Source organism: Kitasatospora sp. NPDC087861 (genome assembly GCF_044742585.1).
In the GTDB taxonomy this organism is placed as follows: domain Bacteria; phylum Actinomycetota; class Actinomycetes; order Streptomycetales; family Streptomycetaceae; genus Kitasatospora.
Window position 1 is genome coordinate 172,156 of the sequence record NZ_JBIUUS010000001.1, and the last position, 54,682, is coordinate 226,837.

The 54,682-nt window shown below is 73.2% G+C and carries 57 protein-coding genes (2 of these 57 running past the window's edge); 28 read left to right on the top strand and 29 right to left on the bottom strand.

Going from position 1 to position 54,682, the window contains the following annotated elements; all coding sequences use genetic code 11:
• From ACIOJE_RS00665 to ACIOJE_RS00690, 6 genes are all read right to left on the bottom strand, one after another.
• Window positions 1-593: the 5' portion of a 3-oxoacyl-[acyl-carrier-protein] synthase III C-terminal domain-containing protein gene (locus ACIOJE_RS00665; protein ID WP_280675719.1), read on the bottom strand. It extends 340 nt beyond the left edge of the window; only the first 593 of its 933 coding nucleotides appear in the window; the start codon lies at window positions 591-593; the stop codon falls past the left edge of the window.
• A 98-nt stretch (window positions 594-691) separates the two neighbouring features.
• Window positions 692-2,269, bottom strand: coding sequence for an ABC transporter permease subunit (locus ACIOJE_RS00670; protein ID WP_400772446.1), 1,578 nt, complete (start codon window positions 2,267-2,269; stop codon window positions 692-694).
• Window positions 2,266-3,159 (bottom strand): ABC transporter ATP-binding protein, encoded by an 894-nt coding sequence (locus ACIOJE_RS00675; protein WP_400772448.1) that lies wholly within the window; start codon window positions 3,157-3,159, stop codon window positions 2,266-2,268. Before ACIOJE_RS00675 ends, ACIOJE_RS00670 begins: the two co-directional genes overlap by 4 nt.
• 138 nt (window positions 3,160-3,297) lie before the next feature.
• Window positions 3,298-3,882, bottom strand: coding sequence for a TrmH family RNA methyltransferase (locus ACIOJE_RS00680; protein WP_280675713.1), 585 nt, complete (start codon window positions 3,880-3,882; stop codon window positions 3,298-3,300).
• Entirely contained in the window at window positions 3,879-4,523 is a 645-nt protein-coding gene (locus ACIOJE_RS00685; RefSeq protein WP_280675712.1) for a class I SAM-dependent methyltransferase, read from the bottom strand. The genes ACIOJE_RS00680 and ACIOJE_RS00685 overlap by 4 nt, the downstream gene beginning before the upstream one ends.
• Window positions 4,524-4,694: 171 nt before the next feature.
• On the bottom strand, window positions 4,695-5,180 hold the full coding sequence (locus ACIOJE_RS00690; RefSeq protein ID WP_280675710.1) for a carboxymuconolactone decarboxylase family protein: 486 nt from the start codon (window positions 5,178-5,180) through the stop codon (window positions 4,695-4,697).
• Window positions 5,181-5,380: 200 nt separating this feature from the next.
• On the opposite strand from ACIOJE_RS00690, the gene ACIOJE_RS00695 reads away from it, so the two are divergent.
• Window positions 5,381-5,578 (top strand): hypothetical protein, encoded by a 198-nt coding sequence (locus ACIOJE_RS00695; protein ID WP_280675707.1) that lies wholly within the window; start codon window positions 5,381-5,383, stop codon window positions 5,576-5,578.
• 14 nt (window positions 5,579-5,592) lie between these two features.
• On the opposite strand, the gene ACIOJE_RS00700 is transcribed toward ACIOJE_RS00695, so the two are convergent.
• Window positions 5,593-8,232, bottom strand: a complete 2,640-nt coding sequence (locus ACIOJE_RS00700) for a lysylphosphatidylglycerol synthase domain-containing protein (RefSeq protein ID WP_400772450.1) — start codon at window positions 8,230-8,232, stop codon at window positions 5,593-5,595.
• 169 nt (window positions 8,233-8,401) lie between these two features.
• On the opposite strand from ACIOJE_RS00700, the gene ACIOJE_RS00705 reads away from it, so the two are divergent.
• The 4 genes from ACIOJE_RS00705 (at window position 8,402) to ACIOJE_RS00720 (ending at window position 11,563) form a co-directional block, all read left to right on the top strand.
• A complete protein-coding gene (locus ACIOJE_RS00705; RefSeq protein ID WP_280675703.1) occupies window positions 8,402-8,668 on the top strand; it encodes a UBP-type zinc finger domain-containing protein in 267 nt (88 codons plus the stop codon).
• Between the two features lie 156 nt (window positions 8,669-8,824).
• Window positions 8,825-9,097, top strand: a complete 273-nt coding sequence (locus ACIOJE_RS00710; RefSeq protein WP_280675701.1) for a hypothetical protein — start codon at window positions 8,825-8,827, stop codon at window positions 9,095-9,097.
• A gap of 188 nt (window positions 9,098-9,285) precedes the next feature.
• Entirely contained in the window at window positions 9,286-10,515 is a 1,230-nt protein-coding gene (locus ACIOJE_RS00715; RefSeq protein WP_400772452.1) for a serine hydrolase domain-containing protein, read from the top strand.
• Between the two features lie 70 nt (window positions 10,516-10,585).
• The gene (locus tag ACIOJE_RS00720) at window positions 10,586-11,563 is read left to right on the top strand and encodes a sigma-70 family RNA polymerase sigma factor (protein ID WP_280675697.1); all 978 of its coding nucleotides are present in this window, start codon (window positions 10,586-10,588) and stop codon (window positions 11,561-11,563) included.
• Here ACIOJE_RS00720 and ACIOJE_RS00725 read toward each other — a convergent pair.
• A complete protein-coding gene (locus tag ACIOJE_RS00725) occupies window positions 11,471-11,797 on the bottom strand; it encodes an STAS domain-containing protein (RefSeq protein ID WP_280675695.1) in 327 nt (108 codons plus the stop codon). The two genes, ACIOJE_RS00720 and ACIOJE_RS00725, sit on opposite strands and share 93 nt — an antisense overlap.
• Before the next feature lie 225 nt (window positions 11,798-12,022).
• On the opposite strand from ACIOJE_RS00725, the gene ACIOJE_RS00730 reads away from it, so the two are divergent.
• Both ACIOJE_RS00730 and ACIOJE_RS00735 read left to right on the top strand, forming a co-directional pair.
• A complete protein-coding gene (locus ACIOJE_RS00730) occupies window positions 12,023-12,460 on the top strand; it encodes an SRPBCC domain-containing protein (protein WP_280675693.1) in 438 nt (145 codons plus the stop codon).
• 80 nt (window positions 12,461-12,540) lie between these two features.
• Window positions 12,541-13,032 (top strand): NUDIX domain-containing protein, encoded by a 492-nt coding sequence (locus tag ACIOJE_RS00735; RefSeq protein ID WP_400772454.1) that lies wholly within the window; start codon window positions 12,541-12,543, stop codon window positions 13,030-13,032.
• 67 nt (window positions 13,033-13,099) lie between these two features.
• Here ACIOJE_RS00735 and ACIOJE_RS00740 read toward each other — a convergent pair whose 3' ends face one another.
• The 4 genes from ACIOJE_RS00740 to ACIOJE_RS00755 all read right to left on the bottom strand — a co-directional run bounded on the left by ACIOJE_RS00740 (window position 13,100) and on the right by ACIOJE_RS00755 (window position 15,834).
• On the bottom strand, window positions 13,100-13,861 hold the full coding sequence (locus tag ACIOJE_RS00740; RefSeq protein WP_400772456.1) for a Clp protease N-terminal domain-containing protein: 762 nt from the start codon (window positions 13,859-13,861) through the stop codon (window positions 13,100-13,102).
• A 115-nt stretch (window positions 13,862-13,976) separates the two neighbouring features.
• Window positions 13,977-14,717, bottom strand: a complete 741-nt coding sequence (locus tag ACIOJE_RS00745) for a tyrosine-protein phosphatase (RefSeq protein WP_400772459.1) — start codon at window positions 14,715-14,717, stop codon at window positions 13,977-13,979.
• Window positions 14,718-14,844: 127 nt separating this feature from the next.
• Window positions 14,845-15,567: a VC0807 family protein gene (locus tag ACIOJE_RS00750; protein WP_400772461.1), complete on the bottom strand. Its 723-nt coding sequence runs from the start codon at window positions 15,565-15,567 to the stop codon at window positions 14,845-14,847.
• 75 nt (window positions 15,568-15,642) lie between these two features.
• Complete coding sequence (locus ACIOJE_RS00755) at window positions 15,643-15,834, bottom strand: hypothetical protein (protein ID WP_400772462.1); 192 nt, start codon at window positions 15,832-15,834, stop codon at window positions 15,643-15,645.
• Window position 15,835: 1 nt separating this feature from the next.
• On the opposite strand from ACIOJE_RS00755, the gene ACIOJE_RS00760 reads away from it, so the two are divergent.
• The 3 genes from ACIOJE_RS00760 (at window position 15,836) to ACIOJE_RS00770 (ending at window position 19,795) form a co-directional block, all read left to right on the top strand.
• Window positions 15,836-16,723, top strand: a complete 888-nt coding sequence (locus tag ACIOJE_RS00760) for an RNA polymerase sigma factor (protein WP_400772806.1) — start codon at window positions 15,836-15,838, stop codon at window positions 16,721-16,723.
• On the top strand, window positions 16,720-17,811 hold the full coding sequence (locus tag ACIOJE_RS00765) for a hypothetical protein (RefSeq protein WP_280675681.1): 1,092 nt from the start codon (window positions 16,720-16,722) through the stop codon (window positions 17,809-17,811). Before ACIOJE_RS00760 ends, ACIOJE_RS00765 begins: the two co-directional genes overlap by 4 nt.
• A gap of 433 nt (window positions 17,812-18,244) precedes the next feature.
• Complete coding sequence (locus ACIOJE_RS00770; protein ID WP_400772464.1) at window positions 18,245-19,795, top strand: protein kinase; 1,551 nt, start codon at window positions 18,245-18,247, stop codon at window positions 19,793-19,795.
• Between the two features lie 273 nt (window positions 19,796-20,068).
• Here ACIOJE_RS00770 and ACIOJE_RS00775 read toward each other — a convergent pair whose 3' ends face one another.
• From ACIOJE_RS00775 to ACIOJE_RS00810, 8 genes are all read right to left on the bottom strand, one after another.
• Window positions 20,069-20,695 carry a glyoxalase gene (locus tag ACIOJE_RS00775; protein ID WP_400772466.1) on the bottom strand — a complete coding sequence of 209 codons (627 nt, stop codon included), beginning with the start codon at window positions 20,693-20,695 and terminating at the stop codon, window positions 20,069-20,071.
• 5 nt (window positions 20,696-20,700) lie between these two features.
• Window positions 20,701-21,129 (bottom strand): helix-turn-helix transcriptional regulator, encoded by a 429-nt coding sequence (locus ACIOJE_RS00780; protein WP_400772468.1) that lies wholly within the window; start codon window positions 21,127-21,129, stop codon window positions 20,701-20,703.
• Window positions 21,130-21,216: 87 nt separating this feature from the next.
• A complete protein-coding gene (locus ACIOJE_RS00785) occupies window positions 21,217-21,627 on the bottom strand; it encodes a VOC family protein (RefSeq protein WP_280675673.1) in 411 nt (136 codons plus the stop codon).
• 90 nt (window positions 21,628-21,717) lie between these two features.
• Window positions 21,718-22,272 (bottom strand): potassium channel family protein, encoded by a 555-nt coding sequence (locus ACIOJE_RS00790; RefSeq protein ID WP_400772470.1) that lies wholly within the window; start codon window positions 22,270-22,272, stop codon window positions 21,718-21,720.
• Window positions 22,273-22,375: 103 nt separating this feature from the next.
• On the bottom strand, window positions 22,376-23,752 hold the full coding sequence (locus tag ACIOJE_RS00795) for a hypothetical protein (protein ID WP_400772472.1): 1,377 nt from the start codon (window positions 23,750-23,752) through the stop codon (window positions 22,376-22,378).
• 158 nt (window positions 23,753-23,910) lie between these two features.
• Window positions 23,911-24,222 (bottom strand): Sec-independent protein translocase subunit TatA, encoded by a 312-nt coding sequence (gene tatA / locus ACIOJE_RS00800; protein WP_280675667.1) that lies wholly within the window; start codon window positions 24,220-24,222, stop codon window positions 23,911-23,913.
• A gap of 229 nt (window positions 24,223-24,451) precedes the next feature.
• Window positions 24,452-24,862 (bottom strand): methyltransferase family protein, encoded by a 411-nt coding sequence (locus ACIOJE_RS00805; protein ID WP_400772473.1) that lies wholly within the window; start codon window positions 24,860-24,862, stop codon window positions 24,452-24,454.
• 262 nt (window positions 24,863-25,124) lie between these two features.
• Window positions 25,125-26,675, bottom strand: a complete 1,551-nt coding sequence (locus tag ACIOJE_RS00810; RefSeq protein WP_400772474.1) for an MFS transporter — start codon at window positions 26,673-26,675, stop codon at window positions 25,125-25,127.
• A gap of 109 nt (window positions 26,676-26,784) precedes the next feature.
• Here ACIOJE_RS00810 and ACIOJE_RS00815 point away from each other — a divergent pair, with 109 nt between their 5' ends.
• Window positions 26,785-27,375 (top strand): TetR/AcrR family transcriptional regulator, encoded by a 591-nt coding sequence (locus tag ACIOJE_RS00815; protein WP_280675661.1) that lies wholly within the window; start codon window positions 26,785-26,787, stop codon window positions 27,373-27,375.
• Between the two features lie 37 nt (window positions 27,376-27,412).
• Here ACIOJE_RS00815 and ACIOJE_RS00820 read toward each other — a convergent pair whose 3' ends face one another.
• Complete coding sequence (locus ACIOJE_RS00820; RefSeq protein ID WP_280675659.1) at window positions 27,413-27,730, bottom strand: cupin; 318 nt, start codon at window positions 27,728-27,730, stop codon at window positions 27,413-27,415.
• A 192-nt stretch (window positions 27,731-27,922) separates the two neighbouring features.
• Between ACIOJE_RS00820 and ACIOJE_RS00825 the strand changes: the two genes are divergently transcribed.
• Complete coding sequence (locus tag ACIOJE_RS00825; protein WP_280675657.1) at window positions 27,923-28,189, top strand: hypothetical protein; 267 nt, start codon at window positions 27,923-27,925, stop codon at window positions 28,187-28,189.
• Window positions 28,190-28,283: 94 nt separating this feature from the next.
• Here ACIOJE_RS00825 and ACIOJE_RS00830 read toward each other — a convergent pair whose 3' ends face one another.
• A complete protein-coding gene (locus ACIOJE_RS00830) occupies window positions 28,284-29,441 on the bottom strand; it encodes an acyl-CoA dehydrogenase family protein (protein ID WP_280675655.1) in 1,158 nt (385 codons plus the stop codon).
• A gap of 241 nt (window positions 29,442-29,682) precedes the next feature.
• Between ACIOJE_RS00830 and ACIOJE_RS00835 the strand changes: the two genes are divergently transcribed.
• On the top strand, window positions 29,683-30,846 hold the full coding sequence (locus ACIOJE_RS00835; RefSeq protein ID WP_400772477.1) for a TetR/AcrR family transcriptional regulator: 1,164 nt from the start codon (window positions 29,683-29,685) through the stop codon (window positions 30,844-30,846).
• A gap of 77 nt (window positions 30,847-30,923) precedes the next feature.
• On the opposite strand, the gene ACIOJE_RS00840 is transcribed toward ACIOJE_RS00835, so the two are convergent.
• Window positions 30,924-31,238, bottom strand: coding sequence for a hypothetical protein (locus ACIOJE_RS00840; RefSeq protein WP_280675651.1), 315 nt, complete (start codon window positions 31,236-31,238; stop codon window positions 30,924-30,926).
• Window positions 31,239-31,577: 339 nt separating this feature from the next.
• Here ACIOJE_RS00840 and ACIOJE_RS00845 point away from each other — a divergent pair, with 339 nt between their 5' ends.
• The 10 genes from ACIOJE_RS00845 to ACIOJE_RS00890 all read left to right on the top strand — a co-directional run bounded on the left by ACIOJE_RS00845 (window position 31,578) and on the right by ACIOJE_RS00890 (window position 48,434).
• Window positions 31,578-33,509 (top strand): ATP-binding protein, encoded by a 1,932-nt coding sequence (locus ACIOJE_RS00845; protein ID WP_400772479.1) that lies wholly within the window; start codon window positions 31,578-31,580, stop codon window positions 33,507-33,509.
• A 148-nt stretch (window positions 33,510-33,657) separates the two neighbouring features.
• Window positions 33,658-36,015: a hypothetical protein gene (locus ACIOJE_RS00850; RefSeq protein ID WP_400772481.1), complete on the top strand. Its 2,358-nt coding sequence runs from the start codon at window positions 33,658-33,660 to the stop codon at window positions 36,013-36,015.
• A gap of 185 nt (window positions 36,016-36,200) precedes the next feature.
• On the top strand, window positions 36,201-36,854 hold the full coding sequence (locus ACIOJE_RS00855) for a DedA family protein (protein WP_280675644.1): 654 nt from the start codon (window positions 36,201-36,203) through the stop codon (window positions 36,852-36,854).
• 209 nt (window positions 36,855-37,063) lie between these two features.
• A complete protein-coding gene (locus ACIOJE_RS00860; RefSeq protein WP_400772484.1) occupies window positions 37,064-38,785 on the top strand; it encodes a threonine/serine exporter ThrE family protein in 1,722 nt (573 codons plus the stop codon).
• 78 nt (window positions 38,786-38,863) lie between these two features.
• The gene (locus ACIOJE_RS00865; protein ID WP_280675640.1) at window positions 38,864-39,928 is read left to right on the top strand and encodes a hypothetical protein; all 1,065 of its coding nucleotides are present in this window, start codon (window positions 38,864-38,866) and stop codon (window positions 39,926-39,928) included.
• Between the two features lie 239 nt (window positions 39,929-40,167).
• Window positions 40,168-41,406 (top strand): C40 family peptidase, encoded by a 1,239-nt coding sequence (locus ACIOJE_RS00870; protein ID WP_280675638.1) that lies wholly within the window; start codon window positions 40,168-40,170, stop codon window positions 41,404-41,406.
• Window positions 41,407-41,612: 206 nt separating this feature from the next.
• Window positions 41,613-42,386, top strand: a complete 774-nt coding sequence (locus tag ACIOJE_RS00875) for a TnsA-like heteromeric transposase endonuclease subunit (RefSeq protein WP_363631803.1) — start codon at window positions 41,613-41,615, stop codon at window positions 42,384-42,386.
• Window positions 42,383-44,410, top strand: coding sequence for an integrase (locus ACIOJE_RS00880; protein ID WP_363631800.1), 2,028 nt, complete (start codon window positions 42,383-42,385; stop codon window positions 44,408-44,410). The genes ACIOJE_RS00875 and ACIOJE_RS00880 overlap by 4 nt, the downstream gene beginning before the upstream one ends.
• The gene (locus tag ACIOJE_RS00885; protein ID WP_400772486.1) at window positions 44,407-45,471 is read left to right on the top strand and encodes an AAA family ATPase; all 1,065 of its coding nucleotides are present in this window, start codon (window positions 44,407-44,409) and stop codon (window positions 45,469-45,471) included. Before ACIOJE_RS00880 ends, ACIOJE_RS00885 begins: the two co-directional genes overlap by 4 nt.
• Window positions 45,468-48,434: a TniQ family protein gene (locus ACIOJE_RS00890; protein ID WP_400772488.1), complete on the top strand. Its 2,967-nt coding sequence runs from the start codon at window positions 45,468-45,470 to the stop codon at window positions 48,432-48,434. The genes ACIOJE_RS00885 and ACIOJE_RS00890 overlap by 4 nt, the downstream gene beginning before the upstream one ends.
• Before the next feature lie 58 nt (window positions 48,435-48,492).
• Here ACIOJE_RS00890 and ACIOJE_RS00895 read toward each other — a convergent pair whose 3' ends face one another.
• The 3 genes from ACIOJE_RS00895 to ACIOJE_RS00905 form a co-directional block, all read right to left on the bottom strand.
• Entirely contained in the window at window positions 48,493-48,888 is a 396-nt protein-coding gene (locus tag ACIOJE_RS00895) for a contact-dependent growth inhibition system immunity protein (RefSeq protein ID WP_363631794.1), read from the bottom strand.
• 61 nt (window positions 48,889-48,949) lie between these two features.
• Complete coding sequence (locus tag ACIOJE_RS00900; RefSeq protein ID WP_400772490.1) at window positions 48,950-49,477, bottom strand: SMI1/KNR4 family protein; 528 nt, start codon at window positions 49,475-49,477, stop codon at window positions 48,950-48,952.
• An 82-nt stretch (window positions 49,478-49,559) separates the two neighbouring features.
• Window positions 49,560-49,817, bottom strand: coding sequence for a DUF6221 family protein (locus ACIOJE_RS00905; protein ID WP_400772491.1), 258 nt, complete (start codon window positions 49,815-49,817; stop codon window positions 49,560-49,562).
• Window positions 49,818-49,941: 124 nt separating this feature from the next.
• Here ACIOJE_RS00905 and ACIOJE_RS00910 point away from each other — a divergent pair, with 124 nt between their 5' ends.
• From ACIOJE_RS00910 to ACIOJE_RS00925, 4 genes are all read left to right on the top strand, one after another.
• Window positions 49,942-50,544, top strand: coding sequence for a DUF6000 family protein (locus tag ACIOJE_RS00910; protein ID WP_400772493.1), 603 nt, complete (start codon window positions 49,942-49,944; stop codon window positions 50,542-50,544).
• A 415-nt stretch (window positions 50,545-50,959) separates the two neighbouring features.
• Entirely contained in the window at window positions 50,960-51,481 is a 522-nt protein-coding gene (locus ACIOJE_RS00915; RefSeq protein WP_280675636.1) for a GNAT family N-acetyltransferase, read from the top strand.
• A gap of 40 nt (window positions 51,482-51,521) precedes the next feature.
• Window positions 51,522-52,802: a GNAT family N-acetyltransferase gene (locus tag ACIOJE_RS00920; RefSeq protein WP_400772495.1), complete on the top strand. Its 1,281-nt coding sequence runs from the start codon at window positions 51,522-51,524 to the stop codon at window positions 52,800-52,802.
• Window positions 52,803-52,918: 116 nt separating this feature from the next.
• The gene (locus ACIOJE_RS00925; RefSeq protein WP_400772497.1) at window positions 52,919-53,179 is read left to right on the top strand and encodes an HNH endonuclease signature motif containing protein; all 261 of its coding nucleotides are present in this window, start codon (window positions 52,919-52,921) and stop codon (window positions 53,177-53,179) included.
• A 53-nt stretch (window positions 53,180-53,232) separates the two neighbouring features.
• Here ACIOJE_RS00925 and ACIOJE_RS00930 read toward each other — a convergent pair whose 3' ends face one another.
• Together ACIOJE_RS00930 and ACIOJE_RS00935 are read right to left on the bottom strand one after the other, a co-directional pair.
• Window positions 53,233-53,463, bottom strand: a complete 231-nt coding sequence (locus tag ACIOJE_RS00930) for a hypothetical protein (protein ID WP_400772499.1) — start codon at window positions 53,461-53,463, stop codon at window positions 53,233-53,235.
• Between the two features lie 5 nt (window positions 53,464-53,468).
• A complete protein-coding gene (locus ACIOJE_RS00935) occupies window positions 53,469-53,705 on the bottom strand; it encodes a hypothetical protein (RefSeq protein ID WP_400772501.1) in 237 nt (78 codons plus the stop codon).
• Window positions 53,706-53,802: 97 nt separating this feature from the next.
• Here ACIOJE_RS00935 and ACIOJE_RS00940 point away from each other — a divergent pair, with 97 nt between their 5' ends.
• Window positions 53,803-53,952, top strand: coding sequence for a hypothetical protein (locus tag ACIOJE_RS00940; RefSeq protein WP_400772503.1), 150 nt, complete (start codon window positions 53,803-53,805; stop codon window positions 53,950-53,952).
• Between the two features lie 231 nt (window positions 53,953-54,183).
• On the opposite strand, the gene ACIOJE_RS00945 is transcribed toward ACIOJE_RS00940, so the two are convergent.
• On the bottom strand, window positions 54,184-54,682 hold the 3' portion of the coding sequence (locus tag ACIOJE_RS00945) for a TetR family transcriptional regulator (RefSeq protein WP_400772504.1). The gene runs 302 nt beyond the window's last position; the window shows 499 of its 801 coding nt (coding positions 303-801); its start codon lies beyond the right edge, outside the window; it ends in the stop codon at window positions 54,184-54,186.

The window sequence follows — 54,682 nt, forward strand, 5'->3', positions numbered from 1 at the left end:
TCGCCCATGATGAACTCGTCGCCGAACTGGGTGTGGGTGCGCGTCGCGTAGCCGAGCATCCGGTCGGAGCCGGTGCGGTCCGCGCTCACCAGGAAGGCCACCGTGCCCTCGCCCATGACGGTGACGTCCGGGATGGACTGCGTCTGGGCGGTGGCCGCCTTCTCCCCGGCCAGGACCAGGGCGAGCGCGTCCGGGTCCGGGTCGGCGGCCAGCAGGGTGCCCGCCAGATCCAGCGCGAGCAGCCCGGAGGCGCAGGCGTGGTGCGAGACGACGAACCCGGCGGCGTGCTCCAGGCCGAGCTCGACCTGGAGCGGCCGCAGTGAGGTCATCGGGTACGGCAGCGGCGCCGGCATGGTGCGGGCCTGCAGGACGTACTTGACGCGCTGTTCCTGTCCGCGCAGCTCCACCAGCTTGGTGGCGGCGCGCAGCAGCAGCTCCGTCTCGGTGGCCGCGGGGTCGCGGCACACCTCGGCGAGCCCGTAGAAGCGCTGGTAGCGCCGGAGCTGCACATCCGTCAGCTGGAGTTCCTTTTGGAAGCGCGCAATCGGGATGGTGTCGGGAAGACAGCTGGAGACTGCCGTGATCGACGTCATGCCAACTACAGTCGCCTGGAGCGCTGACGCTTAGCTGACGCTGCGCTGACCACCCCTCTCCCGGCAGGTCGGCCCGGATCCCCGGGACGGTGTGGCGCTCATCGCGCGGCGTGCCGGGCCGTGTCCAGGGCGAGCGCGCCGAGTGCCAGGGCGGCGGCGACGGCGGCGACCGCCGCCGGGGCCGGGGCGCGCTCCCCGGAGACGCCGAGGAAGTCCAGTCCGCCGACGTGGTTGATCATCCCGTACCAGAGCATCGGGTAGAGCGACTGGAACAGCCGCGGGCCCCGGGTGACGGCCCCGCAGAGCAGCGCCAGGGCGGGCACCAGCAGCGCGCCCGCCAGCGCGCCCGCGGCGGCCCGGGGCTGCCCGGCGGTGAGCAGCAGGACGGCGGGCACCGCCACCACGGCCAGGGCCGGGACGACCCCGGCGAGCAGCACGGCCAGCCCCCGGCGCACCGGCGCGGGACAGGCCCCGAGCAGCTCGGCGGTGCTGCCGCCGCCGGCCCGGTGGCCCAGCCGGGACCACACCAGCACCGGCCAGAGCATCGCGAACGGCAGCACCGGGTGGCTCGGGCCGTCCGGCGCGACCCCCGCCGCCAGCACGGCGAGGGCGGCCGCCCCGGCCCACCACAGCCGCCGGCCCGGCACCAGGATCCGCAGCTCGCCCAGCAGGGCGGCCGCCACCGTGCCGCCGTGGCGGGCCGGGGCCGGTCGGCCCGGGGCCAGCCGTCCGGGGGCGAGCGCGAAGGCGGCCGGCCCGGCCTCGGGTGCCGGGCCCCCGGACCGGACGGCTTCGGACGCCCCTGCGGCCGGGCGCGGCCCGGCCCCGTCGAAGCGCCGGAACCAGAGCGCCCCGAGCAGCGCCAGCCCGACCGCGACGGAGGTCAGCAGCACCGCCCCGAGGACCTGTGCGCCGGCCTCACCGGGCCCGAGGCCGGGCCAGTCGAAGGTGCCCAGCACCCGGTTGTCCGCGGTGAGCCCGACCCCGAACTCCACGCCGTCGGCCGGCCGCCCGCCGGCCGCGATCGACTCCCGGATCGACGCGGTGATCCGGCGCATGCCCAGCAGGTCCGGCCCGCCGCCCGCCTGCGCGCCGAGTACGGCGACCAGCCAGACCGCGAACCACACCGCCGCCCCGAGCCCGCCGCGCAGCCCGGGCAGGGTGTCGAAGAGCACCGCGCACCCGGCCACCGCGGCCAGCAGCGGCAGCGTGATCAGCACGTACGGCAGCAGCAGCCGCAGCACGTCCATGTGCCCCGAGTCGCCCTTGACCAGCTGCACGGCGAGCGCCGTCCCGGCCAGGGCCAGCAGCATCGAGCCGAACAGCAGCAGGTTGCTGCCGAACTTGCCCGCCAGGTAGGCGACCCGGGTCAGCGGGGTGGCGGCGAGCAGCCGGCCGACACCGCTCTGCTCGTCCCGCCCGATCGCCCCCCGGGCGATGCCGAAGCCCGCCAGTGAGAGCCAGACCGCGCCGCCGAGCGCCGTCACCGTCCCCACGTAGCCGCTGGTGTAGCGGCCGTGCAGGTCGGTGACCTGGAACACCTCCCAGCGCGAGTCGCCGACCGGCGCGGCCAGCAGTCCGAGCGCGAGCGTGCCGAGCAGCACGACCAGGTACCCGGGCCGACGGCGGCGCTCCCGGAAGTCGGCGAGCGCGAGCGCCCAGAGGCCGGTCGTCATGCCGCCACCCGCTCGGACCCGGCCGGGGCGGCGGCGAGCAGCAGGTACGCGTCGTCCAGCCGGGGCGGGACGGGCTCGGCCCCCGGCGCCGGCGGGTGCCCGGACAGCACCCGCACCCGGACGCCCTGCGGGGTGCGGGTGGTGCCACCGAGCAGGAACCGCGAGCGCAGCGACGGGAGTTCGTCGGCGGCCACGGTCAGCTCCCAGACCGATCCCCGGGCGCCCCGCAGCAGCTCCTCCGGGGTGCCGTGGTGCAGCAGCCGGCCGTGCCCCATCACGGCGATCCGGTCGGCGGTGGCGGCCACGTCGGAGACGATGTGCGTGGACAGCACGACGATCCGGTCGGCGCCGAGCCCGGTCAGCAGGCCGCCGAAGCGCAGCCGCTCCTCCGGGTCCAGCCCGACCGTCGGCTCGTCGACGATCAGCAGCGCCGGGTCGTTCAGCAGCGCCTGCGCGATGCCGACCCGCTGGCGCATCCCGCCGGACATCGTCCCCAGCCGCTGCCCGGCCGCGCCCGACAGGTTGACCAGGTCGAGCAGTTCGTCGATCCGGGCCCTCGCGACGCGGTGCCGCAGGCCCTTGGCGGCGGCCAGGTAGGCGAGGAACTCGCGGGCGGTGAGCTGCGGGTAGACGCCGAAGTCCTGCGGCAGGTAGCCGACCGTACGGCGCAGCGGGCCGGGCCGCCGGGTGATGTCCGCCCCCTCCCAGAGCACCCGCCCCGAGGTGGGCCGGGTGACCGTGGCCAGGATGCGCATCAGGCTGGACTTCCCGGCGCCGTTGGCGCCGAGCAGGCCGAGCACGCCGGGCCGCAGCGTCAGCGAGAACGAGTCCACCGCGCGCTTGCCGCGGCGGTACTCCTTGGTCAGGTCGAGGATCTGGAGTTCCGTCACGCCCGCCATGCTTCCGGCGCGGGCGGCCACGCACATCTGCCGTTCGGCAGAGATACCGGGCGGAAACGACCGGAGGGGTGGGCCTTTCGGCACACCCCTCCGTCGGTCCGGTCAGGTCCTACTCGTCCCGGTCAGGTCCTACTCGTCGTCGGCCCCGCCGAGGTCGGCCTCACCGAGGTCGAAGCCGTCCGGGGCGCCGCTGATCGCGTAGCCCTGGCGGCGCGCCTCGTAGCAGGCCACCGTCGCGGCCGCCGACACGTTCAGCGAGCCGACCCGGCCCAGCTGCGGCACGAACACCACCTGGTCGCAGAGCGCCAGCGCCTCGGGCGTGATCCCGCGGTCCTCGTGGCCCAGCACGAAGGCCACCGCCGGGGTCAGCTCGGCGGCGAACATCGGCACCGCCTCGTCCGCCAGCTCCAGGCCGACCACCTTGAAGCCGTCCGCCTTCGCCGCCGCGACCGCCTCGGCCACCGTCGGGAAGTGCTCCACCTTCAGGTACTTGTCGGTGCCCATCGCGGCCTTCTGCGCGCCCGAGGAGCGCACCGACGGGGTGTCCCCGGTCAGGTACAGCTTCTCGGCGCCCATCGCCGCTCCGGTGCGCACCACCGAGCCGACGTTGAACGGCGACTGCAGGTTCTCCAGGATCATCGCGAGCCGGAACTCGTTGCTGCGCCGCCAGGAGCGGTGCAGTCGCTTGAGTTCGGTCCCGCGCAGCTGCTTCACGTCGACGTACCCCGTCCACTCTCCGTGCCCTCGCCCGAATCAGGGCGGGGCCGTGCTTCCAGAATCCGGAACCCGTTGACCGACGCGACCCGGCTGGTCGGGTAGCCCTGGTCGGTCAGCCACTTCTGCAGCGAGTCCGAGCCCAGGTGCTTCTGCACCACCAGGAACGCCGAGCCGTCCGGGGTGAGCCGGCCGAGCCAGTGCACGAGCAGCCGGCGCAACGCGGCCTTGCCGATCCGGATCGGCGGGTTGGAGTAGATCGTGGCGAACCGCACGTCCTGCGGGACGTCCTCGGGCAGCGCGGCCTGGACGTTGCCCAGCCGCAGTGCCTCGGCGTTCAGCCGCACCAGCTCCAGCGCGCGCTCGTTCACGTCCACCGCCCAGACCGGGAGGCGCTTGCGCCGGCTCGCCCAGGTCAGCGCGATCGGACCGTATCCGCAGCCGACGTCCAGGATCGGGCCGCGCACCCGTGGGGGCGGCGCGTGCTCCAGCAGGATCCGGGTGCCCGGGTCGAGCCGGCTGCGGGAGAACACCCCGGCGTCGGTGGTCAGTTCGAGGGTGAGGTCCGGCAGGGAGACCGTGATCGGCCGGCGCTCGCTGGCGACCTCGGGTGCACCGGTGAAGTAGTGCGAGCCGGACATGATTTCCCCGTCGTTCGTAAGGGCCTCGGGGCCACCGGGTGGGTGTGGGTAAGCCCTTGGTACGGCACCGATCGTACCCCCGGTGGCCTGCGGCGCGTTCCGTGCGGGCCGCCGGCCCCGGTGCCGCGGGGTGTCGTCGGGCGCCGCCCGGTGCCGCCGCGGCGCCGGGCGCTACCGGGTGCCCGGGGTCTTGCGGGTGGCCACGTTGATCCGGTTCCAGGCGTTGATGGTGAAGCACACCGAGATCAGCTGGGCCAGCTCCGCCTCCCCGAAGTGCGCGGCGGCCCGCGCGTACACCGCGTCCGAGACCCCGCCGCCGATCCGGGCGACCTCCTCGGCCAGCGCCAGGGCCGCCCGCTCGCGCTCCGAGTACACCCCGGCCGGGGCCTCCGGCCACACCGGCAGCAGGTAGATCCGCTCGTCGTTCTCGCCGGCCTTGCGGGCGTCCTTGACGTGCATGTCCAGGCAGTACGCACAGCCGTTCAGCTGCGAGGTGCGCATCTGCACCAGCTCCACCAGCGCCGGGTCCAGGCCGTCGCGGGCGGCGGCGTCCAGGGCGATCATCGCGCGGAAGACCTTGGGGGCGGTCCGGGCGAAGTCGATGCGGGCCGGGGAGGCGGTGGTCTCGTTCGTCTCGTTCGTCTCGTTCGTCGTCATGACGACGAGCCTAGGCACGGAATGCACCCGTGCCATGGGTCATTCGAGCACCGGTTTCACGGGTCAATCGTCCTCGTCGCGACGGGTCCGGCCACCCACCCGGGCGGCTGCGGCACATCGCGCCCGGCCGTCCGGCGGCGGATACTGCCAGTACCGCCACCCGGGCCCGTGGGAGCCTCCGAACAGCGAGGACGGACGCCATGCCGCAGAATCACGAGGACTACCTGATCGACGAGGCCGTCGAGACCGTCGAACCCGACGACGCGGCGCCCGACGGCGACGAGTACGACGAGGTGGCCGAACGCCGGGCCCTCGGCGCCGACCCGGCCACCGACGTCGCCGACGCGGCCGAGCAGAGCCGCGTCGTCGAACTCGACGAGGACGAGTACCGCGAGTAGCCGCCTGGCAGGCCCTAGAGCGCCCGGCGGCGCTGCAGCCAGGTCATCGCCGCCCAGCCCGGCAGCACCGGCAGGATCAGCGTCAGCAGGCGGTACATCGCCACCGCCGCCAGCGCGCCGCCCTTCTCCATCGACGCGGTCTGCTGGAGCAGCGTGATCAGCGCCCCGTCCACCGCGCCGGCCCCGCCCGGGGTCGGCGCCACGTTGCCCGCCGCGTTGCCGACCAGGAACACCACCGCCACCGAGGCGAAGGACGGCTCCCGGCCGATCGCCCGGGTGCAGCAGTACAGGCAGCCGATCAGGCAGATCGACACCATCAGCTGACCGGTCAGCCCCACCGCCAGCCGGGCCGGGCTGCGCAGCAGGTCCAGCAGCCGCGGCAGCACCTCGGCGGTCAGCGGCCGCAGCCGCGCCGCCAGCCAGCGCCGGGCGGGCGGCACCGCCGACACCACCGCCAGCAGCGCCGCCGCCCCCGCCAGCCCGCCCACCACGGCGGGCAGCGCGTCCAGCTCCGAGCCGCCCGGCTGCAGATCCAGCAGGTAGACGAAGGCGCCCAGCTGGAGCAGGTGCAGCACCAGGCCGATCAACTGCCCCACCCCGACGCTGGACAGCGCCTGCGCCGTCGGGATCCCGGCCTGCTGCAGCAGCCGGGTGTTCAACGCGACCCCGCCGACGCCCCCGGGCGACACCAGCTTCGCGAACGCCCCGGCCAGCTGCGCCAGCACCGCGTTGCGGAAGTCCAGCCGCTCCGGCACGAACCCGACGAACCCCATCGCCGCCGTCACGTGGCTCAGCGCCGCCGCCACCAGCGCCAGCGCCAGCCACGCCGGGTCGGCGTCGGCCACCGCCGCGATCGGGTTGTCCTCGGCGGCGAACAGCTGCGGGATCAGCAGCCACCCGGCGACCACCCCGCCCACCACGGCCAGCAGCGTCCGCGGCTTCAGCCGCTCCAACCGCACCGGCCGCACCACCGCCTGCGGCCGGGTTCGCAGCACCTCGGCCCGGATCTCCTCCAGCAGCCCGCCCGCCGCACCGTCGGCGGCGGCGGTGTCCGGGGCGGTCCGGGGGGCGGGCAGGACTTTGGCGGTGCAGCCCGCCCGTGCCGCGGTGCCGCCCGCCCGTGCCGTGGTGCCGCCCGCCCGTGCCGTGGTGCCGCCCGTCCGGGCCGCGGTCGCGGTCGCCCGGTCGGCGCGTTTGAGCGCGTGGCGGGTGCTGCGGGCGAGGGCGATGGGCTGCAGGAGGGGGAGCGCGGCGCCGACCGTGTCGGGACCGAGGACGGCGACGGCGGTGCGGACCGAGCGGGCCGCACCGGCGCGCAGGGCGAGGGTGGTGAGGAGCTGGGCGAGGTCACAGCGCAGGACGAGTTCGCTGGCCGCGATGTCGCCGTCCGCGAAGTCGACCAGGTGCACCGCGCCCGTCCCGTCCACCAGCAGGGCGGACGGGACGAGCGCCCGGTGGGCGACCTCCCGGCGTTGGAGCCGGGCGAGTTGCCGCCAGGCGTCGGCGAGCAGCTCGTCGGTGATCTCCTGGTCGGCGAGCAGGTCGAGGGTGCGTCCGGGGAGGCGTTCGTACGCGATGAGGGCGGTGTCCTGGCCGAGGCCGGCGGTGGCGGCGATGCGGCGGGTGCGGACGCCGGCGGCGAGGGCCGCGTAGGTGACCAGCGCCTCGTGTTCGAGGCCGGCGCGCGGGGAGCGCAGGGCACGTGGGTGGGGGGCGGTGCGCAGCCGGAGCCGGCGCCAGGCGCGCTGGACGGCGGCGGCGGTGACGGCCTGGCGGTCGAGGAGCTGGACGTCCAGGCCGGGCCGGTCGTCGCCCTGGTGGACCAGGTACCGGTCGGGCCCGGCCGGGTGGGCCTCGACCGGGCGCAGGCCGCTCTCGTGCAGCGCGCGCAGGATGTCGCCGGGCCTGGGCAGGGGGTCCGGGGTGCCGACGGCGTAGAGGGTGCCGTGGGCGCCGGTCCAGCCGATGAGCAGGCCGAGCAGGAGGGCGGTGGGGGTGGCGTAGCCGCCGGCGAGTCCGGCCAGGCCGGAGAGGGTGAGGACGGCCCAGGGGACGCGGCGTTCGCGGGTGCCGGAGGCGGTCATGAAGGCCAGGACGGGGGCGAGGTAGCCGTAGACGGGCTCGGTGTGGCCGAGGACGCCGTCGGGCCGGGCCTGGGTGAGTGCGGCGAGCAGGGAGACCGGGGCGAAGCGGTCGGCCCACAGGTCGAGGGCGAGGGTGGCGCCGTAGGCGAGGACGGCGGCGAGCAGACCGTCGGAGACCTGTTGGAGGGCGCGGCGCCGGTCGGGGCCGAGCAGCCGGCGGGCGGCGAGGACGACGGGCAGGAGCAGGACGGCGGCGGTGGTGAGGCCGCCGGCGAGTCCGGCGAGCGGCCGGGGCACCAACTCGGCGGCTCCGGCGACGTCGGCGGCGATGCCGCCGGTGGTGGCCTGGGCGTAGTCGGCGAGCAGCAGGGTGAGGGCGACGGCGACGAGCCCGGCGAGCAGCCGGATGAGGGCGACGGGCTGCCGGATCCGGCCGGTTTCCGGCACCGCCCGGGGCGAGGGCCGGTCGGTGCCGGTGCGCGCCGGTATGCCGGTGTCCGCCGGTACGGGCGTCCCGGTGGCTTCGCTACCGCCGGTGTCGCCGTTCGTTCTCCCCGTCACGATAGCCACGGGTGGCATGCTCCCATGCCTCCCGTGGCGGCGGAGCCGGAGTCCACAAGCCCGCCCGCCGCCCGTGCCGGGCAGCAGGCCGGCCCCGGGGGAGGGTGCCGGGAAGGCCGACCGGGCGCGCGGCGTGTCCTGAGACCGGGCCCGGCCCGGCCGTCACTACCCTGCGTGCATGAGTGCCTGCGAAGACCTCGCCGCGGCCCCCCGGGACATCGACCCCCTCCCGCCGGCCGACGGCTGCGCCGACTGCCTGGCCCAGGGGCGCCGGGACTGGGTGCACCTGCGGATCTGCCTGGACTGCGGCCACATCGGCTGCTGCGACTTCTCGCCGCAGCGGCACGCCACCGCGCACTTCCACAACACCTCGCATCCGGTGATCCGCTCGTACGAGCAGGGCGAGGACTGGCGCTGGTGCTTCGTCCACGAGGTCATGGGCTGAGGTCAGGGGCCGGGGGCCCGGCCTGCGGGCCCGGGCCGGCTGTTCCCCGTTCCCGGTGGCAGCGGCGGGCAAGCCCGATAAAATCCGGACATAAAGCCCATGTGGCCCCTCCGGTCGACAACCGTCCGGCCGGTGGCCGCCGAAGGGAGGCCGACGATGACCAAGCGAACACCGGGCAGTACCGCCAAGCTCCGCCAGGGCACCCAGGAGCTGCTGGAGCGCCGCGGCATGGCGACCGCGCCCACCCGGCTGGTGCCGGGACTGCGTGCCGACGCCATGTCCACCGCCGGCGCCGGGTACGCCGCGCCCGACGCCTTCCGGCACGGCGGGCGCGACCGGGCGTCCTCGGCGGCGCACGCCACCCCGGCGATGCACGCCGAGCTCAAGGGTCACCGGCACCGCGGCGCGGAGAAGCACTCCGCCCACTGATCGGTTCCGAGTCCGGGGGCGGGCGCCGAGTTCCGGCGCCCGCCCCTGACGCATGCTCAGGGGTGTTCTCCGGGACGGTTCCGGGGCGGCTCGGGGTCGCCCCGGATGGTCCGGACGGTGGCTCTGCCGAAGACTCGTCCCGTCCGAACCACCGCCCGACGGGCGAGCCGCAGTTGGAGAGCCTTCAGATGAACACCCTTGTGCGCAACCGCCGTTGGACCACCCTCGCGGCGGCCGGCGCGCTGCTCGCCGCCGTCACGGCCGGCGCCGCGACGCCCGCCCTGGCCGCGGACGCCCCGTCGACCGCCGCCGCCACCGCCTCCGGCGCCCGGCCGGGCCCGCTGGACCGGGACGCGCTCGCGCGGACCCTCGACACCCTGCCCGCCGACATCACCGGCGGGCTGGTCCGGGTCGGCGGCCCGGACGCGCGGTGGCGCGGCACCTCGGGGGCGGATGTCCCGGCGGACGCCCGGTTCCGGATCGGCAGCATCTCCAAGGTGTTCACCGCGACCGTGATGCTCCAGCTCGTCGCCGAGGGCAGGGTCGACCTGAACGGCACCGTGCAGCAGTACCTGCCCGGGCTGCTGCCGGCCGGCTACCCGGCGGTCACCGTCGGCCAGCTGCTCGACCACACCAGCGGCCTGCCCGGCGGTGGCGGCATGACCTCGGGGGACGGCAGCACGGCGTGGTTCGCCGCGCACAAGGCGGACTCCTTCACGCCCGAGCAGGTGGTGGCGGACATGCTCACCCAGCCGATGGGCTTCGCGCCGGGCACCGCGCAGCAGTACAACGGCAACAACACCTTCGTCGCCGGGATGGTGATCGAGAAGATCACCGGCGACACCTTCGCCGACCAGGTGCGGCAGCGGATCACGCGTCCGCTGGGCCTGCACGCCACCTACGTCCCGGCCGCCGACGACCTGTCCATCCGGGGCCCGCACGCCTCCGGCTACGTGGACGTCCGCGCCGCCGACGGCACGACGACCCGGGTGGACGTGACCGAGCAGAGCCCGTACCCGTGGGCCGAGGGCGGCATGATCTCCTCCGCCGCCGACCTGGAGCGCTTCTTCACCGCGCTGTTCCGCGGCCGGCTGCTGCCGCCCGCCCAGCAGGCCGAGCTGTTCGCGGTGCCGGACGTGCCGAACAACCACAACAAGTCCTGCGACCTCGGCCCGACCGCCGGGCACGCCTGCTTCAGCAAGGGCCTGATGCGCGCCGTCCTGCCGAACGGCACGGAGATCTGGGGCAAGACCGGCGCCCGGCCCGGCTACAGCAGCGCCGTGTTCGCCACCCGGGACCTCTCCCGCACCGTCGTCGTCGGCCTCGACCCGACCGGGATCAGCGGCGAGGAGTTCCCCACCCTGTGGAAGCTGGTGACCACCGGGTTCGGCTCCGGCCAGGTGTACGGGAAGCGGTGAGCCGACTGTCAGTGCCCTGCGCTACGTTCGTCCCGTTCGGCAGGGCACGGCAGGACGACGGGGGCGCACCATGACCGACCTGATCACGGAGGAGCCGGTCGAGCTCCAGCTGGAGCGGTACCGGACGGAGCTGACGGGCTACTGCTACCGGATGCTCGGTTCGGTCTTCGAGGCCGAGGACGCGGTGCAGGAGACGATGGTCCGCGCCTGGCGCGGCCACCGGGGCTTCGAGGGCCGGGCCGCGCTGCGCTCCTGGCTGTACCGGATCGCCACCAACGTCTGCCTGGACGCGCTGAACGGCCGCAACGGCCGGGCCCGCCCGATGGACCTGGCCGGCCCGGTGACGGTGGCCACCGCGAACGGCACCCAGCTGCCCGAGGTGACCTGGATCGGCCCCGCGCCGGACGGCCGGGTGCTGCCCGAGACGGGCGATCCGGCCGAGGTGGCCGCCCAGCGCGAGTCGGTGAAGCTGGCCTTCGTCGCCGTGCTGCAGCGCCTCGCGCCCCGGCAGCGGGCGGTGCTGATCCTGCGTGAGGTGCTCGGCTGGAGGGCCGCCGAGGTGGCCGAACTGCTCGGCGTCACGGTGGCCTCGGTGAACAGCGCGCTGCAGCGTGCCCGCGCGGTGCTCGCCGCGGACGGCGAGGCCGCCCGCCCGGCCCCCGCCCTGGACGACGACCACCGCGCCCTGCTGGACCGCTACGTCCGCGCCTTCGAGGCGTACGACATGGACGGCCTCGCCGCGCTGCTGCACGAGGACGTCACGCTCAACATGCCGCCGTTCGCGATGTGGCTGCGGGGTCGGGACGAGATCCGGGACTGGATGCTCGGCCCCGGCCACGGCTGCCGCGGCTCCCGGCTGCTCCCGGTGACGGCCAACGGGGGCCCGGCCTTCGCCCAGTACCGGCCGAGCCCGGCGGGCGGGCACGAGCCGTGGGCGCTGATCGTGCCGGAGGTGTCAGCGGGCCGGATCACCGGGTTCACCAGCTTCCTGGACACCGACGTGCTCTTCCCGCTGTTCGGCCTCCCGCCCCGGTTGGACGCCGAGTAGCCACTCGACGCCGAGGGGGTCCACGGCCCCCGGCAGCAGGGCGGCGAGCCCGCTGAACGCGAGCAGTTCCCGTAGCGGGCCGCTCGCGTTCAGCAGTACCACGCCCACCCCGTACCGCGCGGCGGCGAGCCGCAGCCGGGCGAGGGCGTCGACGACGGCCAGGTCGGGCGCGGCCAGCGCGCCCAGGTCACAGGTCAGGACGGGGGCGGTCGGGGTCTTCCGGGCGGTCTCCATACTGCTTGGACCGGCCTGGCGGCCCGGGCTCATCGGCCCCGGCGGAACTTTCCCCGGCACTCCGCAACCCGGCACTCCCCAGAACCCGGAACTCCGCAGAACTGCTCAGCACTTCTCAGAACTTCTCGAAAACATCTCCGCGGGGAGCGATGAGTTTCGGATGCGGCCCCGGTCTACCCCTGTGCAAGCGCACCACGGACACTCACGAACACGAAGGACCATGCCATGACCGAGAACCTGGGCGAGCTGACCATCACCCGCGAGCTGCCGGCCACCCCGGACGCGGCCTTCCGCGCCTACGTCGAGCCCGAGCAGTTCATCCGCTTCTGGGGCCCGGTCGGCACCCACGTCGAGCTGGACACCGTGACCATCGAGCCCACGGTGGGCGGGCGCTACGACAGCACCATGACCATCGACGAGACCGGTGAGAAGTACCCGATGCGCGCCACGATCACCGAGATCCGCCCGGGCGAGCTGATCGCCCTGGCCGAGGAGGGCGTGGGCATGCGCTCCACGCTGACCTTCAAGGACCTCGGCGACGGCCGCGCCGAGGTGGTCCTGCGTCAGACCGAGGTGCCGGCGATGTACTGCGGTCCGGAGGCCGAGGCGGGCCTCAACTCCAGCTTCGACCGCCTGGTCGAGCACCTCGCCGCCCGGCACTGAGCCCGCCCTGCCACCGGCGGGCCCGGTGGCCCGGTGGCAGAGTAGGCGGTCCAGGACCACCGTGCCCCAGGAGGATCGCAGTGACGGCTGAGCCCTTGAAGTCCCGCGAGGAGTGGTTGGCGTCCTTGCCCAGGATCTACGCGGCGGCCGGCTGCCTGCTGCGGGACGAGTCCGGCCGGGTCCTGATCGTGAAGGCCGGGTACCGCGAGCACTGGCAGTTCCCGGGCGGCACGATCGACCTCGGCGAGGGCCCGGTCGAGTGCGCCGCCCGGGAGTTGTGGGAGGAGACCGGCATCGTCAAGGCGGCCGGGGAGCTGCTGGCCATCTCCTGGACCCACCCCTCGGCCGAACTCGACCACCCCGCCGAGCACTTGATGTTCGACTTCGGCACCGTCCCGGACGGCACCCCCGTGACCGTCCCGGTCGGCGAACTGGACACGCACCGCTGGGCCACCGTCGAGGAGGCGCTGGAGCTCCTCGGCCCGGCCCGTTCGGCCCGGTTGCGGGCGGCGCTGGAGGCGGCCGTCGACGGCCGGGTGCGGATCGTCACCACACACGTCTCCGGCTTCTGAGCGGTCCAGCCGAAGTGCCGTGCCCCGGGTGGGAGTTCCATCCGGGGCACGGCTGGGGCGAAGTGCCTCACTGCTGCTGCTCGGGCTCCGCGTTCCGGGCGGCGATGATGGCGGCGATGGTCTCCGAGACGAAGGTCTCCGTCTCGGGCTTGTCCACCTTCAGGCCGGCGAGCACGCCCTCGCCGTGCTCCAACTCCAGCAGCGCGAGCAGGATGTGCTCGGTGCCGACGTAGTTGTGCCCGAGCTTGAGCGCCTCGCGGAAGGACAGCTCCAGCACCTTCTTGCCCTGCCCGTCGTACGGGATCAGCGCGGGCGGCGTCTGCTCGACGGCGGCCGGCAGGACGGCGGTGGTCGCCGTCCGGACGGCCTCGGGGGTGACGCCCTGGGCGGCGAGTGCCTTGACCGCGATGCCCTCGGGCTCGGCGAGCAGGCCGAGCAGGATGTGCTCGGCGGTGATCTCGGCGTTGTTCGCCCGCCGGGCCTCCTCCTGTGAGGCCACCACGACCTTGCGGGCCCGGGGCGTGAACCGGCTGAAGCCCTGGCTGGGGTCGAGGTCGGTGGGGGTGCCCGGGTCCTTGGGGACGAATCGCTTCTGGGCGGCCTGCTTGCTGACCCCCATGCTGCGGCCGATGTCGGTCCAGGACGCGCCGGAGCGGCGGGCCTGGTCGACGAAGTGGCCGATCAGGTGGTCGGCGAGGTCGCCGAGGTGGTCGGCGGCGATGACCGCGTCGGACAACTGGTCGAGCGCGTCGGGGTGGACCTTCTTGATCGCGGCGATCAGGTCGTCGAGGCGCAGCGGGGTGGTGGTGGGAACGACGGGATTCTCCATGCGTCAACCGTAGGTTGTCGATCCCGTGTCGTCAACCATCGGTTGACGATGGGTGTGGATGGTTTTCCCCGGTGGCCAGGAGGGGTCGGATGGGCCGTCAATCGCGGCCGAGGTGCTACGAGTTGGGCAGGAGGCGGGCCCGGACGGCGGCGACCTCGGCGGGGGTGGCCCCGGCGGCGAGCAGGTAGCCGGCCGGGTCGAGGTCGTCCAGCGCGCCCGACAGGGCGGCCTCGGCGGTGGTGCCGGCCTCGGCGAGCACCGCGTCGATTCGGCGGTACGGGTCCGGCAGGCCCAGCATCCCGTACAGCGGGCGGACGTTGGGGCCGCTGAGCAGGTAGTCCTCGACGATCGCGGCCCGTTCGACGCCGGCCAGGGCGAGCAGCAGCAGGGCTGCCAGGCCGGTGCGGTCGCGGCCGGCGCCGCAGTGCACGACCAGGCCGCCGGGGCGGGCGCCGGCGATGGCGGCGATCAGCGCGGCGGCGGCGTGCGGGCAGTGGTCCAGGTAGGGGCGGAGCGCGAGCGGGGTGCCGTCCAGTCGGCCGTAGGCCTCCCACCAGGCGGGGCCGGCGAGTTCGTCCAGCGGGACGCGGATCAGCTCGACGCCCTCGGGGAGCGGGAGGAGCGGCTTGTACTCCTCGGCGTTGCGCAGGTCGACCACGGTGCGGACGCCGTGGTCCAGGAGGCCGTCCCAGCCCTCGGCGGTGAGGCGGTCCAGGTTGTCCGCCCGGACTATCGCCCCGCGCGCGGTCGGCCGGCCGGAGACGGTGGGCAGCCCGCCCAGGTCGCGGACGTTAAGGCAGCCGTCCCAGACGAGGGTGCGTTCCTCGGTGGTGCTCAGCGCGTGCGTCCTGCTCATGGGATCCCCGTTTCCTCGACCGGGGGTCCCGTTACCCCCTCGTTATGAAGGACTCCCGGGAGATCCGGATGGTTCCTCGCCGTTCGGATCGCCGGCATCCTTGGTTCAGCTCGTCGCGGGGTCCGGGTCAGGCGGCGGTGGGGGCCTCGGCCTCGGCGCGGACCAGCTTCGCCATCGGCTCGACCGCGATCTGACCGAGCATCGAGCCGGCCGCGATCGCGCCGATCAGGAACACGGTGGACAGCCAGGCCATGGTCGCCACCGGGAGGGTGAAGGCGCCGACCACCCGGGCGACGCACTCCGCCAGCAGCGCGGTGCCCCAGATGCCCGCGAACACCCGCTCGTGGCGGCGGAAGGCCCGGGAGCCGGCCGCCCGGCCCTCGACCAGCCGCTGCCAGGCGGCGGCGCGGTCGCGCTTGCCCTTGGTGATGAAGGGCATCACCATCGGGGTCATCACCGAGCGGCCGATCAGCCCCGAGACCAGGACCGCCAGCGCCACGGTGCCGGTCAGCCCGCCGTCCTTGGCGATCATCAGCCGGGCGTCGCCGGTGACGAAGGTGAGCGCCAGGCCGGCCAGGTTCACGACCAGCATCAGCGCGGCCCACAGGTTGAGCCTGCGCTCGCGCAGCAGGCCGAGGACGGTCCGGCCGGCCGGGATCGCGCTGCTCCACGCCAGCGCGGCGAACTCGCTCAGGCCGCAGGCCGAGTGCAGCAGGTAGTAGCCGACCAGCGGGGCGGCCACGTCGAGGGCGAGCGGGCGGAGTCCGGAGACCGCCGGGTTCGGGGCCTTGCCGGCCTTGGCGGGGGCGGCGGGGGCGGTGGGGGCAGCGGCGCTGACGGTCTGGCTCACGGTGGGTTCCTCCCCGACTGGTGGCCGCGGGCAGGTGCCCGCGTCGTGCCTCCAGTCTTTCCGTCCGACCCTCCGTCAGAGCAGTGTCGTCCGTTGCGGGATCCGCGTGACAGTTGTCATGGTGCGAGCCGTGACACCCGCGGCGTTGACGTCCTCCAGCGCGGCGGGGAAGAGGGAGGTCTCCGCACCGGCCCGGTCCGGCTCGGCCCCGTCCCGTTCGGCCCGACCCTTCGCCCGCACCCCGAGGCGTTCGCCCGGATGGCGCATGATGTGGCGGGTGCAGAGTGCAGAGCGCCCCGGAGCGGGCACCGGCAGCCCCGTCGGCCGGTCCGGACCAGTACGGCCCGCCGGGCCGCCGGCGGGCCGGGCCCCCGTCCCCGTCGATCTGACCGAGGCCGTCCGGGCCGCCCAGGCAGGGGACGAGGAGGCGTTCCGGCTGCTGTTCCGGACCGTCCAGCCGGGCCTGCTGCGCTACCTGCGGGTGCTGGTCGGCGGCCGGCCCGAGGACGCCCAGGACGCCGAGGACATCGCCTCCGAGACCTGGCTGCAGATCGCCCGCGACCTGCACGGCTTCTCCGGCGACGGGGACGGCTTCCGCGGCTGGGCCGCCACCGTCGCGCGCCACCGCGCCCTCGACCACCTGCGGGCCCGGCGCCGCCGCCCGGTCGCCGACCTGCCCTTCGAGTACCTGGCCGGGCTGGCCGCCGGGGACGACACCGCGGGCGCCGCGCTGACCACGGTCGGCACCGCCGACGCGCTGGCGCTGATCTCCCGGCTGCCGCGCGACCAGGCCGAGGCCGTCCTGCTGCGGGTGGTCATGGACCTGGACGCCGAGAGCGCCGCCCGGGTGCTCGGCAAGCGGGCCGGCAGCGTCCGGATGGCCGCCCACCGGGGGCTGCGGAGACTGGCCAAGGTGCTGGAACAGCCCTTCTCCGCCGGGGTCGGGATCCCGGCCGCGCGCGAGGCCGCACCGGCGGCGGGGTGGCCCGTGCGGCGGTCGGCGCAGAAGCCCGCCGGGGGAGCTGCCGAAGAGCCCGCTGAGGAAGCCGCCGGGAAAGCGGAAGTCGCCGGGAAAGCCGCGGGGAAGCCCGCGAAAAAAAGTTCTCCGCAAGGTGTGACAGAACGCCGGGCCGCGACGCTGAAGGACATGAGATGAGCACCAACCGATCCCGTCGGATCGACCGTGACGCTGCCGAGCATCTGCTCGGCGGTGCCGTGGGCGGCCCGCCGGCCGGGCAGGACGCCTCGCTCACCGGACCGGACGACGGTCCCGGGCAGCTCGCCCGGGTCCTCGCCGCGGCCGCCGCCCCGGCGACGGCCCGCGAACTGGCCGGGGAGGAGGCCGCCCTGGCCGCGTTCCGGGAGGCCCGTCTCACGTCCGACCCCCTAGTGACCGCACCCGTCCGGAGACGATCGATGGCGACCGCCGCGCTGGCCAGGGCCTTCAGCACGAAGGCCACTGCCGCCGTGCTCGGCGCCACCGCGCTGTGCGGGGTCGCGGTCGCCGCCGGCACCGGCAACCTGCCGTCCCCGCTGGGCGGCGGCTCCTCCACACCGGAGCACACGCTCGCCGCCGCGGGCGGGTCCTCCGGCAGCGCGCCCGGTACCCCGTCCGCCGATTCGTCCGCCGGTTCCTCCTCCGCCTCGCCCGGCACCTCCTCCGGTGCCCCGTCCGCCCGTCCGTCCGGTGGTTCCTCCGGCGGCGGCCCGCAGGTGGTCGGGCCGTCCACCGCCCCGACGACGCCCGGCAGCCCCTCCGCCGACGCGGACGCGGACGGGCACGGCACCCGGTCGGTCCCGCCCGCTCTGATCGCACTCTGCCGCGCGTTCGCCGACCGGACGGGCAAGGGCGAGCGCCTGCTGGGCACCGAGCCGCAGTTCGGTCCGCTGGTCTCGGCGGCCGGCGGGGCGGAGAAGATGGCGGACTTCTGCGCGGAGGCGCTCGGCGCGGCGGGCGACGACCACCAGGACGCCACCGCGCCGTCCCCCGGGCCCGGCAGGACCGTCCCCGGCGCGACCAAGGGGAACGGCGGCGACGGGAAGGGCAACGGGAAGGACAACGCCGACGGCGGGAACGGCAAGGGCAACGGCCAGGACAGGGCCGACGGCGGCGCCGGAGCCAAGCCCGGCCGGTCCGGCGCGACGATCCCGGCGCTGCCGGCCGTGCCGACCCCGCCCGACGTCCGCCCGAGCAGGCCCGACCGGTCCGGCAGCAGCCAGTCGGATCAGCCGGATCAGAGGTAACCCCCAGAACTCCGGGTGAGCGGCGAGCGACTCCCCCCGGGCTCGCCGCTCACCCGGATCGCACCACCCGCAGTACCCGCAGTACTCGCACCACGGCAGTGCCGCCGCCGCGCGGCACCGCTGGTCAGCACCACCCGAAGACCCCGGGTGGCCGGTCGGCTCCCCCGTGCCCGCCGACCGCCCGGCCGGCCCCGGCCGGACCGGCACGCGCTCTCCCCGGACGCGCCGCCGGCCCGGCCGGCCCGGAACGTGCGGCCCGCCCTCCCGCAGTCAGGGCGGGCCGCACTCCCCCCGTGCCGGCGGCCGGGGGACCGCTGCCCGGTCCCCCGACCGCCTCCCCGCCCCCGGCGGAGCGGTCGGGCGGGGCGGCTATCGTGCACAGGTGCACGAGGCGGCCCGGAACCCCGGGCGCGGCACGTGAGGGGAGTTCCAGGTGATCGGACGGGCGCTGAACGGGCGTTACGAACTCGTCGAGATACTCGGCGTCGGCGGCATGGCCACCGTCTGGCGCGGCGTGGACCACGTGCTGGGCCGTCAGGTGGCCGTCAAGGTCCTCAACGGAGGGCTCGCCGACGACCCCCGCTTCGCCGAGCGGTTCAGCCGCGAGGCGCAGCACGCGGCCATGCTGGTGCACCCGAGGATCGTCATGGTCTTCGACTCGGGCGTCGACCAGGGCACGCCGTTCATCGTCATGGAGCTCGTCCACGGCCGCTCGCTCGCCGCCGTGCTGGCGCAGCAGCCGAACCTGCCGGTGGAACGCGCCGTCGGCATCGCGGCGGCGGTCTGCGAGGCGCTGGCGGTCGCGCACGCGGCCGGTCTGGTCCACCGGGACATCAAGCCCGGCAACATCATGATCACCGACGACGGCGGGGTGAAGGTCGTCGACTTCGGCATCGCCCGGGCCGGGTCGTCCAGCAACCTGACCCAGACGGCGAGCGTGCTGGGCACGGCCGCGTACCTGTCGCCCGAGCAGGCCACCGCCTCGGCCCTGGACGGTCGCACCGACCTCTACGCCGTCGGCTGCGTGCTCACCGAAATGCTCACCGGCGAGACCCCGTTCACCGCCGAGACCCCGGTGGCGATCGCCTTCAAGCACGTCAGCGAGCAGCCCCTGCCGCCGTCCGTGCGCCGGCCCGGCCTGCCGCCCGCCCTGGACGCGGCCGTCCTGCGCCTGCTCGCCAAGAACCCCGCCGACCGGCCGGTGGACGCCGCCGCGGCGCGCGTGGAACTCCTCTCCACCATCCCCGGGTTGGCCATCGGCGACCCGACGGCGGAACTCCTCGCCACCGCTGCCCCGACCCAGCTGCTCCCGCCCGTACGGCCGGTGAGCCCCAACCAGCAGCACACCACGCTGCTCCCGCCGCAGGCCCCGCCCGCCACCTCGCTGATGGCCGCCGTCCCGGCGGCCCCGCCCGCACGGGCCGGCCGGAGCCGGAGCCGTGGCCGCAAGCCCCTCGTCCTCGGCGCGCTGGGCGTGGCCGGACTCGCCGGCGTCGCCGCCCTGGCCGTCACCGCCTTCGACGAGCCCGCCGCCCCCGCCGCCACCAAGGCGTCCGCGGCCACCGCCACCAAGGCGCCCACGGCCCCCACGCCCACCCCCACGCCGACCCCGACGCCCACCACCGCGGCCCCCACCACCCCGGCCTCCCTCCCCGGCGCCCCCAGCCCGACCGTCCCCCGCAACCAGGCCCCGGCCCTGCAGCTCAACGCCTTCCGCCAGGCCGTCGCCCAGACCCAGATCGGCGGCAAGGAGCGCGACCACCAGGTGGAGCTGCTGCGCATCCTCGACGACGCCTCCGCCCGCCTCAACGAGGGCTCTCCCGACGACGCGGCCCAGGAGCTCAAGGACGCCCAGAAGGTGATCCGCGACCTGGCCAAGAAGCACGCCATCGACGGCCCCACCTACGCCAACTGGAACGCCCGCCTCAGCGCCCTGTTCATCACCCTGCACGCCACGGCCGCCACCGACAACCAGGACTGGTGACCCGGGGTCCGTCGTCGAACCCCGGCCTGCGTGGCGGTGCCCGGGCGCCGACGGGCTCAGCCGAGCCAGCGGCCGTCGCGCATGAGGTCGCGGCCCTGGATCTCGTGGGCGCCGCCCGAGGCGCCCGCCGTCGCGACCCAGAGGTCGACCTCGCCCGCCGGCTTCGCGCGGGTGTCCCGCAGCCTCTCCTCGAACCCGCGCGGCGCCGTGTCCGTCAGGCTTCCTCCGGTCGTCTCGGGGATGGCTCTTCCTGCGGCGGGCGGGCTTCGTCGGTCAGGACGTGTGGGCCGGCTGCGGGAGCTCCCAGGCGAACCCGTCCGGGTCGGCGAAGGGCCCGGCGGCGCTGCCGATCGCGATCCGGTGCGATCCGGTGCCGTCGGGGGAGACGCCCGCGTCCTTGGCGAGGGCCCGGCGCTTGTACAGCGCCAGCTGGACGGGTCCCGACCCGGTGGCGAACTCCACGTACACGGGGCCGAAGCTCTTCGCCACGGCGAGGCCGCGTTCGACGTAGAACCGCTTGCTCGCGCCCACGTCCGCGACTCCCAGCAGGAGCACGATCCGGTCGATCTCCCGGGTGGCCGGGCCGGTGTCCTTCTTCGCGGAGGTCGCGATCTTCCAGATCGTCCCGTCCGGGGCCTGGACGACGCCGCCGTAGCCCCACAGCGACTTCGCGGCGGGCTTGAGGGCCGTGGCGCCGGCGGCGAGGGCGGCGTCGACGAAGCCGTCGACGGTGGCGGGCCGGGCGACCGTGAGCGAGAGCGTGAACCCGCGGAAGCCGGTCGTCGCCGCCTGGGAGGCCCGCAGGCGCAGCTGCGTGTCGAGGCCGAAGGCGGTGGTGTAGAAGCGCTGGGCGGCCGTGGGGTCGGCCACGTCGAGGGTGATGGAGTCGATGGAGGTCATGTCCGTCACGCTAGTTGCGGCTCGGTGGCCGGGGCTTCTCGAATCCTGACCGGTCCCACCGCCCGTCGGACCAGGCGTCGGTACTCGGCGGGCGGCATGCCGACCAGCTCGGTGAAGCGGGCGTCGAAGGCGGCCGGCGACGGGCAGCCGACGGCGAGGCGGGCCTCGGCGACACCGAGGGCGCCGCAGCGCAGGAACGCGGCCGCGCGCTCGATGCGGCGCGCGGTCAGGTATCCGTACGGCGAGTCGCCGTACGCCAGCCGGAACTCGCGACCGAGCTGACCGGCCGCCATGCCCACGCCGCGCGCGAGCGCCACGACGTCCAGCGGTCGCGCGTACTCACGGTCGATCCGGTCCCGGACGCGGCGCAGTCGCGCGAGGTCGCTCAGGCGCTGCGCCTCGGCGCGTGCGCGGGCCCACGAGGGGTGACACACGGGGAGGACTCCTTTCGTCGACTCACGTCGGCCTTCGGCGGCCTTCGTCGGCCTCCGTCGATCGCGGAACCGGTGGTCGGGGCCGGTTCAGCGCACCTCCTGGATGCGGATCAGGTTGCCCGCGGGATCGCGGAAGGCGCAGTCGCGGATGCCGTACGGCTGCTCGGTCGGCTCCTGGACGACCTCGGCGCCGCTGCCCTGCACCTTCCCGAAGGTGCCGTCGAGGTCCCGGCTGGCCAGCAGGATCCAGCCGTAGGTGCCCTTGGCCATCATCTCGGCGATGGTGCGGCGCTCGTTCTCGGTGATGCCGGGGTCGGCGGCCGGCGGCGCCAGCAGGATGGAGGTGCCGGGCTGGCCGGCGGGGCCGACGGTGATCCAGCGCATCCGGCCCTGTCCGACGTCGCCGCGGACCTCGAAGCCGAGCACGTCGCGGTAGAAGGCCAGGGACGCGTCCGGGTCGTCGTGCGGGAGGACGCTGGTGTGAATGGTGATGTCCATGGCGCCGATGCTAGGTCCGGCGCTGCGGCCGTGCTTCTCGATTCCTGACGGCCACCGGCTCATCCACAGCCTGTGGACAACCTGTGCACGCTAGGGCCCCCGGTGGGCCCGGACGTCGAGGCCCGCCCGGATCGTCCGCGACAGCGTCCCCGCCGCCGCCGCGAGGAAGACGAAGTTGTACCCGATCTGCAGGATCACCACCAGGCGCGGCCCCTGGCCGGACGGGATGATGTCGCCGTAGCCGACGGTGGCCAGGGTGACGATGGTGAAGTAGAGCGCGTCCAGCCGGGTCCGTAGCCCCTCGAACTCGCCGGTCCGCTCGGCGAGGACGTAGTAGGTCGTGGCGAAGACGGTCATCGACAGCCCGATCAGGAAGACCAGCCAGATCACCGGACGTCGCTCGGTGCCGCGCACGGCGCCGAGCATCTTCGCCAGCAGCAGGGTGCTCAGCCCGGTCAGTGCGGCGGCGAACGCGAGCCAGCCGAGCAGCGGGTGCGTCCGGCCGAGGAAGCGCAGCGGCAGGGTGAAGTACGCGGCCATCAGGAGCGTGAAGGAGCCCAGCAGCAATCCGGTGGCCCGCAGGTCGACGAAGCCGCCCGGCGGCGGTGACGGCGGTGGTGACGGCGGTGACTGGGTTTCGGACATCCCGTCCAGCCTCCGGCCCCGTCCGGCGGGCCGCTGTCCGGGCTGGGCCGATCGGGGCCGGCCGGCCGACCCGTGCCGGAGGGCCGGCGCCGCTGATCGCCCCTCAGGTGGCGGCCGGGGCTCCTCCTTCCGGTCGGCCCGGTTCGTCCAGCAGCTCCAGCACCGCCAGGACGCCGACCAGCGCGAGCGCCAGGCAGAGCGTCACCAGCACCGTCGGGTAGCTCCACAGCACGAACGCCAGCGCCGCGCCCGCCACCGCCGCCCAGCCCAGCCAGGCCTTCCAGCGGTGGACGAACCGGCCGACCGGCCCGAGCCGCAGCCCGGCCCGTTCGGCGGTGTTCCGGGCGGCGCCGAGCGCCGCGTGCCAGCCGCCGCGCACGGTACGGGCCCAGCGCCCGCCGCCGCTGATCCAGGCGCCGAGGGCGACGACGAGTCCGAGCGCGACGACCACCCGGACGGCGGAGCGCAGGTAGCGCACGAGCGTGTCGTACACCGCCTGGGCGGCCGCCTGGTCCACCCCGGCGGGGAGCCTGTCCAGGTAGACGGCCCGGAACACGCTCAGCCCGAGGCCCAGCAGCAGCGCCCCGGCGGCCATGCCCAGCGCCGCCGTGACCGCCGCCCGCCGCCGCCGACCCGCCAGCAGCACCCCGCCGACGGCGCAGGCCAGCGCGAGCACCGGCACCCAGAAGCCGGCCAGGTCCAGCAGCCGGAGGCCGGTGCGGACCGTGGGGATGGCGTCGGACTGCACCAGCGTGTACGAGGTGTGGATCTCCGGGATCTTCGAAGCCACCGAGAGCCCGTTGTCGACCAGCGCGGTCTTCACCCGGGCGATCACCGGGGCGAGGTCGAGCACCACGGTGTCGTTCCTGATCTCGACGGCGCCGCCGCCCTGCCCGGTCAGCATCCGGTCGATCGCGGCGTGCGCCTCCCGGTTGACGTCCGTCCAGATGGTGACGAAGGCGTCGCTGTCCACCACCCGCTGGACCTGGGTGTGGACGAAGCCGGTGAGCCCGCTGGTGAGGGCCTGGCCGATGCCGTTCAGCAGTGCGCCGAGCTTGGGCCGGTCGTCGGGGGCGACGTTGTCGAGCAACGAGTCGACCGGGATCTGCTGCATGATCGCGTCGGTGACCCGGTTGGTGACGGCCGCCTTGACCGCCGGGTCCCTGGCCAGCGGCGCCATGGTCGCGACGTACCGGTCGGTGTCGCCGACCTGCGATTTCGCCCAGACCGCGACGGCGCCGAGCGGGGTCAGCACGCAGGCCAGCAGGATCAGCAGGACGGCGAGCAGGGAGCGCGCCCGGTGGCGGCCCTGACTGCCCTGACTGGCCCCCAGCTGCCGGTCCAGCCGGGCCTCGTGGGCCTCGACGGCGCTCAGCCGGGCCCGCAGGTCGGCCAGTTCGTCGGGCGACCCGCCAGGCGGTCCGGCGGGCCGGCCGGCGGGCGGCTCGTCGGGGGACGCGCCCGGCTCGTCGGTGGGCATGCCGCGACTCCGTTCCTCCAGTGGTGAAAACCAGGAGATAACGGATCAGATCGGACGGCCAGTCGAGTGCGCTCCGGGGTCTACCCCTCCCCGGACACGGCGGAAGCCCCCGGTACCGTCGTCGGACGGTGCCGGGGGCTTCCGGAGGAACGCGGGACTCAGGCGGTCGTCTCGGGCCGCTTCGTCTCGGTGGCCTTGGTCACGTTGGTCGGCGTGACGGCGGCCGGCTGCTGCGCGGCGGTGCTCTGCGCGGTGCCGGCGCCCGGGGCCGCGGTGCTCTGGGCGGTGGTGTTCTGCGCGGCGTCCGCCGGAGCGTCGTCCTCGCGCAGCGCCTTCGTCTCCGCCTTCAGGATGCGCATCGACTTGCCGAGGCCGCGGGCCATCTCCGGCAGCTTCTTCGATCCGAACAGCAGGACTACGACCGCCAGCACCACCAGGAGGTGCCAGGGCTCAAGACCGTTCCGCAGCATCCCTGGCCACCGGTCCCTTCTTGTCTAGAGTCACGGGTGGGCTAGCGCCCATGCTGGCCAGTATGCCTGGCTGCGACGGTGAACGGATACACCGGCCGGGAAACGCTGGCCAAAAACCAGGTGCCGTTCGAGCGGAACGCGAGCAACTGCGGCGGCGGCGGGCCCGGTCGGGTCGGTTCGCGGCCCCGGTGACCAGCCCGCCCGCCCCGCGGGCCCGGCGGGGCGGGGATCAGTGCACGAAGGGCACCAGCCGCTTCGAAACCTGCCGGTACTCGGCGTACGCGGGCCCGAAGGCGGCCGGCAGCAGTCGCTCCTCGGCGCTGATCCGCCAGCCGTGCGCGGCCGGCAGCAGCGCCGCCACCAGCAGGGTGGCCGGCCGGCTGCCCAGCCCGAGCGCGTAGCCCGTCCGGACCAGCGGGCGGCCGGCGTAGTCGAGGTGACGGACCTGCCGGTACGGGCCGCTGCGGACGACGTACTGGGTGTCCACGGTGCGCAGGGTGCGGGTGTGGTGGCGACCCGGGGTGCGCATGCCCCAGGCCCGCAGCGCCGGCCCGGCGGCGATCGGCGCGATGCCGAACCAGCGCGCCCAGGGGGGAAGTTCGCCGATCCCGGCGCGGCCGAACAGCACCACGACCAGCACCGAGGCGAGGTGACGGAGGAAGTCGCCGAACGGGCCGGGGACGAGTGGCTGAACCGGCTCGCGGCCGCGGCCGAGGGCCTCGAAGGCTCCGTCTCCCCGGAGGTCATGGCCGCCCTGCTCCGCTGAGAGCGGGGGACCACCGGATGCTGCGACCGCCGCGAGGCCTACCGGCACCGGTGGGCCCTGGGCCGTGGACGGCGGAGAGCCCCCGCCCGGGGTGGGCGGGGGCTCTCGATGACTCGCGTGGATCGGGCCGGGTGGGTCAGGCGGTGGCGGCCTCGGGCTGCGGGGCCGGGGCGGCGGCGGGGAGGTGACGCATCAGGCGGTAGGCCAGCAGGGCGGCGCCGAGGGCGAAGACCAGGCCGACCACGGCGGCGACGTGCAGGCCGTCGGTGAAGGCGGCCCGGGCGGTCTCCAGCAGGTCGGCGCCGACCCGGCCGGGCAGGTGGGCGGCGGCGGTGGCCGCGCCCCCGAGGGTGTCCTGGGCGGCGCGGGCGGTCTCGCCGTCGACGCCCGCCGGGAGGGCGCCGTCCAGCTGGTGGCGGTAGACCGCGGCGCCGGCCGCGCCGAGCAGGGCGATGCCGAGCGAGCTGCCGAGTTCGACGGCGGTCTCGGAGGTGGCGGAGGCGGCGCCGGCCCGCTCGACGGGGGCGGCGGAGACGACCATCTCGGCGGTCATGGTCATGGTGCCGACGGTGCCGGCGGCGAGCACGCCCGCCGCGATGAGGATGAGTGCGAGCGGGGAGTGCGCGCCGACCTGGGTCATCAGCGCGAAGCCCGCCGCGCCGACCAGGAAGCCGCCGCCCATCAGGGCCGCCGGGCGGACCTTGCCGGCCAGCGCCGAGCTGATGCCGACGGCCGCGCCGACGCCGACGCTGGGCACCAGCGACCAGAGCGAGGCGGTGAGCGGGCTCATGCCCTTGACCAGCTGCAGGTACTGCGAGGTGAAGAGGGCGAAGCCCATCATGGCGAACATCGCGATGGTGTTGACACTGATCGCGCCGCTGAAGGTGCGGATCCGGAACAGGCCGAGGTCGAGCAGCGGGTCGGCGGCGGTGCGCTGGCGCCGGACGAACGCGGCGGCGAGCAGCAGGCCGGCCGGGACGGCGAGTGCGGGCAGCGGGCTCCAGCCGTCCACGGCGAGGGTCTTGACGCCGTAGACCAGCGGCAGGATCGCGGCCATCGACAGCGCGGCGCCGGGCAGGTCGAAGCGGCCGGTGCGGGCGGCGGCGCGGTACTCGGGGAGCAGGACCGGGGCGGTGAGCAGTACCAGGGCCATCACCGGGACGGCGATCAGGAACACGGAGCCCCACCAGAAGTGGCCGAGCAGCAGACCGCCGGCGACCGGGCCGAGGGTGGCGCCGGCGGTGAGGATGCCGCCCCAGGCGCCGAGGGCGATCTGACGCTGCTTGGGGTCGTGGAACATGCTGCGGATCAGCGCGAGCGTCGAGGGCATCACGGTGGCCCCGGCGGCGCCGAGCAGGGCGCGGGCGGCGATCAGCTGGCCGGCGCTGTCGGCCCAGGTGGCGAGCAGCGAGGCACCGATGAAGCCGGCGGCGCCGATCATCAGCAGTCGGCGGCGGCCGAACCGGTCGCCCAGCGAGCCCATGGTGATGAGCAGCCCGGCGAGCAGGAACGAGTACATGTCCATGATCCACAGCTGCTGGGTGCCGCTGGGCGCCAGCGTGGTGGAGATGTACGGGACGGCGAAGAAGAGCACGCCCATGTCCATGGCGAGGACGAGGGTCGGGAGCAGGAGGACGGCCAGGCCGATCCATTCGCGACGGCCTGCGCGGCCGGTGGTTGCGGTCATGGGGAAGACCGTACGGGCGTGTCAGACGTTTGTCTAGTACATACGTGTAAATCGATCGTGTGAGACGTTCGTGCAAGACATCTGTGCAGTCCTTCCGTAGGATCGGGTCATGGGAAACCGCGAAGACCTGATGGCCGGCGCCAAGCGCTGCCTCTACGAGAAGGGCTACGGGCGCACCACCGCCCGTGACATCGCCACCGCCTCGGGCGTCAGCCTGGCCGCGATCGGCTACCACTTCGGTTCGAAGGACGCGCTGCTCAACGCGGCGATGATCGAGGCGATCGGGGAGATGGGCGAGGCCCTGGGCGCGGTGGTGCACGCCGCGAACCAGGTGTCGGACGACCGGGAGGAGCGCTTCGCCGCGGTCTGGGACGGACTCAAGACCGTCTTCGTCGAGCACCGCGGGCTCTGGGCGGCCCAGTTCGAGGCGCTCGCCCAGGTCGCACACGAGCCCGAGCTGGCGCACGCGTTCGCGCAGGCGCAGAAGGACGGCCGGCTCGGCCTCGCCGCGCTGTTCCAGGGGCTGCCCGAGGTGCCGGACACCGAGGAGGAGATCGCCCGCGGGGCCTTCTATCAGACCCTGCTGGCCGGGTACGCCGCCCAGTGGCTGGCGGCCCCCGAACTGGCGCCGAACGGGCGGGACTTCCTGCGCGGGCTGCGGCTGGTCAGCGCAAGCGTGCTCAGCCCCGCGACGCGGTGACCGCGCCCGGCGGTGCGACGCGGCGCCGCCGTTGCCGCTAGGTGGTGACCACGGTCAGCAGCACCACCGAGTCGACGTGGGCGAGCAGTCCGTGCCGCTCCTGGGGCACCGGTTCCAGCCGTCCGACCGGCAGCTCCTGGTGCCGGCCGGCGATGGTCAGCGAGACCCGGCCGCGCAGCACCTGGACGCTCCCGGCGCTCGGCGGGGTGTGCTCGTCCAGTGAGGTGCCGGCGGTCAGCGCGATCACGGTCTGCCGCAGGACGCCGTCGTGGAGCACCAGGTGGGCGCTGCGCCCGTGCGGGCTCTCGGCCGCCCGGGTGGCGTGCTCCACGGCGAGCTGTTCGAGATCGGGCATCGCGCGTCCTCCTGACCCGGTGCGCCCGGGCCGGCCCCGTGCGTCCGGGCCGACGCCGTGTGCCCAGGTTCGCGGACGCGGTCGGCTCCCGCACCCGGAGCCCCGCTCCCCGCGCACCCGCGGCATCGGTGGCCGTCCGCACCCGGAGCCGTTCGACGTGCAGCCCCCGGCGCGTGCACGCATCGTGGAGGCATGGCGATCAACGAGAGAATCTCCGGCGGGTTCCAGGTCAACCGCTCGCTGCTGGTCGGCGGCGCGGTGCTCACCGGCATCGGCGCCGTGCTCGGCGCGGCCGGGGCGGCGATGGTGTGCGCGGCGCTGGCCACGGCCGGCCGCAGCTGGGTGCGGAGCCTGGAGACCGCGCCGGCCGCGTTCGCCCAGCGGGCGCTGCGCGAGGCGAAGGTGGCGTCCGCCGCCGGCTGGGAGGCCTGGCGCGCGGAGCACGGTTCGCCCAACTGAGCGCACCCGGCCGGGGTGCGGCGGGCCGCCATGGGGGTGCGGCCCGCCGCGGCTGTGTCCCCGCCCGCAGACCGAGCGACTACCGGCCCGGCGCCTACAGGCCCATCGACTTGGCGATGATGCTGCGCATGACCTCGCTGGTGCCGCCGTAGATCCGGAACACCCGGTTGTCGGTGTAGAGCCGGGCGATCGGGTACTCCAGGATGTAGCCGTAACCGCCGTGCAGCTGAAGGCACTTGTCGATGACGGTGGAGGCCGACTCGGTGCAGAACAGCTTGGTGGCGGCCGCGTCGGCGACGGTCAGCTCGCCCTCCTGGTACAGCTCCAGCGCGCGGTCCACCATCGACTGCTGCGCCACCACCTGGGCCTCGCAGTCGGCCAGCGTGAACTTGGTGTTCTGGAACTCGGCCACCGCCTTGCCGAACACCTTGCGGTCCTTGACGTACTGCACCGCGAACCGCACCGCCGCGGCGGCCGCCGCGTACGCGCCGACCGCGATCGCCAGCCGCTCCTGCACCAGGTTGTGGGTCAGGTAGGTGAAGGCCCGGCCCTCCTCGCCGAGCAGGTTCTCCACCGGCACCTTGACGTCGCTGAACGCCAGCTCGGCGGTGTCCGAGGTGCGCAGGCCGATCTTCTGCAGCTTGCGGCCGACGGAGTAGCCCGGGGACGTGGTGTCCACGCAGAGGATGGACAGGCCGGCCCGGCGGTTGTCCGGGTCGTACGGGGAGGTGCGGCAGACCACCAGGACGAGGTCGGCCAGCACGCCGCCGGTGATGAAGGTCTTGGCGCCGTTCAGGACGTAGTGGGTGCCGTCCTCGGAGCGGCGCGCGGTGGTGGTGATGCCCGCGAGGTCGGAGCCGGCGCCCGGCTCGGTCATCGCGATGGCGGTCATGATGTCGCCGGAGATGAAGCCGGGCAGCCAGCGCCGCTTCTGCTCCTCGGTCGCGTACTCCAGCAGGTACGGCAGGACCAGCCCGGTGTGCACGCCCGAGGATCCGAAGCTCACGCCCGCCCGGGCGGTCTCCTCGGCGATCACCGCCTGGTACTTGAAGCCGCTCTCGCCCGCGCCGCCGTACTCCTCCGGCACCTCGATGCCGTAGATGCCGAGCGCGCCGAGCTGCCGGTAGAAGTCGCGCGGCGGGTGGCCCTCGGCCTCCCAGCTCTCGTAGACCGGGACGACCTCGTTGGCGACGAAGTCCCGGATGGTCTCCCGGAAGGCCTCGTGGTCCTCGGTGAAGACGGTGCGGCGCACGGCGGCGCTCCCTTCGGTGGTGACCGGCTGCGGGCGCCGGCCGGGACTGAACGTGCCAGGTGATGGCCTCACAAGTTAATCCTCGGTAGCTTCCGCTGTCCAGGGTCGGCGACCCCGGAGAAAGCCGGTGGTCGTCGGTGGAAGACCCCCTCAAGTGAATCCTTGCTAGCCTTCGGTCGGCGGTTTGGAGCGTGAGCGGTCCGGAGCACGGGCGGTCCGGAGCACGGGAGGGAGGCTCGCCATGGTGGTCCGACGGCCCCCCGGTCGGCGCGCCCAGATCCTGGCCGTGGCGGCCGACCGGTTCCACCGCAGCGGCTACCACCAGGTCTCGATGACCGAGGTCGCCGCCGGGGTCGGCATCACCGCGCCCGCCCTCTACCGGCACTTCCGCGGCAAGCCCGAACTGCTCGACCGCGCCGTCCGGCTGGGGCTGGACGCGCTGGCCGACGGGCTGCGCGCGGCTCGTACCACCGGTGACCTCGGCGCCGCGCTGGCCGCCGTCGCGGTCGGGCACCGCCCGCTCGGCACCCTGGTGCAGCGCGACGCCCGGCTGCTGCCGCCGGCCCGGCGGGCGGCGCTGCGCCGCGAGCTGCGCGCGGACGTCGCGCTGATGACCGCCGTGCTGTCCGCCGAACGACCCGAACTCCCGCAGCCGGACGCCGAGTTGCTCTGCTGGTCGGCGCTCTCGGTCTGCGCCGGGCTCTCCTACCAGTCGGTCGCGCCGCAGCCCCGTCGCGCCGAGGCGGTGCTGCGCGAACTGGTCGTGGCGGTCCTCGCGGCCCGCCCGGGCGGCGCCGCGACCGGTCCCGCCCCCGCCCCCGCCCCCGCCCCCGCGCCGCCGGAGCCCCGACCCCGGGCGCGCCGCGAGGAACTGCTCGCGGCGGCCGTCCGGCTCTTCCACCAGCGCGGCTTCGACAACGTCAGCACCGACCAGCTCGGCGCCGCCGTCGGCATCGCCGGCCCCAGCGTCTACCGGCACTTCGACAGCAAGGCCCAACTGCTCGCCGCCTCGCTGGTGCGCAGCCGCGAACGGCTCTGGCACGAGGTGGACGGCGCGATCGCGGCCGCCACCGGGCCCGAGGCGGCGCTGGCGGCCGGGTTGGGTGCGTACGTCGGCTTCGCCCTGCGCCACGGCGACTACCTGGGCGCGATGCTCAGCGAGACGGAGCGGCTGGCCCCGCCGGACCGCCGGGTCGCGGTGGACTTCCGGCGCGACTTCCTGCGCACCTGGGTCGCCCTGCTGCGGCAGGTCCGCCCCGGGTACGACGCGGTCGAGGCCCGGATCCGGGTCCACGCCCTGTTCGCGCTGGTCAACGACGGGGTGCGGAACCGTCCGCACAGCGCCCGGCCGGACCTCGGGGACTGCCTGCTGCGCCTGGGCCGGGCCGTCCTGGGGCTGTCCTGACGAACGGCGGCGGGGGGCCCGCCCCGGGGTGCGGGGGGGGCCCCCCGGCCCGTGGCTGCGCCCGTGGGGCGGAAGGCCTAGTGGAGCGGGAGGTGGACCCGGGCGTCGAGGTTGCCGTTGCCCTGCAGGGCGCCGATGTTGCCGGCGTTGCCGGTGGCGGCGAGGCCGTTGTTCTGGTTGCTCGCGCCCGAACCGGTGGCCGTCTGCTGGGTGATGACCACGTTGCCGACGACGTTGCCGACGACGTTGGCGGAGCCGTTGTTGTTCACCACGCTGCTGTTGGAGTGGTCGAGGGCGCCGGCGCCGTTGTCGGCGTGGGCGCCGGCGGCGCCGAAGCCGACGAGGAGGAAGGCCCCGAGGGCGGTGGCGGCGGCTGCGCGAATACGGGACACGGTGGTCTCCCTGAGCTGGTGCGAAATTGGCGCGATCCGGAGTGGCCGCTCCGTTGCGCCGTTGCCTGACGTCGCACGTTCAGCATTCACCAGCGGTGTGGACGAACTCCACCAAACGGGTGGCAATTCCCCCGATGGTGTCATGGTGACGTTGTATCCGGAGATTGCCGACGGTCCCGGCGGGGGCTTCCGTGGCGTCCAACGCTGCTGGTGGGGGCGGTAGTTGGGGTGCAATGCGGTAATCCCCGGCAACCCTTCGATGTCAACGCAGAGTTGACCGAGTTTCTTCATGGAGAAAGAAATGGTCGCCGGATAGTCGCACTGGCACACTGGGGACCCATGTCTGAAGGTGCCCCGCCCGAGCCCACTCCCGCCGAGGATCTGCGTACGACCGAGGTCGATCTCGGCGGACTGGTGAACGTCCTCGCCACCCACCTCTACTCCACCCCGCTGGTCGCCCTGCGCGAACTCGTCCAGAACGCCCACGACTCGCACACCCGCCGACTCCTGGAGGACCCGGACGGCGACCACCACCCGCTGATCAGGGTGCGCGGCGACGCCGCCCGGCGGACCGTCGCCATCGAGGACACCGGAGCCGGCCTCACCGAGCCGGAGATCCACGCCTACCTCGCCACCGTCGGCACCGGCTACACCCGGATGCTGCGCGACCTCACCGGCAACCAGGAGCTGATCGGCGCCTTCGGCCTCGGGTTCCTCTCCGCCTTCTCGGTGGCCGACGAGGTCGTCGTCACCACCACCTCGCACCGCGAACCGCAGCTGGGCCACCGCTACCGCAGCCGGGGCGGCGAGCAGTACCAGGTCGACCCGGTGCCCGCCCGGCCCCGCCCGGGCACGGTCGTCGAGCTGACGCTCAAGGCCGAACACGCCCACCTCGCCGACGAGGACGCGCTGCGCGAGGTGCTCGGCCGGTACTGCGTGCTGCTGCCGATCCCGGTCTACGTCGGCGACGACGAGCAGCCCGTCAACAGCGTCGAGGTGCCCTGGCGCGGCACCGGCCGGCCGGCCACGGCCCCCACCCCCGACGAGCACGCCGTCCGGATGCGCTTCGCCACCGCCTTCGGCCGCCGCTTCGAGCCGCTCACCGCCTTCCCCGTCGACCCGGTCGGGGGCGGCACCGACGCGATCGGCCTGCTCTGGGTCCAGGACGGCGGGACCTACGGCAGCAGCGACAACCGCGACCTCGCCGTCTACCTGCGCGGCATGCTGCTCGCCGAGGACGCCCGCGACCTGCTGCCCAGCTGGGCCGGGTTCATCGGCGGCGTGGTCGAGTCCAACCGGCTCACCCCCACCGCCAGCCGCGAGGACCTCCAGCGCGACGAGCACTACCGCGCACTCCAGCGCACCCTCACCGACGCCATCGTCGACGGCCTGTACGAGACCGCCCGGCTGCGGCCCGCCGCCTGGCGCCGGATCCTCACCCGGCACGGCCAGGACCTGCTCGGCGCCGCGCTCTGCGACGAGCGGCTGTTCACCCTGCTCGCCGACGACGTCCCGGTCCCCACCTCCCAGGGAGACCTCACCGCCGGCGCGCTGCGGGCCATGGGCGGGGGAGCGGTGCACGTCGCGCTCGGCAGCGGCGGCGGCTTCGAGGAGATGCTGTACCGGGCGATGCGGGTGCCGATCGCCCGCGGCGACCGCTACGCGGTGCTGCCCTTCCTGCGCCGCTACGCCCAGCTGCGCGGCTGCCGGCTGGTCGAACTGGGCAGCGAGCACGGCGACCGCGAGCTGTTCCGCGACCCGGAGCGCCCGCTGCCGGCCGGGGAGGCGGCCTGGCTGGCCGGCGCCCTCGCCGACGAGGGCGAGCAGCTCGTCCCGGCCCGGTTCGACCCGCCCGGCCTGCCCCTGGTGCTGGTGCCGGACCGCGAGGCCGAACTGAAGGCCCGGATCGAGGACGACCAGGCCGACGCCCGGATCCCGTCCGCGGCGCTGCGGCTGGCCCGGGCGTTCACCGCCCGCACCGACGGCGAGGTCAGGGCCCGCCTCTACCTCAACCTGTCCTGCCCGGCCGTGCTGGACCTGCTCGCCGCCTACCGCACCGGGCACACCGGCAGCGCCACGGCGGCCGGGCTGCTCCGCTCGCTCAAGGTGATCATGGCCGCCGCCTCGGCCGGCTCGGCGGACTCCTCCGGCGGCGACCTCACCGCGGCGCTGTCCGGCATCGGCACCGCGGTCTCCGCCCTGACCGCCGCCGTCCCGGTCGGCCTGCCGGACGTCCCGGACACCCTCGGCGCCCTCTCGGAGGAGACGTGAGCGGAGGAGACGTGAGCGGACGAGGCGTGAGCGGGGCGCGTCCGACACGTCGCGCGCCCGGCGGGACCTGCCCGGCGCGCCCCGGCCCCGACGGATTGTCAGTGGCCGACGGCAGACTTCTCAACAGCACCACGCAGGGGGACACGACATGAGCACCGACATCTGGGCCTGGGTGCACGACGCCCACCGCCAGCTGGCCGAGGCCGGCCACCGCCGGCTGGCCGACGCCATCTACGAGCTGCCCGGCCACGCCAACGAGGGCCGCAACGACCAGCTGGACGCGGTCTACCCGGAGGCGCTGGCCGCCTCCCGGGCGCTCGGCCTGCCCTGGGTCGAGGTCTACCTGCGGCACTGGCGGATGCAGAACCTGCTGAACAAGCGCCACCAGGGCGAGCAGGCCCTGCCCGAGGCGGTCGACCTGCTGGAGTTCGCCCACCGGGAGGAGACGGCGGGCTGCCCGCAGTCCGTCTGCGTGGTGCAGGACTTCGCGATCTGCCACGCCCGGGTCGACGGCCCCGGCTACGTCCCGGAGCGGCTGGCGGTGCTCGGCGAGACGCTGGAACGGATCGAACCCGCCCGGGCCTGCTTCGACTGCCTCTCCCGCGAGTACTCCGACGCGCTGGAGGACGACGGCCGTCACGCCGAGGCGCTCAGCCACCTGGACACCGCCGCCGCCCGGATCCAGGCGGCCGGCGAGCGGCTCTCGCTGCACTTCCACCACGCCCGGGCCGGCACGCTGAGCCGGCTCGGCAGGCACGAGGAGGTGCTCACGCTGGTCGACACCGCCGAGCAGGCCGAGCGCTCCCGCGGCCGCGAGATCGACGAGAGCGACCGGCTCTGGGGCGGTCTGCTGCGGGCCCGCGCGCTGGCCTCGCTCGGCCGCACCGAGGAGGCGCTGGCGCTGCTGCCCGCCCGGGAGGCCGCCGAGCGCCACGCCGACCTGCGGGACGGCTGGACGCGCACGGTCGAGCTGCTGGTCGCGGCCGGTGCCTGGGAGAACGACGCCGAGCTGGGCGCCGTCCTGGCCGGCTGGGTCGGCTACCTGGACGGCACCGGCTCGCACCGCCCGTGCGTGGACCTGCTGCTGGCGGCGGGTCGGCTCGCCGTCGCCCGCGGCGCCCGGACGGTGGCGCTGACCCTCGCCGAGACCGGGGAGCGCAAGCTCGCCCGGCTGCGCCGCACCGAGGGCGTGGCCGAGGAGGTCGCCGCGCTGCGGGCGGCCGCCGAGGCGCTGCAGGTGCCCGAGCTGCCCGTTCCGCCGGGCGAACTGGCGGCACACCTGGCCGAGGCCGGGGTGCCCTACGAGACCGGCGCCGACCTGCTCTCCGTCGCCCTGGACCGGTACCAGGGTGAGCAGGCCGCCGCCACCGAACTGGCCGTCAACCTGGCCGCGGTGCTCGGCGGCCTCGGCCACGCCCGGGCCGCCGCCGACCTGCTCTGGCAGTGGCTCGACGCCGCCCCGGGCGACGAGGTGCTGACCGGCATGCTCGGCTCCGCCCTGATCGACGCGGGGGACGCCGAGGGCGTCCGCCGCCTCGCCGACCGGCTGGCCGGCACCAGCCCGGCCGACGGGCACTGGATACGCGCCCGCTGGGCCGCCGCCGAGGCCCGCTGGGCCGAGGTGCTGGAGCAGTGCGAGGCGATCCTGGCCCTGGACCGGAGCCGGATCAACACCCGCCGGCTGGCCGCCGGCGCCGCCACCGAGCTGGGCGACCACGCCACCGCGCAGCGGCTGTACCAGGAGCTCCTGGAGCACGCGCTGCCCGCCGGGGCCGCCCCGGAGGAGGAGCGCCACCGCACCGTCCAGGAGCCCGACCTCTGGCACCTGATCACCGCGGCCACCGCCAACCGGGACTGGGCGGCGGTCCGCTCCGCCGGCGCGCTGCTCGGCATCGAGTTCGACGAGCCCGGGGGGCCGGTGGACGAGGAGTGGCAGCTGGTCACCGTCCGCGCCACCCGCACCAACGGCGCCACGGCCGACCTGCCCGCCGTCCGCACCGGTCCGGCCACCGCCCGGATCCTGCCGGTGCTCGGTGACGACCTCACGCTCAACCACGGCGACGTGGTGGTCTTCGCCCCGGCGCTGCTGGAGCCGCCGCCGGCCGAGGACGCCCCCGAGGAGGAGCGGCGGGGCTGGCGCCCGGTGTTCGAGCTGCTCACCCTGCTCGACCCGGCGGGGTACGCCACGTACTGGATCGACGGCGGCTGGCCCGGCGACGAGCCGTGGGCGGCGCTGCGCGAAGACCTGCAGCAGGCCGGCTACGCGGTCTGGGCGTACAGCGGGGAGCAGTACCGCATCACCGACCCGGCGGACGAGGACGCCACGCTGCCCGGCGTCTACGCCGCCGTCGGGGTGCCGCCGACCGCCTCGGCCGCCGAGGCCGACGCGCTGCTGCACCGGCTCACCGGCGACTGGCCGCACCCGCTGGCCTGGCTGGACCTGGCCAAGGCGGCGGGTGCGGACGTCGCCCGGCACGAGGAGACCATCGAGCGCTACGGCCTCTGACGGCCCCGCACCCCTGCACCCCTGCACCTCCGCACCCCCGCACCTCCGCGCCCGCACGCCCCGGCCCGCACGGCCGCGTGCGGGCGCGGGTGCGTGCAGGCCCGTCATGACCTACCGGTTTATCGATTCTTGGTGAATGCTTTACTGTTTCATTGCCAAGACTCGACCCTCAGGAGTGTCCGCACGTGACCAGCCTCGCCCTCGGCCCGTCCTGGCTCGATCCGACCAACCTGATCTCCACCTTCGGCCTGATCGGCATCCTGGCCATCGTCTTCGCCGAGTCCGGCCTGCTGATCGGCTTCTTCCTGCCCGGCGACTCGCTCCTGTTCACCACCGGTCTGCTGGTGGCCGGCGGCACCTACCTGCACCAGCCGCTCTGGCTGGTCTGCGCGCTGATCGTGGCCGCCGCGGTGGCGGGGGACCAGGTCGGCTACCTGTTCGGCCGCAAGGTCGGGCCGGGCCTGTTCCGCCGCCCCGACTCCCGGATCTTCAAGCAGGAGAACGTGGAGAAGGCCGCCGCCTTCTTCGACCGGCACGGGCCCAAGGCGATCGTGCTGGCCCGGTTCGTGCCGATCGTGCGCACCTTCACCCCGATCGTCGCCGGGGTGAGCAGGATGAACTACCGCACCTTCGTGGTCTTCAACCTCGTCGGCGGTGTGCTGTGGGGCGCCGGTGTCACCGTGCTCGGCTACTTCCTGGGGCAGATCCCGTTCGTCCGGGACAACATCGAGGCCATCCTGGTCGGCATCGTGCTGGTCTCGGTGGTCCCGGTGGCGGTCGAACTGCTGCGGGCCCGCCGTTCCGGTGCGGCGTCCACCGACCGCCACCGCGCCGGGTAGGCGCCCGCCGCCCCCGTCACGGTACGCCGCGTATATGTGCGTCGGACTGTTCGATCAGGCAAGGTGTATCCCGAGATCGAACGGTGGCCGGCGGCCACCAGGGGCGGCAAGGAGTGGAAGTGCCTAAGCGGGGCCGACCGGGCGGAGGCAAGCGGGCGAGGGGAGGCCGGGCGGTCCGTCAGACACGGCGGACGCCGCCGGTACGGCCGGTGCACCCCGCCGAGGCGCCGCCCACCGAGGGCCTGCTGGGCCACCCGGCCCCCACCGTCGAGCCCGCCACCGTCATCCCGCTCGTCCCGCCGGTCCCGGAGACCAGGGGCCTGCTGGCCCCGGAACCGGAACCGGAACCGGAAGCCGAACCGCGCCGCGAGCCGGCGCCCGAGGCGGCGCGCCCCGCCCGCCGCCGCTCGGTCGCCGAGGACACCCTCACCCCCGAGGAGTGGCGCGCCGCCGGCTACGCCCCGCCCACCGGCACCCCGATCCCGGAGCTGACCGCCGGCGCCCCCGGCGAGGCCCCCTGGCCGGACCGGATGCGCACGCTGCTGCGCACCCCGATGTCCGAGCGCCCCGCCTTCGAGCGGACCGCCCGCGAGCTGCACCCCTCTGCGGCGGCCACCCGCAACGTCCCCCGCATCCTCGACCTGACACTGCGCATCGGCGAGCTGCTGCTGGCCAGCGGCGAGGCGGCCGAGGACGTCGAGGCGGCCATGCTCGGCATCGCGCACGCCTACCGGCTGGACCACTGCGAGCCGCAGGTGACCTTCACCCTGATCGGCATCTCGCACCAGCCCTCGCTGGTCGAGCCGCCGATCACCGCCGACCGGGTGGTGCGCCGCCGTACCTCCGACTACACCCGGCTGAACGCGGTCTACGAGCTGGTCGCGGACATCACCGCCGAGAAGGTCACGGTCAACGACGCCTACCGCCGGCTCGCCGTGATCCGCCGCAACCGGCACCCCTACCCGTCCTGGATGCTCGCGCTGACCACCGGTCTGCTGGCCGGCGCGGCCACCTTCCTGGTCGGCGGGCGGATCGACGACAAGGCCTGGCTGGTCTTCGCCAGCGCCTTCGTCGCGGCCGTCCTCGGCGACCGGCTGGCCTCCATGCTGGCCCGGCGCCGGCTGCCGGAGTTCTACCAGTTCGTGGCGGCCGCGATGCCGGCCGCCGCCTCCGGGATCGTCCTCTCCTTCAACGACTGGGGCCTGCGCGGCTCGGTGGTGATCACCGGTGGCCTGTTCGCGCTGCTGCCCGGGCGGGCCCTGGTCGCCGCCGTCCAGGACGGCCTGACCGGCTTCTACATCACCGCCGCGGCCCGTCTGCTGGAGGTGATCTACCTGGTCGCGGGCATCGTGATCGGCGTGATGCTGATCCTCTACCTGGGGGTCGGCTTCGAGGCGAAGCTGCGGCCGGACGAGAGCCTGGCGGGCGTCAGCTACCCGCCGGTCCAGTTGGCCGCCGCGATGCTGCTGACCCTGGCCTTCGCCACCCTGCTGCAGACCGACCGCCGCTCCCTCGCGCTGGTCACCCTGAACAGCGGCATCGGCTGGGCCAGCTACGGCGTGCTGGCCTACAACGCGGGCTTCTCCCCGATCGTGGCGACCGGGGTGGCGGCCGGCCTGGTCGGCCTCTTCGGCCAGCTGATGGCGCGCTACCGCAACGGCTCCGCGCTGCCGTACGTGACCGCCGCGATCGGCCCGCTGATGCCCGGTTCGGCGCTCTACCTCGGGATGCTCTCCTTCGCGCAGGGGCACTCCAGCGCCGGCCTGGTGTCCGTCTCCCGGGCGGCCGCGATCGCGATGGCGCTGGCGATCGGGGTGAACCTCGGCGGCGAGATCGCCCGGCTGTTCATGAAGCTGCCGGTCGGCGGCGAGCGCCCGTCGCTGTACCCGGTCGTGCCGCGCCGGGCGGCCAAGCGCACCCGCGGGTTCTGACCGCGCGTTGGACCGGTGTTGGGCTCCGGGCCATGTCGCGGCAGACCGGAGGAAGGACCAGGAACGAAGGTAAGACGCATGACCACACTGCTGGACGGCTACCGCGAGCACATCGTCGCCGCGCACAAGCAACCGCTGTTCCTGCTGCTGGTCGGCTTCATCACCTCCTTCGTGTTCATCCGGTTCAGCGTCCGGATGATCCGTGCCCAGGTGCGCTGGTGGCCCGGCAACGTCACCCCCGGCGGCCTGCACATCCATCACATGGTGTTCGGCCTGGGCTTCCTGCTGGTCGGTGGCGTCGGGGTGTTCGCCACGTACGGCGGTCACCCGTGGATCGACTGGTTCGGGCTGGTCTTCGGCATCGGCTGCGGCCTGGTGCTGGACGAGTTCGCGCTGATCCTGCACCTGGACGACGTGTACTGGAGCGAGCAGGGCCGCAAGTCGGTGGACGCGGTGATCTTCGGCATCCTGTTCACCGCCCTGCTGCTGGTCGGGTACGTGCCGCTCGGCGTGGTGCCCGGCCAGGAGACCAGGTGGGGCCTGATCACGGTGATCTCGGTGAACGCCCTGGCCTCGGTGATCAGCCTGATCAAGGGCAAGCTGTGGACCGGCCTGCTCGGCATCATGGTCCCCGGCCTCTCCTGGATCGGGGCGGTCCGGCTGGCCCGCCCGAGCAGCCCGTGGGCCCGCTGGCGGTACGCCAAGCGTCCCCGCCGCCGGGCGCGTGCGCTCCGGCGCGAGCGCCGACTGCACCGGCGTGCGGACCGGGCCCGCACCTGGCTCTTCGACCTGATCGCCGGCGCCCCCGACAAGGTGTCCGCGAACCACCCCGCCGCCCACCGGGTGGCCGAGCGGATGGCCGCCCGGGCCACCGCCCACCTCGACGCGCACGCCGCCCGGGCGCTGGCCCGGCGTCAGGCGCGGCTGGCCGACCGCCGCTCGGCGGCCGCCGCCGGGGCGGCGGAGGGCGGGGCGTACGGCGCGGGCGGCAGCGGCCCGGGCCGGTCCCACGGGGCGCGGCAGCGTCGCCGCACGGTCCGGGCGGGGCGCAGCCGGACGTACGCGGTCCGTCCGACCGGGGTGGAGCGCCGGTCCGAGCGACACCTCCAGCTGCGGACGCGCACCCGCCGGATCCACCGGTAGTTCGCATACCCCGTGCGCCTGACCGACGGTGACTCATGATCGGATCATCTGATGGTCACCCGGCTGGCAGGGCGCGTTCGAGGTGCGAAAAGCGTCGGAGTTGAGAACATGATCGACGAGTGACCTTTCTGTCACTTGATGGGATGATTCGTCGGACCTCCTCCGCCTGGCCGCCCCGGTCCGAGCACCGCGCACCGTCCGACCGCCGTCCCCTCCGGACCCGTGAGAAGGGATGTCTCGTGGCGCGCAGGCTCCTGCCGACCCTCCTGTTGTCCCTCACCGCCCTGCTCGGGCTGCTCCCCGCCGCCCAGGCCGCCCCGGCGGACCCCGAACCCACCGCCGGCCCCGCCCGACCGGACGACCCGTACCCGACCACCGAGGAGATCGACCGGGCCCGCTCCGAGGTCGACCGCACCGCCGCCTCCGTCACCGCCATCGAAGCCGGACTCACCGCCGCCCGGGCCGAACTCGACCGGGCCGGCCGCAGCGCCGAACAGGCCGTCGAGGCCTACAACGGCGCGCAGCTCGCCCTCGCCCGGGCCCGCACCGAGGAGGCCGCCGCCGGCCGGCGCGCCACCGCCGCCGAGGCCGAGCGCTCCGAGGCGGCCGCGGACGCCGCCCAACTCGCCGCCGAAACGTACCGTCAGGGCGCGGGCGCCGAACTCTCCGCGCTCAACGCGCTGCTCGGCGCCCGCGGCCCGCGTGAGGCCGGCGACCGCGCCGCCGTGGTCGGCGTCGCCAGCGAACGCACCCGGCAGATCCTCGACGCCGCTACCTCCACCGCGGCCGCCGCGAACCGGGCCTCCGCCGCCGCCCGCACTGCCACCGAGGCCGCCGAGAAGGCCGCCACCGAGGTCGGCGCCGCCAAGGCCAGCGCCGAGGCCCGGCTCGCCGCCCAGCAGGACGCGGTCCTCGCCGCCGACCGGCGCCGCGAGCAGCTGCTCACCGACCTGGCCGCCGCCCGGCACACCACCGTCGACCTGGAACGCCGCCACCGCGAGGCCCTGGAGGAGATCACCACCCGGGAGGCCGAGGCCGCCGCCCGCGCCGCCGCCGAGCAGGCCGCTGCCAAGGCCACCCAGGCCGCACCCCCCGCCGACCGCCCGTGGTCCGCCGAGGGCGCGGCCGCCGCCATCGACTTCGCCCGCTCCAAGATCGGCCTGCCCTACATCTGGGGCGGCGAGGGTCCGGCCGGCTACGACTGCTCCGGGCTCACCATGATGGCCTGGCGCGAAGGCGGCAGACAGCTCAACCACTTCGCCGCCGACCAGTACGCCCAGAGCACCCCGATCAGCTACCGCCAGCTGCGCCCCGGCGACCTCGTCTTCTGGACGCACACCGGCCGTGCCGCCGACATCTACCACGTCGGCCTCTACATCGGCGACGATCAGATGATCGAGGCCCCCCGCGCCGGCAGGCCGGTCAAACAGGCCAGCCTCTGGATCATGGGCACCCCCGACTTCTACGCCCGCCCGTAGGGCCCGTCCGCACCCCCTGTAGGTTCCCATTTCACTTTGCGCTTTCCCACTGACTCTGCGCCCGAGTTGCGCATGCGCAAGATCAGTGGGGCCGTGAGTAGGCAGTTCGACGGCGGCGCCTACCGATTCCCTGATTCTTCACCATCACGGGTGATCTGAAGCTGATTCACCCTGTCCAGGCTCGGCGGGAGGGAGATGGTCGCGCCATGACTGACTGGTCTGATGTTCTAATCGCCGAAGATGCCTCTGTGCCTTCGGCCCCTGATGTGACGGTGCGCTACCGCAGCGGGACTGGCGCCTTCGTGGACACCTCGTTGGATCGGGTGTCGGTCGATGACGTGCTGGCGGGTCTACCAGTACGGGAGATGCGCTGGTTCGCAGGGCGGCAGTGCTACTCAGGGTGGTACTGGTCCGCAACTACGGGCGGGCACGTGGTCTACGAGAGCCGGCTGGAGCTGGCTCGGATCCTGCTCGCCGACCATGATCCGAAGGTCGTATCGATCGCGGCCCAGCCGTTCTGGCTGCAGTGGTTCGACGGCAGCCGCATGCGTCGGCATGTTCCGGACCTGCTGCTTGGCCGTGCGGACGGCTCAGTGGCCGTGGTGGATGTGAAGGCCGCGCATCGCCTTGACGATCCGAAGGTGGCCAGGCAGTTCGCGTGGACCGAGCGCTTGGTCCACGCTCGGGGCTGGGACTTCGAGGTGTGGTCTTCGGCAGACCGGGTGCTGCTGGAGAACGTGCGATTCCTGGCTGGCTATCGCCGCGACGCGATGATCGACCCGGATCTGGCAGAGGCGGTTCTGGACGCCGTGGGCGAGTCGGTTTTGATCGCGCACCTTGAGCGGTCGTTGCCCGAGATGGGGGAGGCGGCCGTCATCCGGCCGGCGATTCTGCATTTGCTGTGGTCCGGTCGGCTGCTGGCGGACCTGTCCCGTCCGCTCGGTGGCGCGACCCATGTTCGGCTGGGGGTGGCGGCGTGAACGGACACACGGTGACGGTCGTGATTGGGGCGACGCTGCTGGTAGACGGCGACCCGGTCGAGGTAGTCGAGTTCGACGGCCGATCGGTGATGGTGCGGACGCTCGGCGACGGCGCCTACCGCAGCCTGAACCTGGCCGAGCTCGCGTCGCGGGCCCGTGGCTTGGGAGCGGGGCCAGCAGAGGGCGATGACCCGGGGCTGGTGCTGGCCGGCTTGTCGGCAGCCGAACAGGAGAAGGTGGCGGCTCGCGCGGGGCACGTCCGCGAGGTGCTGACCGGCTTCACCTCCGGCCATGCGGAGTCGGCACGGACGGGTGAGCCGCGTCCGCAGTTCGCCCCTGGGGTTGCTCTGAAGGAGAAGTACGCCGCGAAGGCCGCTGAGCTGAAGGTCTCGGTCCGGACCGTGGAGAACTGGACGTCCGCCTATCGGGCCTGCGGCGAGGCCGCGTTGGTGGACGACCGCAAGCGGGTCGGGCACCGCCGATCGGTCGACCCGCGCTGGGATGCCGCGGTGCTGGCGGAGCTGGCGGCCGGAGTGGACGCATCGACGCCGACCCGAAGCGCGGTCCTGATGCGGGCTGCGGAGCGCTTGGAGCGCGAACACGGAGAAGGAGTCGTTGGGATTCCGCCGAAGACCACGGCCTACCGACGCCTGGAGGAACTGACCAAGGGCCGCAACGCCGTGTCCGGTTCGGCGAAGGGACGCAGGTCGATCGCGTCCCGGCCCCAGGGGACATACGGCCGGCTGCGAGCGACCCGACCGGGCGAGTACCTGATCCTGGACACCCAGGACCTGGACATGTTCGCGATGGAGCCGGTGACCTGCCGCTGGCTTCGCGCTCAGTTGACGGTCGCTCAGGATCTCTTCGACCGGCAAATTCTGGGGCTGAGGGTCACGCCGGTGTCCACCAAGGCGGTCGATGTCGCCGGGGTGCTGTTCGAGGCGATCACCGGCCGCAGCGGCGGCCGAGCCGCCCTGGGCTCTCCACACGGAGTCCCACAGCGGCTGGTGTTCACCGAGCACGAGGCCGAGGAATCGTGGTGCCTGCCGGAGACGCTGGTCGTCGACCACGGGAAGGCGTTCCTGTCGGCGCACGTCATCGGAGTCTGCGCGCGCTTGGGCATCTCCATCCAGCCCGCCCAGCCGAAGAAGCCGACCGACAAACCCACCGTCGAGCGGTTCTTCAAGACCCTGCGTGAGGGGCTGATCCAGCACCTGCCCGCCTACAAGGGGCCCGACCTGCACAGCCGGGGGATCGGACTGGAAGGGAAGGCGTTCCTGTTCCTGCACGAGTTGGAGGACGTAATCCGCGACTGGATCATCACTGTCCACCACACCGACAAGCATGACGGGCTCACCATCCCGGAATGGCCGGGCCTGCCGCTGTCGCCGAACGAGATGTTCACCCTCGGTGTCGGAAAAGCGGGGCGGCTTCGGTTGCCCGCCCGGCCCGAACTGGCCCTGGAGTTCCACCGGGTGGCCTGGCGAACGGTCCAGCACTACGGCGTCGAAGTGAACGGGCTGCTCTACAACGGAACCGCCCTGGACGGGCACCGCAACCAGACCAGCCCCTACGGCGGGATCCAGGCCGGCAAGTGGCCGATCCGCGTGAACGACGAGGACGTGCGCTCGGTCTACTTCCAGGAGCCGGCCGACGGATCCTGGCACCAACTGGATTGGGAGCACGCACCCATGTTGGGCACCGCGTTCTCGGCCGAGGCTGCCCAGTACGCCCGCGCGTTGGCCGCGCAGAAGGACCGCTTCGCCGACCCGGTGGCTGCGCTCAAGCAGGTGCTGCAGCGCTGGGAAAGCGGCCAAGTGATGGACCGCCGTGAGCGGCGGATGGCCGCCCGCTTGTCCGCAGAGCGCTCTGGCATCCCGTTGCCCTCCAGTCCCCAGGACGGCGACCCGGCAGTACTGCCCGCACAGGCCGGTCCGCAGCTTGTCGGTGACGACGACAGCGAGGACGAGCTGTTCGACGACACCGAGGGTTACTACGACGATGCGCTGGAGGTGCTGGAGTGACCACCGCCTACAGCTTGTCGCGCAAGCAGGGCTGGCGCCGTTTCACCGACACGCCCGCCCGGATCCGACCGGATCGGCTGGCGGCGGCCGCGCTGGCGCGCATGGCGCCGGTGGACCGCGCCCGCTTCGACGAGACCCGGCACGACTGGCACGCGAACTTCGGCACGATCGCCACACCGCAACTCGTGCAGGTCCGCGAGGAACTGGACCTGATCGTCGCCTCCAACCGGCAGGACAGCGACCGAGTCCGCGGGGCGGCCGTGATCGACGGCTTCCCCGGTCTGGGCAAGACCACGATGGTCAACCTGTTCGCCCGCGACTTCGACCGCACGGCCCGGCAGTTGGGCGGGGACACCACCGAGGACGGCGACGAGCGGATCCCGGTCTTCCGGGTCGGCCTGACGTCGAACACCACGCTCAGGACCCTGAACAAGATGATCTGCGAGTTCTACGGCCACCCCGGAGCCACTAACGGCACCGCCGCCCAACTCGCCACCTTCGCACTGGACTGCGTCCTCAAGTGCGAGACCAGCGTCGGGATCATCGACGACGTCCACTTCATCAACCAGAACAGCCGCGACGGCCTGGCGGTCAGCAACCACCTGAAATGGCTGGCCAACGAGTTGCCCGTCACGTTCATCTACGCGGGCGTCGGCCTGAGCGAGCGCAGGTTCTTCGACGAGGGCTTGGCCGGCGAGTCCACTGCCCTTGCCCAGACCGCCGCCCGCTGGACCCGTCTGGAAGTCGTCCCGTTCGAGCGGGACGACAGCTGGACCGTGCTGATCAAGGCGATCGAGAAGCAGCTCGTCCTGGCCAAGGCCCGGCCGGGCCGGCTGGTCGCTCTGGACGAGTACCTGTTCGAGCGGACCGGCGGGCACATCGGCTCGTTGATCACCCTCGTCACTCGCGGCTGCTTCAAGGCCATCAAGAACGGGACCGAAGCGCTGACCTGGGATCTGCTGCAGACCATTCGGATCGACGAGGCGGCGGAGCGTTCCCGGCCGCGCCGCGCTGCCGAGACCAAGCGCCGGGGACGGAAGAAGGAAGGGGCCAGCCGGTGACCGGCGACTGGCCCACGCTGCCGCTGCGGACAGCACCGGTCGAGGGCGAGAGTATCGACTCGTGGATCGAAGCACTGGCTCGCCGGCACCGGCTCTCCGCAAGCCAGCTGCTGCCGGCGTTCGGACTGTCCGAGCGGGCCCGCTCGGTCCACCGCTTGATCAAGGTCACCCCAGAGGAGACTTGGCGGCGGATGGAACACGTGGCGGGCCTGCCGAGCGGAACACTGCTACCGGCTCAACTCGCGGGTCAGTCAATGGGGATGACCCTCGTCGGCGGAGGTACGCGGTTCTGCCCGCGCTGTCTGGGCGAGAACGGCGGGCGCTGGCTGCTGGTCTGGCGATCGAACTGGGCTGTTGCCTGCCGCCGGCACCGACTGCTGCTGCTCGACAACTGCCCGGTCTGCACGAAGACCCCGAGGGCCTTTCTCCCTGGCGGCGTCACGGTGCCTCCGCCGGGCGCCTGCTCCTACCAGCGCCTCCGCTATGCCCCCCATTGCGGCACTGACCTCACGTCCCTGCCGACAACGCCTGCGCACCCTGCTGTCCTTGCCGCCCAGACTTGGCTCGACGGGCTGCGCGAAGCCGCCGACCGTGACGATCAGGATGCCGCCGCCACCCTGGGGAACCTTCCCATCGTGGCTTACTGGCTGATGACACACGAAGGGGTCGACTGGCAGGGGCGGGCTGCCGACTTGGCCTCCGGCCGTGCGCCGACGGAGGTGACTGTGGTCAACGGGCGCTTGCCGCGGATGGACGCCGCCCTGATCGCGAGTGTCCTCGACCTGAGCCGGACTGTCCTTGGCCCCGACGACGATGCCGCTGTCACAGCCATTCGCAACCTCCCGACCAGCCGATCCACGCGCACGGGAACCATGCCGACCGGGCTGAGTTGGTACCGCTGGCAGGCCATGACGGGGCCCTTCCCCAGCCGCTTCCTCCGGGCGATCGACCCCGATCTGGCCGCGATGGACCGACTGCGGTTCAAGTCCCCCACCCCACAGGCAGCACTTCCCGCCGGCCAGGCTGCGGCAGATCGCGGACGGTTCATTCCCCACCTGATCTGGCCGGACTGGGCCGGGCGCCTTCTGCCTGTTGCCGGCTTCCATACCGATCTGTTCCGCGCCACCGCAGCCACCTGTCTCCTCGGCCCCGGGACATCGGAACGCACCTACCGCGCACTCACCAACCGGTTCAACGACCGCGTCACCCCAGCCCACCTCTCCGTCCTCTTGCAGGGATTCGGTGACCTGCCTGCCCCGACGCTCCTGCATGTCCTGACGCTGTTCTGCCGCATCGCCACCTACCTCGACACCACTGACTCGCCCATCGACTACCAGCGACGACGCGTCCAGGTCCCCACCCACCCGCTCATCACCTGGCCGAGATGGCGCGACCTGGCACTTGAGATCGGCTCCCACCCGGGAGACACCCCCGGCAAAGGCCGGACAAGTCGCGGTCGCCTCCGCCACGTCCAGCGTCACCTGCTGCAACTGCTGACCGGCGCGGACCTCGGTGACGGCGGACACCACCTGTCCTTCACCAGCCCTGGCGACCGGGGGAATTACATGACCTTCACCACCAGGATGGCCTCGCCCCTGCGGGCCGCACTCGCCGGACATGCCGAGACGATCCTCGCTGACCTGGGCATCGACGAGCCGGTCACCTGGTCGCCGCCCGCTGAACTCGCCGACGGCCTTGTCCTGCCCGGCACGGACCCCGCCTCCCTGGACACCGACACAATCCGCCGGATCGTGGTCGATGAGCGACGAAGCGTCCGCGAAGCAGCCCAGGCGCTGGGCGTCAACTTCGAACATGTCCGGTTCGCCCTCGATCACCTCGACCGGCCTGAACGAGACTGGCGCCCCACCGCACTGCCCAGGACGTGGCAGCGCCAGCAGGAGATGGCACAGGTCGCCACCCGGGACTTCTTCGAACGCGAATACGTCCAGGGCCGTCGGAACCTCAATGACCTGGCTGCCGAGACCGGCTACAGCCGTCACCTTCTCGCCAAGGCCGCTCGCACCAACGGAATTACCCTCAACAAGGGCAAACCCCATCTCGTGAACGATGCCGTCTGGCTGCGTGACCAGTACGAGAGGCAGCGCAAGTCGACTGGCGTGATCGCCGAGGAGCTCGGCATCAGCCAGATGACCGTCAACCTCGCGCTGCACCGGTTCGCGATCGCCCCCAGGCCCTCAGGGGTCCATAGCTCACCACAGATGATCAACCGGCTCGATGGCCGACTCGCCGCGGACATCCGAGCCGCCGTCGAAGGAAGCCTGCAGGGCTGGCAACGGCTGCACCGGTTCCAGATCGCCATGGCCTTCCCCACTCTCAAGGCCGCCGCCGCACACCTCGGCATCAAGCCAGAAACCCTGGTTGTCCAGTTCCAGCGCCTCGAACAAGACATTGGCGCGACACTCTTCCACCGAGCCACCCCGGCCACAGCACAGAAGCCGACCGAACGCGGGCGCCGTCTCCTGAATCACCTGGCGAAGAATCACATCCGCAGTCTGATGGCCAAGTCCATCCCCAACGACGATCTCTCCAAGCTCCCCGAGCACCAAGCGGCAGCAGCTCGCCAGCAATTCCCCCGCCCTCGCCGCCCGATCAGCCCCTTCACGGAGATCCCCGTTGCCCGACTCCGGATCACCACCGCCTTGCTCGACCTGCTCAACGACCTCATGACCCACGGTGACGAACAGTGCTACGGCGCCCTCCTAATCACCCGCCTCCAACGCGACGCCAGTAGCACCTACGAGCAACTGCACCGACTCCGAACCGCCGGCTGGATCACCAGCCGAATCGAGGACGACGACTCCTGGCGCTCCAGAGCCTCACCCATCCGGGGACCCGGACGCCGCCGCACCTACTACCAATTCACCCCGGCTGGACGAGACGCCGCCATCTACGAGACCGCTCGCCTGGCAGCACACCCACCCCGACGACAAGGAAAGCGATGAGGTGCAGCGTGACGACCGCGGTCGACACACCCGACACCTGCAGCGGGCTGCCGCCGACCTACAGAGCCAGGAAACGCTCTACATCTCGCCTCAACGACGGCGTGAGACCACGCAGCTCCGAGACGATCAGGTGGAGAGCACGCCCGAGTTCGGGCGACTCGCTCCAGACCTCCGGGTTCATGGAGAGTACGGCGGCCAGCAGATCGCCCTCATACATGTCGCCCTCCGCCATCGGGTCGTCCCGGAGCACCTCCAACGCTACCGGCAGGACATGGGTAACGCCCACGTCCTGCCTGATCAGCAGTCGCAGGTCCTCGACGGTCAGCTCGCCGATTGCCTTTCGCCGGAGCGCGTGCATCGTCGCCACAAGGCGGGTGACATCGCCTGACGGGGCTGGCCAACGACCATGCTCAAGCTCCTCAAGGGAGCGATCACGGTTCACGAGTCGAGTCACCGAAGGATCGTCCCACGGCAGATCTCAAACGCGCTCCGAGATTGCAGAGTGCCTGTCGGAGTCAGCGGCACAGCTCCATGATGGTGTCGTCGAAATTGGGGAACTCCCGGGTCGCCTGCTCGATGACAACGGTGGCCGGCTGCTGCCGACCGGGGGCGAATCGCTCCGCGACGGCCGCCAGTTGCCGGTTGGGATGTGGGCTCCAGTCGGGCTCGTACGTGGTGGCCGCCTCCCAGGGGCCGAAGCCGCCAGCGAGCAGCCACAGAAAGTCGCCCAGGTCGCGTGCCAGTACGGCGGTCTCGCCTTCGGAGCCGAGGAAGACGATGGGCTGGTCGATGAGTGGGCGGCCTGGGCGGATCAGCCAGAACGTCGCGTATCCACCCGTGCCGTCTTGGCCGAACACGCGGAAGTCGTCACCACTCAACTCCGTGTTGCCGGTCCAGGCCCGGAGCCAGTCGGTGGTGTCCTCAGCGGACAGGAATGTCGGGAAGGGCTCGAAGTCGATCCCTTTGCCGTCGTCGTAGTCGAACGGGACCGACAGTGCGGCGGCGAGTGCGGCAGGGAGCTGTCGATCACTGGTCTGAGTCACGCGGAGAGGCTAGCGACTACCAGTGTCATCAACGTCGGCTCACCCCGGACGGACGAGACGCCGCCATCCATCGGACCAGGTTCTAGGGTCGCCACTCCTCCCGGTAGCTGGGGTGCTCGGCGTACGACTGCGCGAGCACACGCACGGCATGACCGAGGCCGGCGTAGCGCGCATCGGACGGATCCATTGCCTCGTAGTCCCGGGCCAGCATGTCGACGAGGTCGAGCATCGGCAGGTGGCTGTCAAGCAAGGCGTCAGCCCCGAAGCGGTAGGCCACCTCGGCATAGGCATGGTTGTCCGCCTCGTAGCGGGCGTGAAGGAATTTCAGGAGGTCATCCATGAAGAGATCATCGCCCAGCTACGGCGATGCGGGGGGAAGAGCTCTGTCCGTGAGCTCACGGCTCCCACCCCGAGCTCTCAGAATCAGTTGGCCGCAGACCAATGGAGAACGGGAAGATGCCGACATGCGCTTTCCTCGTTCCTCGGACCCCGAACTGCTCGATGTCATCGAGCGCTACGTCAAGCCCACGACCAACGACACCGGGCGCTACCTCCACCTCCTTCACGGCAACTTCACCCGTGACGACGAGGGTGAGCGCACACGCTTCCTCCAGTCACTGCGCTCAGCTGCCCAGGCGATCACCGATGAGGAACTCGAAATCCTCCTGGAGAGCGAGTGGCGCTCACGCCTCACCGCTGCCTGGCTGATCGGCGTGGACCGCCGTCAGCACTTCCGAGACGTGCTGGGTGACCTGCTTCTCGCCAGCCAGCTGTGCTTCTCCGGCCAGGGCTACTGCTTCGCTCTCGCACGCTTCTGCACGGAGGAAGATTCCCTGCACCTGGTGGCCTACCTGGATCGCTATCTCCAGCAGCCTGACTGCCAGTACGACCAGCACTGGGCCATCAGCGCGCTCCTCCACATCGACAGTCAGGCGGGAACCGAACACGCTAGCCGCTTCCTCGCCCCCGGAGGCCTGTGGCACCAGTGGAACGACGCCCAGTTCAAGCCCTCGCCGCCGAGTCGGTTCATCGATGAGCTGTGCGCACTGGCGGACCCGCCCACGTAGACGTCGCAAGATCCACGGCAGCTCCCGGCAATCCCGTACCTGCCTGGGCACTTCAACGAGTACGCAGAGACGGCCCGCCCACCCCGCCAGCGAGGAAAGCGCAAAGAAGATGGGTCAAAACCCGCGCAAGATCACTGGGAAGAGCGACGACAGCCCAGCTCATGCCGAAGCCGAATGAAGATCACGAGTGGAACCTACACCCCCGGCCTGCGCGCCGACCCCTTCCCGGCCGTCGGCCGGGAGGTGCCCCCGCCCTCGCCGCCCTCGCCGCACCGCGTTCCTCCTCCGCCGTGCGGTGCACGTACCCTGACGCCGCCGCCACCCCCGCCTGCGCTCCGGACGTGTCGGTGATGGGCGCTAGGATCCGCCGGACCGGCCCCGGCGTGGCCGGTTCGAGCACTCGGGAGGAGACGCGATGAGGCTGCGTGATGTCGAGGCGGGGGACGTCGACGCGTACGTCCGGATGCGGTGCGACGCGGTGATGATGGCCGGGCTGGGCGGGCCGCTGCCCCGGGATCGGGTGGAGGCGCGGCTGCGCAAGGACGTCGTGGAGGTGGCGGAGGACCGCGCGTGGATCAAGATGATCGTCCCGGACGGGGCCGGGCCGGAGGTGGTGGCCGGAGGGGTCACGCTCTGGTCGTACGAGGAGGACGGCGCCGCCGTGACCGAGATCGGCTGGATGGTGCTGCCCGAGTTCCAGGGGCGCGGCCTCGCCAAGGCGGCCGTCCGGGAGCTGCTGGACGCCGCCGCCGCGGACGGCCGGTGGGGCCCGGTGCACGCCCACCCGGCGGTCACCAACGGCCCGTCCAACGGGATCTGCCGGGCACTGGGCTTCCGGCTGCTCGGTGAGCGGGACGTCTCCTTCGCGGACCGTGTCCTGCGCTGCAACCACTGGGTGGTGGCGCCGGGGGAGCACGTCGGGTCGGGCACGGAATAAATCGGGTGCCGTCGGACAACGACGGCCGTACGGTGGCCCGATGGGCAACACAACCGATGACGGGGCCGTCGACATCGTGAACGGCCTCCAGATCCGCGCGATCACCGAGGGCGAGGTGGCCGCGTGGGATCGGGCCCTCTCCTTGGGCTTCCTGCGCTCGCACGCGGACAGCGCGGGCGACTTCCGCCGGCGGCAGTGGCAGCCGGGCCGCATGCTGGCCGGCTTCGACGGCGACCGTTGCATCGCCACCTTCCGCAGCTTCGACGTGGAACTGACCGTCCCGGGCGGGGCCGTCGTCCAGGCCGACGCCGTCACCGGTGTGACGGTCAGCTCCACCCACCGTCGCCGGGGCCTGCTCGGCACGATGATGCGCCGCGACCTCGCGGCCGCCGCCGAGCGCGGATCGGCGGTCGCCGTCCTGATCGCCGCCGAGTACAACATCTACGGCCGCTACGGCTACGGGCCGGCCACCCGCGGCCACGGCTGGAACATCGACCTGCTCCGCACCCGCGGCCTGCGCGACGACCTGCCCACCGTGCCCGGCGGGCGGATCGACTTCGTGACCATGGCGGAGCTGCGCGAGCTGGGCGCCGACCTGCACGAGCGCTGGCGGCGCACCCAGCCGGGCGCGATCGCCCGCGACGAGCTGTGGTGGAAGCGGAGCACCGGTGAGCTCCAGGTGCCGGGCTTCGAGTTCAAGGAGCCGTTCGCGGCCGTCCACCGCGACGCCGACGGCGTGGTCACCGGCCTGGTGGTCTACCGGATCGACGACAAGTGGGACGGCAGCTACCCGAACTGCGTCCTGACCGTGGCCGACTTCCTCGCCCTCGACCGGGCGACGGCCGCCGAGCTGTGGCGCTTCGTCCTCGCCGTCGACTGGGTGCGCAAGGTCGTCGCGGAGAACATCGGGGCGGACGACCCGCTGCCGCTGCTGCTCCAGGACCCGCGCGCCGCCACCCCGTACGTGGACAACGCCGACTTCACCTGGTTGCGGGTGCTGGACGTGGCGGCCGCGTTCGACGCCCGGACGTACGGCGCGCCCGGCCGGGTGGTGCTGGAGGTGGAGGACCGGCTCGGTTACGCCTCCGGCCGCTGGGCGATCGAGGTCGCCGCGGACGGCACCGGCCGCTGCACCCGGACCACGGACGACGCCGATCTCGCCCTGGACTCCTCCGAGTTGGGTTCGCTCTACCTGGGCGGCGAGACGGCGCCCCGGCTGCTCGCGGCCGGCCTGCTCACCGAACTGCGCCCGGGCGCGGCGGCCGCCGCCGACCTGCTGCTGCGCACGCCGTTGCAGCCCTGGAACCCGGACCTGTTCTGAGCGGGCTGCCGCACCCCGCCGAAGGCCGGTCCGCACTGCCGCGGGCCGGCCTTCGGCCGGTCCAAGCCGGGCCTGGCGAAGGCTACTTGACGGCGGTCTTCCCGGGGGTGGGCAGGATGAAGTCCTGGCTGAGCGGCTGGCGTCTGTGGACGCCCGCTGTCGTACGGCATCTTCACCAAGTGCGGCATCAGCCATCGGTCAAGGGGACGGCTACGCGACCCGGGACATCACACATCGCCACCGCCCTCGACGTCGACCACATCGCGCCCATCGCACCCGGCGGTGCGGATGTGGCCGGGAACGTCCAACTCCTCTGCCACGACCGCCATGCGGCGAAGACGCGCGGGGAGTTCCGGGCGAGGCGCCCGGCGTTCTGACCTGCAGAACGCCCCCCCCGCGATGTGCGGAGGGCGCCGGCGTTGCCGGGAGATCAGTCTTCCCGGACGAAGTCGTTGCTGTTGAGCTTGTCGAGGGCCAGCCAGTTGTCGAAGCGCACGTTCAGTTCGTAGGTCCCACCGGCAGGCAGCTGCTTCTCCAGCTCTGGGATCGCCGCCCTCAGCTTCCGGGCCTCATTCCACCTGTTCCAGGCGTCGAAGTCCTTGTTCATGTCTGGCCTCGTGGCCGTGGCATCCACGTTCAAGGCGGTGAGCTCTTCGCGCATCTTGTTCAGCTTCCGGCTTTGCTCTTCGCTCGCACCGCCGCGCTCCGGATCTCCTTCACCCAGGTGACTACGCCCCGCGCACCCGCAGCGAGCAGCACACGCGACCCGATACGGGCCGACGACCGGGACGTCTCCCCCAGGCCGTCACCGGTCTGGAAGCTATCGACGCTCGTGACGATCGAGGACGGCACGATCTCAAGATCCTTGGAGAGCTTGACTCGCTGCCCCTTTTCAAACGCCATGGTTGCCCACCCCTTCGTGATCAAGCGCCTACCCGGCGGAGTCTTCCATGGCTCAGTGTTATCGCACCACTACTTCACGAACCGGGAGGGGAAGAACATGGGTAAGCGTGGCGGCGGGTCCGGCGACGGCAAGGGCGGCGGGCAGCAGGACGACAGCAACAAGGGCGCCGGACACGGTGGCGGCGGGTCCGACGAGGGCGGCAACACCAGCGACGGCAAGGCCCCGGCGGACGGCAGCGGCAAGTGACCGGCGAGATGCCCAAGGAGGCGGGCCCCAGGGGCTCGCCTCCGCGCTGGTTGCCAGCGGCGCACGCGTCGGGCCCGAAGGTCACGCCGTGTGGCTCGATTCCCCGGAGAACCCGGTGCCGCGCCGAGGCTGAGGCCTATTGGCGAGGCCAGGTACCCGAGCGTTTGCTGGCCGGGTGCTCCCAACGTTGGGAGCACCCGGCCCGCGCAGTTGATCCGGTCTTTGCGGCCGCTACTTGACGGCGGTTTTCCCAATAGTGGGCAGGATGAAGTCCTGAATAAGGCCCTTGGCGTCGCGGACGATCGGTCGGAATACCCGATAGCGCGAGAGGTTGATCACCCGGGCCGCCATGGGAGTGGACCGGCGGACGAATTCCCGCGTCCGCTCGGTGTCCTCGGTCCGGTCGAAGACCCAGTAGAGGACCACGACCATGAGGTGCAGCCAGAGCACGTCGGGCAGCAGCTCGACCAGCTCGGCGTCCAGCTTCGGTGCCAGCTCGGAGCCCTGCAGCACGTCGCGGAACAGCTCCACGGCGGTCGCCCGCGCCGGGTGCGACTCGTTGGAGAACGGGCTCAGTGAGCTGGTCGGGTCGGCGGCCGTCCGGAAGAACTGCGCGGCGAACTCGTGGTACGGCGCGGCCGTGTCGAGCCAGGATTCCAGCGTGATCTGCAGTCGCTCGGAAAAATCCCGAGTATTGCCCATGCGATTCCTGGCATCCGCCGCATGGTCG

Excerpts from the sequence above, each read along its gene's own strand:
- ACIOJE_RS00670 (WP_400772446.1), bottom strand. The coding sequence starts at position 2,269 with ATGACGACCGGCCTCTGGGCGCTCGCGCTCGCCGACTTCCGGGAGCGC.
- ACIOJE_RS00685 (WP_280675712.1), bottom strand. The coding sequence starts at position 4,523 with ATGTCCGGCTCGCACTACTTCACCGGTGCACCCGAGGTCGCCAGCGAG.
- ACIOJE_RS00690 (WP_280675710.1), bottom strand. The coding sequence starts at position 5,180 with ATGACGACGAACGAGACGAACGAGACGAACGAGACCACCGCCTCCCCG.
- ACIOJE_RS00695 (WP_280675707.1), top strand. The coding sequence starts at position 5,381 with ATGCCGCAGAATCACGAGGACTACCTGATCGACGAGGCCGTCGAGACC.
- ACIOJE_RS00705 (WP_280675703.1), top strand. The coding sequence starts at position 8,402 with ATGAGTGCCTGCGAAGACCTCGCCGCGGCCCCCCGGGACATCGACCCC.
- ACIOJE_RS00710 (WP_280675701.1), top strand. The coding sequence starts at position 8,825 with ATGACCAAGCGAACACCGGGCAGTACCGCCAAGCTCCGCCAGGGCACC.
- ACIOJE_RS00715 (WP_400772452.1), top strand. The coding sequence starts at position 9,286 with ATGAACACCCTTGTGCGCAACCGCCGTTGGACCACCCTCGCGGCGGCC.
- ACIOJE_RS00720 (WP_280675697.1), top strand. The coding sequence starts at position 10,586 with ATGACCGACCTGATCACGGAGGAGCCGGTCGAGCTCCAGCTGGAGCGG.
- ACIOJE_RS00725 (WP_280675695.1), bottom strand. The coding sequence starts at position 11,797 with ATGGAGACCGCCCGGAAGACCCCGACCGCCCCCGTCCTGACCTGTGAC.
- ACIOJE_RS00730 (WP_280675693.1), top strand. The coding sequence starts at position 12,023 with ATGACCGAGAACCTGGGCGAGCTGACCATCACCCGCGAGCTGCCGGCC.
- ACIOJE_RS00740 (WP_400772456.1), bottom strand. The coding sequence starts at position 13,861 with ATGGAGAATCCCGTCGTTCCCACCACCACCCCGCTGCGCCTCGACGAC.
- ACIOJE_RS00745 (WP_400772459.1), bottom strand. The coding sequence starts at position 14,717 with ATGAGCAGGACGCACGCGCTGAGCACCACCGAGGAACGCACCCTCGTC.
- ACIOJE_RS00755 (WP_400772462.1), bottom strand. The coding sequence starts at position 15,834 with ATGCGCCATCCGGGCGAACGCCTCGGGGTGCGGGCGAAGGGTCGGGCC.
- ACIOJE_RS00760 (WP_400772806.1), top strand. The coding sequence starts at position 15,836 with ATGTGGCGGGTGCAGAGTGCAGAGCGCCCCGGAGCGGGCACCGGCAGC.
- ACIOJE_RS00765 (WP_280675681.1), top strand. The coding sequence starts at position 16,720 with ATGAGCACCAACCGATCCCGTCGGATCGACCGTGACGCTGCCGAGCAT.
- ACIOJE_RS00775 (WP_400772466.1), bottom strand. The coding sequence starts at position 20,695 with ATGACCTCCATCGACTCCATCACCCTCGACGTGGCCGACCCCACGGCC.
- ACIOJE_RS00785 (WP_280675673.1), bottom strand. The coding sequence starts at position 21,627 with ATGGACATCACCATTCACACCAGCGTCCTCCCGCACGACGACCCGGAC.
- ACIOJE_RS00790 (WP_400772470.1), bottom strand. The coding sequence starts at position 22,272 with ATGTCCGAAACCCAGTCACCGCCGTCACCACCGCCGTCACCGCCGCCG.
- ACIOJE_RS00795 (WP_400772472.1), bottom strand. The coding sequence starts at position 23,752 with ATGCCCACCGACGAGCCGGGCGCGTCCCCCGACGAGCCGCCCGCCGGC.
- tatA (WP_280675667.1), bottom strand. The coding sequence starts at position 24,222 with ATGCTGCGGAACGGTCTTGAGCCCTGGCACCTCCTGGTGGTGCTGGCG.
- ACIOJE_RS00810 (WP_400772474.1), bottom strand. The coding sequence starts at position 26,675 with ATGACCGCAACCACCGGCCGCGCAGGCCGTCGCGAATGGATCGGCCTG.
- ACIOJE_RS00815 (WP_280675661.1), top strand. The coding sequence starts at position 26,785 with ATGGGAAACCGCGAAGACCTGATGGCCGGCGCCAAGCGCTGCCTCTAC.
- ACIOJE_RS00820 (WP_280675659.1), bottom strand. The coding sequence starts at position 27,730 with ATGCCCGATCTCGAACAGCTCGCCGTGGAGCACGCCACCCGGGCGGCC.
- ACIOJE_RS00825 (WP_280675657.1), top strand. The coding sequence starts at position 27,923 with ATGGCGATCAACGAGAGAATCTCCGGCGGGTTCCAGGTCAACCGCTCG.
- ACIOJE_RS00835 (WP_400772477.1), top strand. The coding sequence starts at position 29,683 with ATGGTGGTCCGACGGCCCCCCGGTCGGCGCGCCCAGATCCTGGCCGTG.
- ACIOJE_RS00845 (WP_400772479.1), top strand. The coding sequence starts at position 31,578 with ATGTCTGAAGGTGCCCCGCCCGAGCCCACTCCCGCCGAGGATCTGCGT.
- ACIOJE_RS00850 (WP_400772481.1), top strand. The coding sequence starts at position 33,658 with ATGAGCACCGACATCTGGGCCTGGGTGCACGACGCCCACCGCCAGCTG.
- ACIOJE_RS00865 (WP_280675640.1), top strand. The coding sequence starts at position 38,864 with ATGACCACACTGCTGGACGGCTACCGCGAGCACATCGTCGCCGCGCAC.
- ACIOJE_RS00875 (WP_363631803.1), top strand. The coding sequence starts at position 41,613 with ATGACTGACTGGTCTGATGTTCTAATCGCCGAAGATGCCTCTGTGCCT.
- ACIOJE_RS00905 (WP_400772491.1), bottom strand. The coding sequence starts at position 49,817 with ATGGATGACCTCCTGAAATTCCTTCACGCCCGCTACGAGGCGGACAAC.
- ACIOJE_RS00910 (WP_400772493.1), top strand. The coding sequence starts at position 49,942 with ATGCGCTTTCCTCGTTCCTCGGACCCCGAACTGCTCGATGTCATCGAG.
- ACIOJE_RS00915 (WP_280675636.1), top strand. The coding sequence starts at position 50,960 with ATGAGGCTGCGTGATGTCGAGGCGGGGGACGTCGACGCGTACGTCCGG.
- ACIOJE_RS00920 (WP_400772495.1), top strand. The coding sequence starts at position 51,522 with ATGGGCAACACAACCGATGACGGGGCCGTCGACATCGTGAACGGCCTC.
- ACIOJE_RS00925 (WP_400772497.1), top strand. The coding sequence starts at position 52,919 with ATGAAGTCCTGGCTGAGCGGCTGGCGTCTGTGGACGCCCGCTGTCGTA.
- ACIOJE_RS00930 (WP_400772499.1), bottom strand. The coding sequence starts at position 53,463 with ATGCGCGAAGAGCTCACCGCCTTGAACGTGGATGCCACGGCCACGAGG.
- ACIOJE_RS00935 (WP_400772501.1), bottom strand. The coding sequence starts at position 53,705 with ATGGCGTTTGAAAAGGGGCAGCGAGTCAAGCTCTCCAAGGATCTTGAG.
- ACIOJE_RS00940 (WP_400772503.1), top strand. The coding sequence starts at position 53,803 with ATGGGTAAGCGTGGCGGCGGGTCCGGCGACGGCAAGGGCGGCGGGCAG.